Origin of the sequence: Myroides sp. DW712 (assembly GCF_046557355.1) — a bacterium.
Lineage (GTDB): Bacteria > Bacteroidota > Bacteroidia > Flavobacteriales > Flavobacteriaceae > Flavobacterium.
On record NZ_JBKFDO010000001.1, the window covers coordinates 1 to 57,671 of the forward strand.

A 57,671-nucleotide genomic window follows, 5' to 3' on the forward strand; every position below is an offset into this window, starting at 1 on the left:
TGAGTTCCAATAGAACTGGAGGCAATGGAGCCGATGACATCTATCTATTTGTGGAGAAAACCTGCTATCAGATTATGGATGGAGTGGTTTCCGATATAGATTCTAAAGGAGGCGTTGTAGGTGTAGAGTTGCTGTTTTTCGATGGACAAAACAAAGTTGTTGATAAGATTTATACCGATGAACAAGGGTACTATAGTGCGGAGAAGTTGTTGTGTGGAAATCAATACAATGTACAAGTAAATAAGGAAGGGTATTTTACCAAAGAATTTGTGGTGGATATCAATCGCGATATTCAGCAACGGGTGAATATAGAAATTGAGTTGATTAATAAAGGTGATGATTTATTCAAGAAATTGAAATTAGCACCGATCCACTTTGATTTTGATTCAGCGACAATTCGTCCAGATGCTCAAATAGAATTACAGAAAGTAGTGGATGTATTGCTCAAACACCCAACGATTCAGTTGGATGTACGCTCCCATACGGATAGTCGTGGAAACGATGCGTATAACCTAAAATTGTCTGAACGTCGTGCTCAAGCCACCATCCAATGGATGATTGGACAAGGAATAGAAGCGAGTCGTTTAACAGGAAGAGGCTATGGTGAAACTCAGTTGGTGAATAGCTGTAGTAATGGAGTGGACTGTAGTGAAGAACAACACCAAGAAAACCGAAGAAGTGAATTTATTGTTATGGATATGTAGTTCGTTTATACCTAAGAATAATGTATTTTTTTCAATGAAAGAGGATTAGCTGCATGGCTAATCCTTTTTTTGTTGGTTAGTTTTTGTTGTTTGGCTCTTTGGTTTTCGTGTAAATTATCATGTATTGAGATTTTTTGGTACGATACTTGCTTTGTTTTTAGGTAAGGAAAATAGAAGAAAATAAAACTATTTCATAAAGTAAAGCGCAAAATTATTTATGTGTTTCCTCAAAACATAAGGATGTCATAATTTTTTTTTATTGTTCTGACTACTTGTATTCAAGTAGTGTATAAAAAAAAGGAGTAGTTCAGTTGAAATACTCCTTTTTTGTATATCAGAATTTTAGGATTTTCTAGCGTTGTTCTATTGCTTCTAAAATAATCAGACGGTCGGTTATTTTTTCTAGCTGGAATTGATAATGTGTTGCAATATAGTCAAAGGTTTGAGCGGTGTAAATAAAAACATGGGTTTCATCTTTGCGATAATACCATGATTCAAAGGGCACTTGATTTGCATAGAGATGCGTCATAATAAGCAAGCGTCCTTTTGGCTTTAAAAGACTTTTTAAGTGTATGATTTCTTGATGAGGATGATGAAAGTGCTCAAAAACTTCGCAACTGAAAATATAATCATATTGATGGTTCACATAAGAGGAATCAGGGTGGAAATAAGGGTCATACAAATTGATGGTATACCCACGATCTACCAATTGCTTGGTAATAACAGGGCCTTTACCGCAACCAAAATCTAAACCTAATGTATCGGGACCATAGTAGGCTAAAATTTCATTGGTAATTGGAGAGGTGAATTTCTGATACCCTAAATCATGAACATCATTGTTGTGAAATTCATAATGTCTTTTTTCTTGTTCAGCTGAAAAATAATGGTAGATATCTTTGACGTAAGCAAAACAAGTGCTACAATGATAATAAAAGGAGTCTATTTTATGGGATAACGGACGTTGACATAAGGGGCATTCCATGGAACATTTTTTTGAGAAAGGATAATTAATGATACGAAGGTACAGCATTACAAAATAACAAAAAAGCTACTTAAACCAACACCAAGACATACAAATTTAAAAGTTCATCCTTTGGGTGTATCGTTTTAATAAAAGTAAAACCCAAACGCATCAACAATTTAATGGAGCTTTTATTTTCAGGTAGGGTAGTGGCGTATAGTTTTTGGTGCGATGCTGTACGTTTGAATTCCGCAATAATTTTAGTAGTAGCCTCTTTAGCATAGCCCTTATTCATATGATTCGGGAGAAAGGCAAATCCTATATCATGAGCATCCAGATAGTCTCGTTTGATGCAAGAAACAAGGCCAAGAGGAGTTTGATTTGTCTTTAGGCGAACCACCCAAAAGGTGAATTGAGTGTCGTCTAGAATATTTTGAATATAGTGTTGCGCATCTAATGCGCTATAAATATTGCGATTGCCTATGAATTTTAACCAACCTGGGGTATTGACAATTTCGATGATAAACGCATGATCATGATGATGGAGTTCCGTAAGAGATAAGCGTTCTGTTTCCATAACAGGCTGTTTTTTAAGAGAATGATTTTACTGTTCCACACCTGTGCTTTTCTCTTTTGTGTAAAAAGAAGACTCGTAATAGAACTTATTAAATGTACTCTTTTTACTGTGAAAATAATCGAGGCTAGTGTTTTTTCTAAAGAAGAAAGAAAAATAAGTATAAAATGAAAAAAAGGAAATCTTCTTTTTTGAATCGAAATTTAAGACATAAGAAATGATTTGATGCGGCTAGAGTCTAAAATATGTTGTAATTTGCGAGAAGCAAAACAACGAAAAACAATGAGAAAGAAAATTAATGGACTAGTCGCTTTATTTTGCCTTGTTTCCTTTCATTTAAAAGCACAAACGTTAGAAATTTATAGCAACAATAAAGCACAAGAATATTTAGGATGTTTAAATTGTCCGTCGGAGAATAAAAACTCTGTGTGGAATTCGAGCGGTATCTACGGCAATGAATACAATAAAAAATCAATTTGGAATAAATATGGAATTTATGGCGATGATAAAAGTAACTTCTCTCCTTGGAATGCACATGCAGAGAAACCACCGTTGATAAAAAAAGAAGGGGTGTTTTATGGCTACTTTACGTTGAATGAAGTCATAGGACAACGCGTAGAGGTGAAACTCACTCGTATGTTGTACGATTACTATCTCGATATCAAAGAGGATCCATCCAAATGGACTGAAATAGAAGAAAAATTGAAAAAATAAAAAATAATTGAAAGTGATTAAACGCAATGTTAATCACTTTTTTTATTTTTAGATTACATTGAAACTTTTGCAATAGATTGAATTGATTCGTGAAAAAACAGAGGAAATTTCATCGGTTGTTCCCGTAGTTTTATTTGTTTGTATTGAAAAAGTAGAAATAAAAAAATAGAAAGATTCTGTTTTTGAATACAAAACAAGTTCAAATGTGGGTAAATGTGGTGCTATTTCGAATTATGTGCATAAAAAGAAGTAAATTGCAGGTAAATTAAAACAGCTACTATTATGTCAGGAAAAATAACTTCAGAACAAGCGATTGCTTTAGAAAATCAATACGGAGCACACAACTATCATCCACTACCTGTGGTATTAACCAAAGGAGAAGGGGTATACGTTTGGGATGTTGAAGGTAAAAAATACTACGACTTTTTATCTGCTTATTCAGCAGTAAATCAGGGACATTGCCATCCGAAAATTGTTGAGGCAATGACAAAACAAGCCAATACGTTGATGTTGACTTCTCGTGCTTTTTACAACGATCAATTAGGAGTATACGAAAAGAAAATCACGGAATTAATGGGGTACCAAAAAGTATTGCCTATGAATTCTGGGGCAGAGGCCGTAGAAACAGCGCTAAAAGTATGTCGTAAATGGGCGTATGAGAAAAAGGGAATCGCAGAGAATCAAGCGAAAATAATTGTTTGTGAAAATAACTTCCACGGAAGAACAACAACGATTATTTCATTTTCTAATGACGAGGATGCTAGAAAAAATTATGGTCCTTATACGGATGGGTTTGTCCGTGTAGCTTATGATAATATTGATGCTTTACGCGCAGCTTTAGAAAAAGATAGTGCTACAATTGCTGGTTTTTTAGTAGAACCTATTCAAGGAGAAGCTGGTGTTTATGTGCCTCAAACAGGATATTTAGCAGAAGCGAAAGCACTGTGTGAACAACATAATGTATTGTTTATTGCTGATGAAGTGCAAACGGGAATTGCAAGAACAGGAAAGATGTTAGCAATTCAACACGAAAATGTAAAGGCAGATATCTTAGTTTTAGGAAAAGCATTATCAGGAGGGGCGTATCCTATTTCAGCAATTTTAGCTGATGATGAGATCATGAATGTAATTAAACCAGGGCAACACGGTTCAACTTTTGGAGGAAATCCAATGGCTGCTGCTATTGCAATTGCGGCATTAGATGTGGTCTTAGATGAGAAATTAGCTGACAATGCGGAGCGTTTAGGGCAATTATTCAGAAGTGAATTGACAAAATACATTGAAACAAGTACTATTTGTACGTTAGTGCGAGGAAAAGGATTGTTGAATGCTATTTTGATTAATGATACAGAAGATAGTGATACAGCTTGGAATATCTGTTTAAAATTGAGAGATAATGGTTTATTAGCTAAACCAACGCATGGAAATATTATTCGCTTTGCACCACCTTTGGTTATGAACGAAGAACAATTGTTAGATTGTGTTTCTATTATCGTAAAAACATTAAAAGAATTTGAGAGATAGAAGAAAATAGTTTATTTTTCGTTTCTTTTTTTGTTATAATTTAAAATAAAAGTAGTAACTTATGAGAGCTTTGGTGGTGGTTGATTTGCAAATGGATTTCTTGCCTAATGGTGCCTTAGCAGTACAGGAAGGAGATTTAATTATTCCTTCTATTAATGCGATCCAAGATCATTTTGATTTGGTAGTGGCTACACAAGATTGGCATCCTGTTGATCATCAGAGTTTTGCCTCTCAGCACGAAAACCAAGGCGTATATGATGTGATTGAGTTGGAAGGAATTCCTCAGGTTTTATGGCCTGATCACTGTATACAGGGAACAGCTGGAGCAGCCTTTAGTGAGGCTTGGGATAGTAATCCCGTTGCAGCTGTATTTCGAAAAGGAATGAATAAGCACATCGACTCCTATAGCGGTTTTTACGATAACAATAAAAGAGAGGCAACAGGCCTACTCGGGTTTTTGAAGGAGAAAAACGTTACTGAAGTCTATGTATGTGGATTAGCCGCTGAGTATTGTGTGTTTTATACAGCAATGGATGCTAGAAATACGGGATTTGATACGTATTTCTTAGCCTTTGCTACCAAACCGATTTCGGCAGAAGGTCTGGAACAAGCTAAAGTAAAATTGAAGGCAAATGGAGTCGTTATTGTAAATGAAAGTGAAGAAGTAAAGCGATAAATGAAGACATACAACGCAACGAATTTTTTTAAACATACGTATTGTGAATGGACCGAAGTCCCATTAGAAGAAATAAAAGATAAAAAGCTCAATTTTAAAAGTGAAAAAGGCAGCTGTTATTTTTTCGATACAGCAGGTGTTTTTAGATATGCAAACCATTGGGGCAGAGTTGCTAACTGTAGATGGAAGTTAAATTCCGACAAGAATAAAAACCAAGGATATGTCGTAGCCTATGCGCCTTGGTCTGGTTTTTATCCCAATGATGAAAAAGAAAAGAACTATGTTATAAGTGTTAATTTTTTGCAAAAAGAAGTGACGTTTAAACATTATGCGAGTCTTAACGGTGGTGATGCGCTTCGAAGAAATGCCAAAGACACAGCGAAACGAATCAGCGAAATTAAGAAAGTACTTCTTTCAGAGGAGTGGGCGAAATACATCACACATCCCAATAAAGAAGAACTGAGACAATATTTAATTACAGGTTTAGTTGATACGAATAAGAGTTTGTTAGAATTAAAACGAAATTTCTTATCTCAATTTTGATTAAACGAGTAAGGAAAATAGGTATAATTAAAAAAGCAAAAAAGATGAAAAAGAGTACATTGATTGCAGCAGTATTGTTAGGTAGTATGACAATGGCACATGCACAAAAAGGAAAAGTAGTAGAAACACCAAAATTATCAGAGAAGGTTGGAACTACACCAATCAAAAAAGGAAACTGGATTGTTGGAGGAGCTATTGGATCAACAGGATATAGCTTTGAAGAAGAAAGTTTCAATATTAATGTAACACCTAGAGCGGGTTATTTTATTTCTGATGGAATTGCAGTTGGTCTTGAGATTGGAACAGGGTTTCAAACAGTAAAAGACGGTGATAACATTTGGAGTTATAAAGTAATGCCATATGCTAGATACTATTTCCCAGAAGGAGCTAGTGAAACAGGGCGTTTCTTTGGGCAAGGTGCTGTTGGTATTTCAGGTGCAGAAATTGCAGGAGAGAGCGATACGTCTTTTGCATTTAATATTAATGCAGGATACTCGCACTTCGTCTCTCGTAATGTTGCTTTAGAAGCAATTGTCGGATACAACTACAGTAAATCAAATCAATCAAGTGCCTCAGCACATAATGGATTAGGATTAACGTTAGGTTTCCAAATTTTCTTAGGAAAATAAGAAGAGATTACAAAATTAAGTATAAAAAAAGGGTATTCTTTTGAGAATGCCCTTTTTTAGTTGTTCTATTTTTTCTTGTTTAAGGGAGACGAAAATTAATCCACGCATTCCATCAATAGTAAATCACCAGTTTCATACGTAATGCTTACTAAGCCATCTTCCGCTACACTATTGCTCGATCCTGTTCGAATTCCCAATTCCAAATCTTCTTGATGGAGGGGGTAGTTCAGGTTATCTGTAGTGATGTTTCCTGCTTTTCCAACGGGAATCAACGAGAGGATAGTATCTTTAGTGTACCATTTTTTATACGTATGAGGGAGTCTGAAAATTTTAGAATAATCATCAAGAATGACTATTTTCATGCTATCTCGATACTTTACTACGGTGGTAATATTTGTAAACGTATGATCCGCTCTTTTACCCGTTGCCCAAATAACATTCGCTGCTGTTATTCCTTTGGTGCGTAAGAAATTGAGTGCTTTTTCTAAATCCGTCGTTTCTTGATCTGGGCTGTGGATAATTTCTAAGGGATACTGTTTAGCTAAATACACCGTAGGGTCAAAATCCCGATCAAAGTCTCCAATTACTACATCTACTTTGATATTCAATGCGATAACGCGTTCAATGGCCTGGTCTAATACGACAATATAAGGAGACCATTCTAGCAATTGATCTAATAAATCTTGACTACAGGCTGCTCCATTGGCAATGATTAACGCAGGTTCTTGATCATCTCGAACGATGTGATGTGATGACATAATTACTTCTTGTATTTAAGCAAACAAAGTAAAACAATAAATCGTTCTAAAAGTCTTTTTTTAGCAGGAAATACTAGATAAAATATAAAATAACTTTATCTTTGAAGCTATTATAACAAGTAATCAGAAATGGATTTAACACAAGAACTTTGGTGGGAACAATATCAAAAGGATAGCAATGCTGTTATTTTGGATGTTCGCACAGATGAAGAGGTAGAAGAAAAAGCGATTCCCAATGCGATGCACATTGATATTTATAGAGGACAAGGTTTCTTAGATGAAATAGAGCAATTGGATAAAACGAAGAACTACTATGTATATTGCAAAGCAGGAGGAAGAAGTAACCAAGCGTGTATGCTAATGAATCAATTGGGATTTGAACATACGTTTAATTTACTTGGCGGAATTACAGAATGGGAAGGGCCAACCGTATAGGAAGTCAACGTATGTTGACTTTTTTGTTGCCATAAAATAATAAACAAATACAAAACGGTATTTGTTTCAATCCTTTATTTTCGTTGTATGATTCATATTCATTTTATCGTTAATCCTATTTCGGGAAAAGGCAAACACAATATTACTGAAGAACACATTCGAACGTTTTTTTCCAGTGAAAAATATCAGGTTGTGGTGCATTTAACTGAACGTAAAAAACACGCCATTGAATTAACCCAATTAGCTTTAACACAGGGAGCAACGATTGTTGTAGCCTGTGGAGGGGATGGTACCATTCACGAAGTAGCGACAGAGTTAGTACACAAAGAAGTGCTTTTTGGCATTGTGCCGGTGGGATCAGGAAATGGGTTAGCTTCTAATTTATCAATACCCAAAGACATTGATAAAGCGTTAGAATTAATTCGAAAACAAACGGTGGTCGCGATGGATGTTGGAATGTTAAACGGAGCCTATTTCTTTAGTAATATGGGATTTGGTATTGATGCAACGATAATTGAACAGTACGAAAAATCAGGGAAACGAAAATTAGGTTCCTATATTCGCGCTGCTTTAAATTCGGCCCAACAATATAAAGCCAAGCAAATGCGCGTAACTTATAACGGAACAACAAAAGAAGTTAATCCGTTGTTGTTGTTTATTTCCAATTCCAATGAAATGGGATATAATATGAGTTTAACGCCACAGGCGAGTCTGACAGATGGATTATTAGACTATCTCATGGTACCCAAAATTAGCTTCCTTAAACAATTGACCTTTGGGTTATATGTTTTATTGAAGAAAACAGAAAGATTTAGACGAACCGATTATGTGCAAACCAATAAAATAGTGGTTGAAATGATGAACAGCCCGAAGAATGGAGCACAAATTGATGGAGAGTATTATGAATTTGATACCAACCATTTCGTAATCGAAGTCGCACAAAAGAGTTTAAAAGTTATTTGTTAGTATAAAAACGTTTTTTCGTAATAAAAACAACACTTGAAGGTGTAAAGAGTTAGTTTGGAAAAGCGTACCTTTGTACTTCGTATATAAACATCAAAAAGTTAAAAAAAATATGAATTCATTTGACGTAGTTGTAATTGGTTCAGGGCCTGGGGGATATGTTGCTGCAATCCGTTGTGCCCAATTAGGTTTTAAAACTGCTATTGTAGAAAAATATGCAACCTTAGGGGGAACTTGTTTAAACGTAGGTTGTATTCCTTCAAAAGCATTGTTAGCTTCTTCTCACATGGTAGAAGAAATGAAACACTTTGCAGAACACGGTATCGAAATTACTGGTGATGTGAAAGTTGATGTAACTAAAATGATTGAGCGCAAACAAGCAGTTGTGGATCAAACCTGTTCAGGGGTGAAGTTTTTAATGGATAAAAACAACATTACTGTATTCGAAGGAGTTGGATCATTTGAAAATGCAACTACAATTAAGGTGACAAAAAATGATGGTTCTGTGGAGCAAATCGAAGCAAAAAACACGATTATTGCCACAGGTTCTAAACCGTCTACGTTGCCTTTTATTCAATTAGATAAAGAGCGTATTATCACGTCTACAGAAGCCTTAAAACTTCCTGAAGTACCGAAACACTTAATTATCATTGGTGGGGGAGTAATCGGATTAGAATTAGGTCAAGTGTATCTAAGATTAGGGGCTCAAGTATCTGTGGTAGAGTTCGCTGATCGTATCCTTCCTACAATGGATGGTGCTGTGTCTAAAGAATTGACAAAAGTATTAAAGAAACAAGGAATGAAATTCTATACGTCACACAAAGTACAAGGTGTGGTACGTGAAGGAGATGTAGTAAAAGTTTCTGCTGAAGATAAAAAAGGTCAAATCATTACCTTAGAAGGTGATTATACGTTAGTGGCAGTAGGTCGTCGTCCGTATACAGACGGGTTGAATGCAGAGAAAGCTGGCGTAAAAGTAACTGACAGAGGACAAATTGAAGTAAATGACCACTTACAGACAACTACTTCTAACATTTATGCAATTGGTGACGTAGTTCGTGGAGCGATGTTAGCGCATAAAGCGGAAGAAGAAGGCGTACTGGTAGCAGAGTACTTAGCAGGACAAAGACCGCATATCGATTACAACTTAATTCCGGGAGTAGTATACACTTGGCCTGAAGTTGCTGCTGTTGGTAAGACAGAGGAGCAATTAAAAGCAGAAGGTGTTGCATATAAAGTAGGTAGTTTCCCTTTCAGAGCCTTAGGACGTTCTCGTGCGAGTGGAGATTTGGATGGATTAGTGAAAATTCTTGCGGATCAAAATACAGATGAAGTATTAGGGATTCACATGGTAGGAGCTCGTGCTGCAGATTTGATTGCAGAAGCGGTAACTGCTATGGAATTCAGAGCTTCAGCAGAAGATATCTCAAGAATGTCGCATGCTCACCCTACGTTTGCAGAGGCTATCAAAGAAGCAGCGTTAGCTGCTACTGAAAATCGTGCTTTACACGTATAGTTAAGAAAAAAATATGTTAAAAAAAGAGTCTAAATAGCTATTTAGACTCTTTTTTAATTATTATCATTCAAAAAAGAATATATTTGTTTTCATAATTAATAAAACCAAAGCGAAATGAAAAAGGTAATAGCTATTTTATTGGGCAGTATTGCTTTAGCTTCTTGTTCAAGTGATGATAATAAATCTTCTTCTGATGATCCTGTTTTTTCTCAACCTTATACTGAATTGACTAGTTTGGATGAATTGCAAACAGGTAAATATCAATATGTAGGGAATAAAATTGGAGATCGAAAAGTTGGGTTAGTACCGGAATCGCATCCGTGTAAATATAAAGATTATTTGTTTGTACATAGAGCCGGAGTCGCTTTAGATTCTATTACGTATGACAACTATCGTATCGATATTATTAACGATAAAAAAGATTGTTCTACTATTTTTGAGTTTCCACGTTTGATGCAAAAAAACAATTTAGTACGACCAGGGTATATGAAAACATCTATAGATGATGGTTATATTCAAAAAGTAGAGGTTATTGAAAAAGGGGAAGATGGAGAAGTAGATAAAATTGTTATCAAGGAAGAATATAGACGTAAAAATCATTATAGCGGTGAAGTGGAAATAGGATTTCAAGCAGGATATCTTCGAATTGAAGATCGTTTATCTGACTATAATCGTTTGAATAAGGACGAAAAAGTTTATTTATATTTTAAGAAGAACTAAAAAAACACAAAGCTTCTATTATTTGATAGAAGCTTTTTTATTGCCTCTTATTTTCCAGATTGTTTTTATAACTTTGTCTTTTAATTAAGAGAAAAGATTATGGATATAAAGACATTGATTCATCATAACTTAGATGAGTTATTGTATTTAGCGGATAAAAAAGGAGTCTTAAATACAGATTTGGTAGTAAAAATAGGAGCTTTTGTTGGTGCAGCCGTACTACGAGGGCGATATGCCGATAAAAAAGAAGTAACAGAAGCCGAAATTAATGGTGTTTTTGGCATTGTAGGCGATTTCTGTAAGATGAGTTTTGGTCGTAGTTATACCAAAGTACACTTTAAAAAGATGACCACTTTAGCGTTAGAACTTATTCAAGAACCAACATTTGATACTGATGTGCAAGTTTTTATACAAGAGTTACAAGCATAAATGCTAAAAAAATAGCTAGATGTGAAGGATACCTGCATACAGGTATCCTTTTTTTATGGCTAAAGCTTGAAAATCATTGGGAAATAGACTCGGTACTAAAGTTAAATTCTTACAAATTGCATAATCTCAGTTTGTATAGGATGAAGTGAGGTGTTAATACATTTGTTCGATACATCCTAATGCAATATCTTGTACCATTCGTTACACGACATAAATCAATATTTTACACCTATACAATGATTCAAATGCATAGATTATCCACTCTAGGGTTTGGTTTGCTACTTTTAACAACCACTTTAGGGTATGGACAAAAAAAACCGCTCGATCACTCGGTATACGATGGCTGGGAAACAATCGCCAACAAACAATTTACCAATGATGGAAAAGCAATTGCTTACCAAATTGCTCCTCAAGAAGGAGATAAAACCGTAGTGGTACATTTTTTACAGCAACAAAAAGAACAAGCTTTCCCGCGTGGAGAACAAGCAACTTTTACTGCGGATTCAAAATACGCTATTTTTGCGATTAGACCTTTTTATGCGGATTTAAAGGCTGTCAAAAATAAGAAGAAAAAAGAAGACGAAATTGCCAAAGATTCGTTGGGAATTTACGATTTAACACAACAAACAATAGTTAAAATTCCGCAGGTCAAGTCTTTTAAAATTCCTGAAAAAGGAGGAAGTATTTTAGCCTATTTATTAGAGAAAGAGCAAGATACCACAGGAGGTAAAAAGAAAAAAGCCAGTAAAAAAGCGGAGAAGAATGAGCCCTTGACGCTCGTTGTTCGCCACCTGGAAACAGGAAGTGAGGAACGCCTAGACAACGTAGTGTCCTACCACTTTGATGAAAAGGGAAATTACTTAGTTTATGTAACGGCTAATCCAGAATTAAAGAAAAAAGAAGAGGAAAGCAAGGAGACAGATGAAGAAGAAAATAAAGAAGGGGTAGAGCAAGAAAAAGCAATTTCAGCGGTTACTCCAGTTTATGGGGCATATGCTTTGCATTTAAAAACAGGAAAAAAATCAGCTTTATTACTAGGCGAGGGAAAATTCACCCAGTTTAGTATGGATAAGGAGGGAAAACAAGTGGTATTTACTTATACCCAAGATGAAGAGAAGGCTTTGGTAAAGAATTATGTGATTTATCACGCCTCCTTGCCTAAACAAGCAACGGCATTATTGACGAATACAGTTCAAGGAATGCCAGAAAATTGGGTGATATCTGAAAATTACACCCCTCAATTTAGTAAGAATGGCAAGCGCTTGTACTTTGGCATTGCACCTCAACCCATTCCAAAGGATACAACCTTAATTGCAGATGATCATGCTATTGTGGATATTTGGCATTATAAAGAAGATTATTTACAACCTCAACAGTTGGTTAATTTAGAGAAGGAGTTAAAGAAATCCTATTTAGCTACGATAGATTTACTTCAAGCAAAAAATATAGTAGCCTTAGCAGATGAAACAACCAATTATACGTCATTAGTAGACGAAGGAGATGCTACCTTTGTCTTTCAGGCTTCGGATTATGGCAGACGCGTGGAAAGACAATGGGATATCGCTGGTGTAATGTCTTACTATAGTGTAGATGTTCGCACAGGAGTGAAGAAAGAAATAATCAAAGATTTACCAGGAAGAGCTTCGGTATCTCCTAAAGGAACGGCTGTGGTATACTATAATAGTCAAGAGGCAAATTGGTATAGTTATGACATAAAAACAGGGAATACCAAACAGTTGAACAAAGGAGTATCTGTGTCTTTTGCTGAAGAGGAATTTGATATGCCCGATCTTCCTTCCGCTTATGGGATTAAAGGATGGATGGATAATGACGAATCGGTATTAATTGGCGATCGCTACGATATTTGGGCGTTTGATTTAAAAGGAAACAAAGCTCCTCGTATGGTGACCAATGGCTATGGACGTCAACATAATTTAACCTTTGATTTACTACAACTAGATGAGGAAAAAAAATCCTTTACTAAAAATGAGAAAACAATAGCTACAGTATTCGATAATCAAACCAAAGCGGCTGGTTATTTTTATGTGAATTTGAAAAAAGCAGCAAATCCAATAAAAATTAGTATGGAAGACTACAGTGGTTTTGCTTCTTTGAGTAAGGCAAAAAATGCGGAGGTATATGCAGTTACGAAAGGAAATTTTATTCATTCGAATGATTTGTATGTTGGAAAACAAGTAAATCAAATGAACCCAATCAGTAAGCTGAATCCCCAACAAGAGGAATACAATTGGGGAACGAATGAATTAGTGCATTGGACGACTCCAAATGGATATGAAGCAACGGGAGTGCTCTTTAAACCTGAAGATTTCGATGCCACTAAAAAATATCCGATGATTGTGTACTTCTATGAAAAATTATCCGATAATTTGAATCGCTATGAAGCACCAGCTCCGACGCCTTCTCGCTTGAATATTCCGTACTTTGTGAGTAATGGTTATTTGGTGTTTACTCCCGATATTAGCTATACGGATGGATTTCCAGGGAAAGCAGCGGAAGAATACATCAATTCTGGGGTAGATTATTTAAAAGCGAATCCTTGGGTAGATGGAACTAAAATTGGAATTCAAGGACAGAGCTGGGGGGGCTATCAAGTGACCCATTTGGTTACCGTTACCGATCGATATGCTGCTGCTTGGGCAGGTGCTCCAGTGGCTAATATGACTTCTGCCTATGGGGGAATTCGCTGGGGAACAGGAATGAGTCGTCAATTTCAGTATGAAAAAACACAGAGTCGAATTGGTAAAACACTATGGGAGGGCTATGATTTATACATCGAAAATTCACCGTTGTTCAAAGTGCCAGCTATTACTACGCCTTTGGTTATTATGCACAACGACAATGATGGAGCTGTGCCTTGGTATCAGGGAATTGAAATGTTTATGGCGATGAGACGACTAGAAAAACCCGTATGGATGTTGAACTACAACGGAGATGAACACAATTTGATGAAGCGCCAAAACAGAAAAGATATTCAAATTCGTCAGCAGCAATTCTTTGATTATTATCTTAAAGGAGCACAAGCACCCGTATGGATGGTGAAAGGAGTTCCTGCTGTGCTGAAAGGAAAAGATTGGGGATTTGACTTGACAGCTGAAAAAGTCAACTAACTAACGTAATATAAAGCAAACAAAAGGTCTAAGAAGAATATCTCTTTTTAGGCCTTTTGATGTATAAAAAAGAGTGGTTGTGCTCAAATTTAGTGTCGAATATAGAGCAGTATCTACATTCTTATCTGTACATTTGTTCAAGGAAGTTGTCCTTTTTTGCTGAGGTAAATGCTTCTTATAGGCTATGAAAAAATTTTTGTTTGGAATCCTACTATTGCTAGGAATTTCCTGTATGGATACGACTTCTAAAGATAATCCTCAACTTTCCTTTTACTATTGGAAAACTACATTTGCATTGGATCAAGTAGAGCGTGAAACCTTAAAAAATCTGGAGGTTCGGAAGTTGTATATTCGCTATTTTGATGTCGGATTAAAAAATGGAGCTGCCGTTCCAATTACACCTATTGTATTTAAGGATGCTGTGCCTTTATTAGAGGTGGTCCCAGTTATTTATATCAAGAATGACGTCGTGCTCAGTGGACAATTAGATGTGAAAAAATTCGCCCATCAACTCGTAGATTTTGTGCAGCAAATTAATGATCGAAATAATATTGACAGCCAGGAAATACAACTTGATTGTGATTGGACTTTGACAAGTAAAGAGCGTTTTTTTGCCCTAATAGAGCAGTTGCGCAAAGAAACAGATATGAAAATATCTGTAACTATTCGGTTGCATCAGGTAAAATTTGCTTCAAAAACAGGAGTCCCAAACGTTGATCGAGGCGTGTTGATGTATTACAATATGGGGCGCATTGCTTCCGATTCCTTAAATTCAATTTACGATCGTCAAATCGCCCAAAAATATACTAGTGGATTAAAAGACTATCCCTTGCCTTTAGATTATGCCTTGCCCATTTATTCTTGGGTAGTGCACAGCCGAAAGGATCAAGTAGTGCGTTTAATTAGTCGATTGCGTGTAGCGGATTTAACGCAACAAGCTTATATACGTCAGTCGGGGGAAAATCAATTTACTGTAGAAAAAGAAATAGAGGCTTTTGGTTTTGTCTTTCAAGCGGGAGATATACTCAAAGTAGAAAGTATTGCACCAGCTCAACTCAAAGAAATGACTACTGATTTGTATCAAGCGAGTGGTAAAACACCCAAAGAAATTATATTATACGACTTAAATTCAAAAAATATTACTACCTATGATCAAGAAATCTTTAAAGAAATGGTACGTCGTAAGTAGCCTTGTAACCCTCTTGGGTACGGGTATTTACACCTATGGTTGTGCCGATGGCTGGTGGAGCTATTCTAGTATTTCCAACTTCACGCCCGAAGCCTTTGCAGATGATTCCTATAAACCTTTATTCTTCGCTCCTTATGATCGTTTTTATAACGGTGGATATATGGATAATGCCTCCCTGTTTAATGAGGATATTGTAGTAGAATGGACTACGTATTTAAAGGGAAGATTAGAAGAGAGTGAGGTGAAAAAATTCCTGTTATCGAGTCAAGAAAATGAAGAAGAAATCAATCAATTGTATGCCAATTTAAAAGGAAAGAACAAAACAACTTGGAATTTAAAGGATGAACGTGTTCAGAATTTCGTCACTTTTTTATACCAGGCCAAAGCCATTGAAAATTATTCGAACGACAGCTATAGCTATTGGGATTATGAATCTTATACCGCTTCAGCTATGGAAGAAAATCAAGCGGATAAAGTAGAAAAAGTATATAAAGGACTTAGAAGTAACGATGCGTTTTATACAAATAGAATGTGGTTTCAAGTTATGAAAGCCAAGTTTTATTCCACCAATCGAGCTAGTGTGATTACTTTTTTTGAGGAAAGTGCAGCTAAACAACCCAAAAACACCTTGTATTATAGAGGGTTAAGCTATGTTGCTGGGGCTTACTACCAAGCTGGAGATTTTAATCACTCCAATGCATTATATGCGGAAGTATTTAACGGGAACGCTATGTTGCGTCAGACAGCGTTGTATAATTATAGACCAATGGATACTGCCAATACCAAAGAAGTAGCGAAAACCATTCCCTCAAAAGAAGTACAAGCTGCACTTTGGGCAATGCAAGGATACTATACTAATTCCCTTGATGCTTTAAAAGAAATGATGGACGTGGACAAGAAGAGTCCACATGCCAATTTTTTATTGACCCGTTGGGTAAATCAACAAGAAGCAGCTGTATTAAAATTTAGAGAAGCTTCATTTAAAAGCAGCAAAGAATACTTTGCGAGTCTAAATAAAGCGATTGATCAACCGGGATTGGATTGGATTAAGAGTATAGCGAAACAACCCGAGCAAGTGGATAATCCCGCGTTGTGGTTGTTGGCAAGCGGTTATTTAGCGATATTTCAAGGAGAATACCAAGAAGCAGATCAGGCGCTAGCCCAAGCAAAGAAAGAAGCCAAGGGGAATACTTTGGTTGACAATCAAATTCGCTTGTTTAACTTAATTAACCGCGTGTCTCAAATCAAAAAGATGGATGCAAGAGCAGAAGAAATCATTCTCTTAGATATGGAGTGGATTTACAACGAAATCATGCCCAAATCTAATTGGGAAGACCCGTTTCGTTATGATTATGCGTTGCACTGGGTACGTCAATATTTAGCTGCTATTTACGCTGAACAAGGGAATAGTGTAATGAGCGAAATTATGTATTCTAATCTTGATTTTTATGGTAATGTGGACAATACTGTAAAAATGGAGAAATTTTTACTTGCTGCTAAGAAAACCAAGTTTGAACAGCTGATGGTTAATCAATATGCTTATAATTTAAGTGATATTTACGAGCGAAGAGCCATTAATTTGTTCTATCAAGATAAAATTGAACAAGCGATTGTAGAAATGAAAAAGGCAGAACCTATCAAAGCGGAATACGCTTATAGTGGTGAATCCTATGTTAAACCCTACAAAAATACGGAGTTATTAGGAAATCCGTTTAATGGAAAAATTCAAGATTGTAACGATTGCGATCATCAGGCTAAACAAAGTGTAAAGTACACAAAATTAAGCTTCTTAGAGAAAATCCAAGAAATGCAAGATAAAGTGGCAAAAGGAGAAGATGTGTTCAATAATGCGTTACTAGTAGGAAATGCCTTTTACAATGGAACCTATTATGGAAATGCACGCGTGTTTTATTACAATGCATTAGTGAATGAATATGGAAATTTCATTTCCCCTTCGGAGCGAAAGTATTTACTCCATATGGGACAAGCAAAAAAGTATTACAGTGTAGCAAAAAAAGCAGCGACAACAAACGAACAAAAAGCAAAAATCGCTTATTTAGAAGCGAAAGTAGAACGCAATGAGTTTTATGCCGAGCAATACCAAAATAAAGATTACTACTGGGGAGCAGGATGGGACGATCCGATGTTCAAAAAGTGGAAGGGATTCCAAGAACTAGCGACCTTGTATAAAGATACGAAGTACTACCAAGAAGTAATCAATGAATGTGGGTATTTTAGAACGTATTTAGAGAAAAACCACCAATAAAAACAAAAAAATCCAGAACACAGGTTCTGGATTTTTTATTTGTACATTTTACTTAAAACCTGTTTTAATCGATTAATTGCAAACAATATTCATCGATGTAAGGCTAAAATTTCTTAGAAATGCTTCGGGTGCATGTTCTAATTTTTCTAATTGATGCTTGGATAAAATAAAATTAGTAATAACCCAATTCTTTGTATCATACAGCATGATTAGAAGCTCCTCTTGTAATTGTTGAGAAGAAAGTTGAGCCATGTGTTGTTGTTTCTGCTCAATTCCTTGTTGATTGAAAAATAATTTTTTCATTTTTGGCTACTTTTTAAGAACGACAATCAAATTTTGTAAGGGGCTTTGATCGAATTAAATTATAAGTGTTGTTTTGTGCTTGTAAAATTACTAAAAATAAATTTATTTTTAACTTAAAATCGTTAAAAAGTTCGATTTGTTTCTTTTTATTTAAAATAGAATCCAACTTTTTTAAAAAAAAGTATCATTTAATCCTTGATGCTTATTGAGTTTTTTAGCGGTTTTACTTCTAAAAAAGGAAGCTGTTTTTTTTTCTTTTTTCTGTATTTTATATTTTTATTTCTCTATTGTCCTTCTTTTTTAAGCGGGAAAAAAGAGTGAAAAAATAGAGAAATGGAATTACTTATTTTTAAAAATAAGAAAGGACTACTTATACGTTAAAAAAAGAAATTAATCTGTCGAATTACAGGTTTGAACAAAAATATATTTTATTTTTTTCGCTTTGATACGTTTTAAAAACGATTGTTATTTGTGAAATATTAGTTATTTGTTTCCTTAAATGCAGTATGTTTTTGCTATTTTTGAGTAAAAATATCAGGCTTTGAAGAAACTACTTGTTAAAATAGGTAAAATAGTGGGTTGGATTGTGTTTTCAATCTTCATTTTATTGCTACTTTTAATTGTATTGGTACAAATACCGGCTATTCAAAACACAATAAAGGATAAAGCAATATCCTTTGTTGAAAATAAAATTGGAACACCTGTTCAATTGGATCGCATTGCCATTTCTTTTCCCAAAAAAATAGTAGTCAAAGGGTTGTACCTTGAATCACAAGAAAGAGATACTTTACTGTATGTCAATCACCTCGGGGTGGATATTGGTCTTTTTGGCTTATTGAAAAATCAGGTTACTATCAATGCTATTGATTTGGATGGGCTACGCGCTAATGTCCAACGCGATACACTACAGCGTTTTAATTTTGACTATATTATGGATGCCTTCGCTTCGGAAGAGGAGAAAGAAGAAAAGCCTTCATCCATGACAATCTCCGTCGGGCAAATTAACCTTAGCTCTATTGCTTTAACTTTTGATGATTATTATGACGGACACCACGCAGAGGTGAAGCTCAACCAATTTGTTACTCGTTTTAGGGATTTTGATTTAGAACAAATGCGTTTTGCCTTGCCTGTGATTTCTTCCAATGGATTAAACGTTGTGTATCATAAAGAAAAACACCATGGCGAACGGGAAGAAGTACAGCAAGAAGAAATGCTAGAACAAGAACCAACGAAGCCCATCGACCTCAATATAGGAGTAGTTGAATTAACGCAAACAATACTAGATTACCAAAGTGCGGAAGACTATATCCAAGCTTTCTTGGCTATGGACGCTTTTAAATTGTCATTGAATAAGTTAAACCTAGAAAAACAACAAATTGATGTTGAAGATTTTCTATTGGATAAAACAGTAGCGAATATTCGATTTTTACCCCGTAAATTAACGCCAGAGATTCCAGTAACAGTAGAGGAAAAAGATAGTTTGACTCAACCTGAACAAGAAAAGATGGGGTGGAATCTTGCTATTCGAAATTTGGATATTAACGATTTTAATGCCAAATATGATGATGATAATCACAAGCGTACGCCTGAAGGACTTGATACGAATCACATCGGAATAGAAGAGTTAAATTTTAGTTTAAAAGATTTCCAATATACAGATGCAGGTTTAAATGGAAATTTACAGCAATTTGCATTTAAAGAACAAAGTGGTTTTACTTTAAACAAAGTAAAAGCCTATTTTCAATATGGACAACAAGCTTCATTTGTGAAAAATTTACACATCGAAACGCCAAATACGCTGTTTAATGCTACAACTGTTTTCAATTATAATAGCTTAGATCAATTGAAAGATCAATTGGGACAACTATCAACCGATGTGGCTATTTCAAATTCGCATCTAGGCTTGAAAGATGCCTATCTCTTGATTCCTCATGTTTTTAAAGAAAACGGTTGGACGAAACTCAGCCAGGAGAAAATAAATGTAGAATTAATCGCTAAAGGACTAGTCAGTGATTTGACGATAGAAAAATTATATGTCAGTATGTTGGGCTCAACATTTTTGAATGCAGAAGGAAAAGTTAGAAATCTACCCGATGTAGCAAAAGCCTATATTGATTTAACGGTCAAAGATTTTCAAACTACAGCGAAAGATATTCATTTAGCAGCGCCACCACAGGTTTTGCCTACGACTATTGAAATTCCTGCTTTGGTTCGCTTTACTGGAAAAGCCAAGGGAACCCAACAGGATATAGTAAGTACGTTTAAATTAAAAACAAGTTTAGGTTCCATTGATTTTGATGGAGCTTTTGATCAACGCAGGAAAAACAAAGAGAAGTATCGTGCCAATTTGCATATTGATAATTTAAATATCGGACGATTGATCAAAAACGATTCGATGGGAACTTTAAGTATGCAAGCCAAAATAGATGGAGTTAGTTTTGAGCCATCAAAAGCACAAGCGAATGCGGCGATTAAACTGGAAAAAGCGGAGTATAATGGTTATACCTATAAAGATATTCAGTTAAATGGACAACTAGCGAATGGACAATATGAGATAAGTACACAGAATACAGATCCTAATTTAGCTTTTGATTTAGACGCTTCGGGAACTTGGACGGATCGTGCGTTGAGTTTGCAATTGCTTGCTGATTTAAAGCAAATCGATTTATATCAATTGCATTTGAATGAGGAACCCTCAATCATCTCAGGGCAAATTCAAGTAGGGATGCCTAATATTTTACCTGATAGCTTGGTGGGAACGGCAACAATTAGTGACTTGCGATTTACTGCCGCTAGCCGCTCTTTTAAATTGGACCCCATTACATTTACTGCTCAAGCTGAAACCAATTACCGCAAGATGAAGTTAACTTCTCAAGTGTTAGATTTCGAAATGGATGGTGATTATGCGTTGACAAAATTAGGGGAGGCATTAACAAAAACCATCAGAACGTATTACGATGTAAGTGTAGGAAAAGCAGAAGATAAAAAGATAGCGAAAGAAAAAGTAGAAGAACAAATGCGTAAAAAGCAACAGTTTACCTATCAGTTACGCGTTAAAAATGACCCTATTTTTCAAAAAATACTTCCAGATTTAAAAGAAATACAACCCATTGTGTTTGAAGGAGCCTATCGAGAACAAGACCATTATCTATCGCTCAAAGGTGAAATTCCTGCTTTGGAATACGGAGATCTTCATATCAATTCCATTACACTAGACGTTGCACCTAAAGATACTACCGCTCTAGGATATCAATTGGGGATTAAAAGTATTTCAACAGCTGCTTTTGGTATTAAACGCTTGATGTTTGATGGTTTTGCGAAGGACAACCAGCTTGATTTTAATTTCAAATTGCTCGATAGTCAAGAAAAAATATGCTATTTGATTGGAGGAGAAGTCTTAGCGGCGAATAAAGAGCATGAACTACGTCTGAAAGAAAATGGCTTTATCCTAGATTATGCCTCTTGGAAGGTCAATCAAGATAATCGCATTGTCTTTGGAGAAAAAGGATTCTATGCCAAGGATTTTGAATTAAGTCATCAAAATAGTTTGATTCGCCTCGCTTCAGAAGAGGAGAAAATGAATAGCCCACTATCGGTGGATTTTAAAAATTTCAGTATCGAGACGATAACTAAAATGGTGAAGAAAGACAAGCTATTAGCCAGTGGTATGATTACTGGAAATCTGCATCTGAAGGATTTAACTACAGATTTTAGATTTGTTTCTGATATCGATATAGCTGATTTAGCGGTGTATGAAATTGGATTAGGCAATTTACATATTGGCGTTGAAAATCAATCGCTAAGCCAGTATAAAGCAAATGTTATTTTAGAGGGAAAAGAGAATAAAATTCGCTTGTATGGAACCACTGATGTAGAGGAGAAAACCATGGCGCTAAAATTGCTTGTGGATAAATTTCAGCTCGCTGCTGTAGAACACTTCAGTATGGGAAATTTAAGCCAAGCGCAAGGGTATCTTTCCGGAGGACTAACGGTAGAAGGAAAGTACGATAAACCAGCGATTCGGGGAGTTTTAGACTTTAATCAGATTGGTTTTCACGTGAATCCCATTAACGCTGACTTCAAAGATATTAACGAAAAAATATCTTTTACTGATAAGGGAATTGAATTAGATCGATTCAGTGTGACGGATGCAGATGGTAATTTATTGGTTATCAACGGACAAATATTAACCCAAACCTATACGGATTTCAACTTTAATTTAGATATAAAGGCTGTCGATTTTAAGGCAGTTAGTTCAACAGTCAAAGACAATGATATGTATTATGGAACGTTGATTTTTGATTCTAATATCAAAATTCGAGGTGATTTAAATACGCCAAAAGTTTCAGGCCAATTGAGTATTGGTAAGAATACAGATTTTACCATGGTGATGCCACAAGAAGACCCTTCTATTGCAGATCGTGAAGGAATTGTCGAGTTTATTGATGAACAAAGTTTACAACAAGCGGAGTTGCAGAAATACCAAAATGACTTCAATCAATCTGCTTTAAAAGGCATGGATGTTTCAGTATCCATTGTGGTTGATAAAGAAGCCACGTTTTCGATGATTATGGATAAGAGTAGTGGAGATAAAATTGTGCTTAAAGGAGAAGGAGATATCGTGGGAGGAATTGACCCTTCCGGAAAGGTAACACTAACGGGAAGATATGAATTCTCCGAAGGTTCTTACGATTTATCTTTTAATTTCTTAAAGCGAAAATTCATTGTAGAAAAAGGCAGTTCCATCACCTTTGCGGGTGATCCAACAGATGCAATTTTAAATCTAACGGCTATTTATGAAACCAAAACTGCCCCAATTGACTTGCTTCAGAATCAATTAGCTTCCTTATCGCCTACACAACAAAATATGTATAAACAACAATTGCCATTTCAGGCGTTGTTAATGATGAAAGGAGAATTGTTAAAGCCAGAAATTTCCTTTGATATTCGATTGAAAGATGGGGTGACTAGTGCTTCGGGAGATGTAATTTCAAATACGAAAACAAAGTTAGAACAAATTCGAGCCAATGAATCTGAACTTAATAAACAAGTATTTGCTTTGTTGTTATTGAATCACTTTATTGGCGATAATCCTTTTGAAAGCATGGGTGGATTAAGTGCGGGTACAATGGCTCGTCAAAGTGTAAATCGATTGTTGTCTGATCAGCTGAACAACTTAGCGAGTAACTTGATTCAAGGGGTAGAACTAAATTTCAATCTAGAGTCCAGCGAAGATTTTTCTTCTGGTGCAAGAGAAAATCGTACAGATTTGAATGTAGCAGTTTCTAAACGCCTGTTTTCCGATCGATTAAAAGTAACTGTAGGAAGTAGTTTTGAAGTAGAAGGAAACCAACGACAAAATGAGCAAGCAACTAATATTGCAGGTGATATTGAATTGGAATATGCCCTGTCTAAAGATGGGCGATATTTATTGCGGGTGTACCGCAAAAACCAATATGAAGTGGCGCTACAAGGGCAAGTCATAGAAACGGGAGTCGGGTTTATAATAACAATGAGCTATGAGCGTTTTAAAGAATTATTTGAGCGCTCAAAAGATAAAAGACAATTGAAAAAACAAGTGAGAAATGAAGCTAAAAGAGAAAAGGAATAAGGTTCTATTACTTACCCTAACAGGAATTGCTGGATTCTTTGTAAGCTCATGTAGTTCCACGAAATACTTGAAGGAAGACGAAGCGCTCTATACCAAAGGGGTGATAAAAGTAGAAAGCGACGAGATGAGTAAATCGAAGCGAAAAGAAATTGCGGAATCTTTAGAAGGCCAGCTGCGTCCCCTCCCTAATTCAAGCTTTTTGGGGTTACATCCTAAATTGTTTTTTTATAATTTGGGTGGAAATCCAGCAAAAACTAATAAAATAAGACGCTGGTTGCGCAATTCATTGGGAGAACCGCCTGTTCTTTTTAACCAAGTGGATATGCAACATAACCAAGCTATTCTGGTAAATAGAATGGAGAATGACGGCTATTTTGATGTACAAGTGGCCTATGATACTATTAAAGTAAGTGAGAAGAAAAAAGGAGCTTTATACACAATTCAACCTGGTATACAGTACAAAATTAACGAAGTAACGTTCCTAAATGACTCAACACCGCTGCAACAAACAATTTATGATGCTGGGACGAGGTGGACCCGTTTAAAAAAGGACCGCCCGTACAGCTTAGATCAGATTAAAGAGGAACGCGTGCGTTTTGATAATTACGTGAAAAATAAAGGCTATTTTTATTTTAGTCCTAATAATCTGCTCGTTCAAGTGGATAGTACGGTAGGGAATCACCAAGTGAATCTGTTTGTTAAAGTGAAAGAAGATACGCCTGTTTTAGCAACAAAAGCCTATACAATCGGAAATGTATATATTTTTTCTGACTATTCCTTAGCCAATACTCATGTAAAAGAAGATTTGGAAGCAGCAAAAACATATAAAGATTTCCAGATTATTGACCCTCAATCCAAATTTAAACCGCGAATATACGACCATACTATTTACTTCGAAAAAGGGGAGTTATACAATCGCAATGATCATAATTTATCCCTTAATCGGCTAGTAAATTTAGGTGTGTTTAAATATGTGAAAAATCAATTTGGATTGTCCGATTCCATCAACAATACCTTAGATGTGTATTATTTCTTAACACCAGATAATCCCAAATCGATTCGCTTGGAACTTTTAGGGAAAACCAATTCCGCAAGCTATAATGGGGCAGAATTAAACTTGAATTGGAGTCATAAGAACTTTTTCAAAGGAGCAGAGCTATTTTCTGCTTCCCTTTATGGCGGAGCTGATTTTCAAATGTCTTCGAAAAATAAGGGATTTAATGTGTATAAGATAGGATTAGAGACGAGTTTAACTTGGCCACGCTTAATTGCTCCTGGAAATTTTCATTCTTCTAGTGGCTACGTACCCCGTACAAAAGCAACGTTAGGAGGAGAGTACTTAGAGCGTAGTCAATTGTATTCCTTAACTTCCTTTAAAGGATCTTGGGGCTATTTGTGGAAAGAAAATGTACGCAAAGAGCACCAGTTTAATGTCTTAGAAGTAAACTATGTAACGCCTCAAAATGTTACAGATCTCTACAAAGAGACGGCTGATGGAAATCCTTCTTTAGAACGTGTGTTGGATAAACAATTGATTTTTGGTCCTACCTATACCTATACGTATACCAATACCATGAATCAATATAAAAAGAGTACAATATACTATCGCGGAGGATTAGATTTCTCTGGAAATATTACTGGATTACTCATGGGCGCAGATGTGGATAAGGATAAAGAAAAAGCAATTTTAGGTGTTCCCTTTAGCCAATATATTAAAACAGAGCATGATTTTAGACATTATTTAAAATTGAGCAAGACCTCTCAATTGGTGAGTCGCGTACATGCAGGCGTGGGATATGCCTATGGGAATTCAAAAAATTTGCCTTATACCAAACAGTTTTATGTGGGAGGATCCAATAGTATTCGAGCATTTAGAGCGCGAACTTTAGGACCAGGAAGTTTCGATCCAGGTTCTTTTGATGCTAAATTTATTCCAGATCAATCGGGGGATATGTTGTTGGAATTTAATCTTGAATACCGCAAGAAGTTAGTGAGTATCATGCATGGTGCCCTCTTTATTGATGGAGGAAATATTTGGAATTTAAATGAAATATCCGATCGACCAGGTGGAAAGATATCAGGTGATTTTTATAAAGAAATTGCTTTAGGAGCAGGAGCAGGGCTTCGATTTGATATCACCTTCTTGGTGGTTCGCTTTGATTTTGCTTTTCCACTTCGCGTGCCTTATAATGAACCAGGAGAGCGTTGGGTGGTAAAAGATATTAACTTTGGAAGCGGTAAATGGAGAAAAGAAAACTTGATGTTTAACCTCGCAATTGGGTATCCATTCTAGTATTTGGGGAATATCTACCCAATTTGTGTTGGGTAATAGAACAAGATGGCTAGTAAATGAAAAAAAGAAGAGGCCTTAAGTGGTTGATAAATAATAAATTATTTAATTTGCAGGCAGTTTCGTTTTTTTGGCACGCTTTTTTCTATATACTATAGCGTAAGGTGTTATACAAAAAACAAATAAGTTGAGGAATCAACTTTAATTGCTAGAAAAAGAAAATTAAGTGTTTGTTTTAAAGAAATTTTATTACCTACCAAGGTAATAGGTTAGATCGTTAGTAAGGTGAAGAAGAGAAATCTTCAGGTAAATAGGGGGCTCAGGCTCCCTTTTACTGTTTTATTAGGAAAAAGAAAAGATTTTATCTACTGTCCATCGTAAGCTGTAAGCCGTAAACTAACTATCGATATTGGTTAAAGTTTTACTACTTGTTAGTTTCTACAAAATAATTATATTAAATTTGTCTTTAGCCCTAAATAAAGACGGATAAAATATGAGTCATAAAGTTCTTGTTATAGACGATGATGTACCATTTTGCGAAATGTTGAAAACCTTTTTAACTAAAAAAGGTTTTGTTGTTACAAACGCCTTTAATTCCTTAGATGCCAAGAAAGCAATTGATGATACGTGTTATGATATTGTTTTAACGGATGTGAGACTCCCTGATAGTGATGGAATTGAATTATTGAAATACATTAAAGAAAAATGTATCACTTCTCAAGTGATTCTAATGACGGGCTATACCGAAATCAAAACAGCAGTAAATGCTATGAAATTAGGTGCCTTTGATTATGTAGCTAAACCCATTAACCCCGATGAAATTGTCTTAACCATCAAACAGGCTTTAGATAAGAAAAATAAGGGAGAAGAGAAGGGGAAACATGAAACGCAAGCATCGACATCTACGTCGTCAAGCATGGACGAAATTGCTCTCGAAGAATATGTAACAGGAGATAGTAAAGTATCGTTACAGTTGCAAGAATATATCGAATTGGTTGCTCCAACCAATATGTCTGTCTTAATTATTGGGGATAGTGGTACTGGAAAAGAAAATATAGCCCATTCCATTCACTTGTTAAGCAAGCGAAGCAAAAAGCCATATATCGCTGTAGATTGTGGGGCTATTCCCAAAGATCTAGCATCAAGTGAATTTTTCGGCCACATCAAGGGATCTTTTACTGGAGCTGTTACAGATAAAATTGGGCATTTTGAAGCGGCAAATGGAGGAACTATATTTTTAGATGAGGTAGGAAACTTATCCTATGAGGTACAAATTCAGCTGTTACGCGCTTTACAAGAACGAAAAGTAAAACCCGTTGGAAGTAGTAACGAAATTGATGTGGATATTCGCGTAATCGCTGCCACCAATGAAGATTTGCCTAAAGCCGTTCGCGAAGGAGAGTTTAGAGAAGACTTATACCACCGTTTGAACGAATTTGGTATCGTTGCTCCTCGATTGACCGATAGAGGAAGTGATGTACTATCCTTTGCGAAACACTTTTTAAAACACTCAAACCAAGAGCTAGAAAAAGAAGTTAAAGGATTTTCAAGTGAAGTAGAACGCATTTTTTTAACCTATGACTGGCCTGGAAATTTGCGCGAAATGAAAAATATCATCAAACGCTCGGTTCTATTAACCAAAGAAGACTACATCGAAAAAGAAGTGTTGCCCGATGAAATATTTGCTCCTAAACCAATCGTTTCTGATGCACCACAGGAAGAAGAAAGAGATTTAAAACTGTTTTCTTCTCGCAATGAAGAACAAGCGATACGAACCGCCTTAGAAAAAGTAAAATTCAATAAGACGAAAGCGGCTCAATTGTTGGGTATTGATAGAAAAACGCTATACAATAAAATGAAATTGTACAATATTGAGTTATAATTCAATTAAAAAGGTATCTACTTAACTAGATGCCTTTTTTTGTGCAAATATTTATTTAATCAAGTAAAATAATTTAATGTTATCGGGTTACCTCTTCGATCAAATAAAAAATCGATTTGAAGCTACAATGGCTATTGGCAGTTAAACCTATTTCACAGGTGCGACTCGTAGAGAATCCATCGGAGCAAGTAACAGGTAATTGTTTTTCGATGTCTTTCGTTCCATGTTGATTTAATTCGGGAAAAGTAAATCCACGGTCTCCTGCAAAACCACAGCAGTTGCTATCAATATAGTTTACTTTTTTAGCGCATTGCTTAGCAATACGGATGAGTTTTTCTTCTAAGCCTAGTTTTTTAACGGAACAAACAGGGAAAATTGTTACCTCCTCTCGGGGGTGCTTAATAGATAACTCCGGAAGCACTACGTCGAGTATAAATTCAATTGGATCATAAAACGAAAAATTACTTTTCGCATGCTGGTCGTGAAAGGTGTAATAACACGGACTCATATCGAATAGGATGGGGTATTTCCCTTGTACCGAGGCGGTTTCTAAGGCTGTTTCTAAGGTCGTTGATTTTTGTAGTCCTTCTTCTTGATAACCTTTACTGCTAAAGGGCATGCCACAACAAAGATTTTCTATGTTCTCAGGAATGATAACCTCATAACCCGCACGATGTAAGAGCAAGACGGTTAAGTCCTTTACATCTAAATCACTGGAGTTGTAATCTTTGGATGTCCCCATAGTCCGATTGATGCAAGACGGGAAATACACTACTTTTCGCGGAGATAATGTATTTGAAATCACAGGGTGTACACGTGTTTTCGTTCCTGTTGGCATCGCGTGATTCCATTGGGGAATTCGATCCTTACTCCAGGTTCTCATTTGGGTAGCTAGACGCAACATGGTACGATTACCCAACGTATTTTGAAAAAAGCGAACGAATTTTAAGCTATAGCGCCCCAGTTGGGTAACGCGATCTAAATGTTCCACGAAATAAAGTGCATCCTGATGATTTTTAGCCGTGAGGTGGTCGGAACGCCAACTTTTGACATATTTCCCTGTGTCAATTTTAACAGGGCAAGCAATAGCACATAGACCATCAGTGGCACAGGTATCATCGAGGTAGTATTGTGCTTTTTGGCGAAGTTGTTGGAGTAAAAGTGGGTTTTCATGGGTTTGCTCTAAACGCGCAATTTCTCTACCTACGACAATGCGTTGACGAGGAGATAAAGTTAGTCCCTCCGATACACAGTGTGATTCGCAAAAACCACATTCAATACATTTATCTACAATTGGATGCGTAGCAGGTGTCGCTTTTAAATTTTCTAGGTGAATATGCGGATTGGTATTAATCATCACGCCAGGATTAATGACTTGATGGGGGTCGAAGACTTGTTTAATTCGAAGCATTAAGGCGTAAGCCTGTGCTCCCCATTCTTTTTCAACAAAGGGAGCCATATTCCGACCTGTTCCATGTTCGGCTTTTAATGATCCGTCAAATTGATGTACGACCAAATGAACGAGCTCATCCATAAGGTCAGCATACCGCTGTACCGAAGCAGGCGTGCTAAAGTCTTGAGAAAATACCAGGTGTAAATTGCCTTCTAAAGCATGGCCAAATAAAACGGCATCATTATACTGATAACGGGTAAATAGTTGCTGTAAAGCTATACTTGCGGTTGCTAATTGATCGAGAGGAAAAGCCACATCCTCAATAATGCAAGTGGTTCCTGTTGCTCGCAGGGCTCCTGTAGTAGGTAATAAACCATTGCGTGCTTTCCAATTGAAGGCGTATTCTTTCGGATCCGAGGTGAAGACAAATGGCGCTAATGTCGAAAAGGAGGCTAAGGCTTGTTGTACTTCCTCTTGTTTACGTGCTATTTCTTCTTGACTATTCGCTTGTACTTCGACCAGCAAGAGGCAAGCGGATGCGGGAAGTGTTTTAAAATAAGCGGGTGCCTGAGGTTCATTTTCAATTGAGCGAATGCTGTTTCGATCCAATAGTTCCACTGCAGCTACGGGGCTTTTCTTTAAAAAAGGAACCGCCTGACAAGCCGTTGCAATGGAGTCGAAAACCAGTAAGGTACACGCTTTTTTTTGATAATTGATGACGGTGTTATACGTGATGGTGGAAATAAATGCAAGTGTTCCTTCCGATCCAATTATGAGGTGCTTGAGGATGTCAAACGGATCCTGATAATCGATAAACGCATTTAAGCTATAGCCTGTGGTATTCTTAATTTTATACTTGCGCTGGATTCGTTCGTATAGTGTGGAATCTTGTTGTATTTCGTTGTGAATGGCTTGTAATTCTGCCAGAATTTCTGGATGTTTGATTTCGAATTGTTGTTTGCTTTTTGAATCTGCGGTATCGAGTATCGTTCCATCGTAAAATACAAGGCGAATATCCGCTATTGTATTATAGGAATTTTGAGCGGTTCCACAACACATGCCACTAGCATTATTGGCTGCAATTCCACCAATCATTGCCGCGTGAATAGAACCAGGATCAGGACCTATCTTACGGCCATAAGGAGCGAGTAAAATATTGGCTCTTCCACCAATAATACCCGGTTGAAAAGTAGCGCGTAATCCATCCTCCTCAATGCTATAGTTCTTCCAGTGATGAGTCGCCACCAATAAAATGGAATCCGTTATTGCTTGTCCAGATAAACTTGTTCCACCTGCACGATAGGTAATCGGCAACTGCATATGGTAGGCCAACGCAATGGCAGATACTGCTTCTGCTTCGTTTTTAACTTCTACAACCACTTGAGGAACCAAGCGATAAAAACTCGCATCTGTGCCATAGGCAAGGGTTTGAATGGGATGGGTCATGATTTGTTGGGCGGGAATCGTGTTTTCCAATTCGCGAACAAAAGCAGCATAGTTTTCCGATAACATAACAACGATTTTTTTGGATAGTAGAAAGTTACGATAAAAATGGCGATTAGGGAGTGGTGGATAGTGAGTGTGTGAAATTTGTATATATACTATGTAGGGGCGGATGGCAATCCGCCTTTGGTGAGGATTTGTAGGATAATTATTTCATGTACACGACTTAATCAAAAGCCAAACAACAAAGAACAAAAAAACAGCTCCCTTTATCCAATTCTTCCTATTTAGGGAAGAAATACCCTAAAATACGGTTATTTTCCTTCCTAGTAAAAGAGTTAAATTATATCAGATAGTTACAAATACTCTGTTTTAGCTTTGTTTTGTATTTGTTCGGTAATTGTTCGGTAATTGTTCAATAAAACAGCGGTTTTACTAAGCTCAAAGCCACTTTTACCGAACAAAACTACCAGGAAACCTAAACAAAACCCCCACCTAATCTCACCCAACTCTCACCCAATCCTCATCATTCCCTAATAATCAAACTCTAAATCCACCTTTATTTTCTTGGCAATGCGTTCAGCTTGTAGCGCGCGCAGTTCTACGCGTTTTATTTTTCCGCTGATTGTCTTTGGCAATTCTGTAACAAATTCAATTTTACGTGGCATCTTATAAGGAGCGAGATGCTGGCGTGAGAATTGAAACAATTCAGTGGCTAGAGCAGCATTGGCTTGTTTGATATCTTTAATGATGATAAAAGCTTTGACTTCAAATCCTTTAACCTCATGAGGGCTTCCAACAACGGCAGATTCAATTACTAGCGGGTGTTCTAGTAACACACTTTCTACTTCAAAAGGGCCGATACGGTAATCAGATGCTTTAATTACATCGTCATCGCGTCCGATAAACCAGATGTAGCCATCTTCGTCTTTATAGGCTTTATCTCCAGTAAAATAAACGCCATTCTTAAAAACCTGTTTTTGTCGCTCTTTGTCGTACATATATTCCTTGAAAATACCATTCACTTTACCCGTATTGGTTTTGACACAGATATTACCTTCTTCGTTGAGTGGAACTTCGTTTCCTTCGTCGTCAGTGATGATAATATCATATAAAAAGGTAGGTTTCCCCATGGATCCATATTTCAAGCGGGCGTTGGGATAATTGGCAACCATACAGGTACTTTCGGTTTGCCCGAATCCATCGCGAATATACAAACCAGTTGCTTCATACCATTCTTCAATAATTTCAGGGTTTAAGGGCTCTCCTGCTGCTACACATTGTCGTAAGCTAAAGCGGTAAGAGGCTAGGTTTTCCTGAATAAAAAATCGCAGTACTGTAGGAGGAGCGCAGAGTGTTGTGATTTTGTGTTTTTCGATTAAGGAGAGCGTTTTTGAAGCATTAAAGCGTTCTTTGGTATGAAAAGCAAAAATTGTAGCTCCCACATTCCAGGGAGCAAATAAACTACTCCAAGCAAATTTAGCCCAGCCTGGTTGAGAAATATTGTAGTGAATATCGTCTTTTTTGAGCCCAATCCACGAAGTTGTTGTCAGATTGCCAATAGGATAACTCAGTTGCGTATGACAAACAATTTTGGGCATTCCTGTTGTTCCCGAAGTAAAGAACAAGAAGAGATTGTCATCTGGTTTGGTTTGAGCTGCTTCGGCTTCTGTCTCCTGTTCATCTAAAACCGATAAAGGATACCAACCCTCGCGATGGCCATCAAGGATAATCTTAATCGGAATGTTGAGTTTAGCTGCTTGTTCCGCTGCGTCAATCTTTTCCACATTATCGCTATCGGCTATGATTACTTTGGGGTTTATTTTTTCAAAACGGTATTTTAAGTCCTGTACTCCCAAAATACTAGCTGCTGGAGATAAGCGATAGCCGCCTTTAATTGCCGCAAGATGCGTGACCCAATTGATGCGTTGTAACATCAGTTGCGTTAGTATAACATCCTGTTGTTGTATTCCCTTTTTACGCAGAAAGTTCAACAGTTGATTATATCGATGATACAGGGTTTTGAACGTATAATGTTCGGTTGTTGTACCATCCGTCCAAAGAAGTGCTGTCTTGTCGGGAGTATCTGTCACGTGAATTCCTTCGAATATCTCCGTAACCCAATTAAAAAAGGCTGGTTTCTCAACGTGTAGATCATGTAAAGCATTAAAATTCTCTTCGGCAATGTAATTTCCAATGCGTGTAAATAAATTTTTCATGTTTTGTGGTTTTTTGTGGTAGGATAAGATACACAAAAGGTTTGAAATTGAAGACGAAGGAGCGAAATTTCTTTCTTTTTTAAGCAGATAAGAACAGAAAAAGGGCGTATACGAGAAATAGTATGAAAAAATAATCGAATTGTGAGATTTAGAAAAATATCATGAAATACAAATGACTAAATCAGATAGTATGTTAAAAAAGAATATATGTCATTTTAAATTTAAGTAAAATGAAGGAATTGTAATGTTAATTCAATTCTGGTTTATGTTCATTTTTCAATTAAAAAACAGTATAAGTTTATTATTTTGAAACAAATCAATTATTTACTGCAATATAATTAATGAATTTTCGTTTTCTTTGGTACAAATCAAGAAACTACATACAATATGAAGACGTACTCCTTAAATGAAATAAATGATGTGTTAAATGGAAGCATCATAGGAACAACAGTAAAGAAAATTCACGCAGCAGAACAATTGGAAAAAGCACAAGATGGTCAAATTTCTTTTATTGGAAATAAAAAATACGAACGTTTGTGGGCGAATTCTAAGGCGAGTATTGCTATTGTTAATCACGATATTTCTATTGTTCCAGGAGAAGATCGTGCGTTTATTAAGGTAGATAATGTCGATATTGCCTTGTCTCAATTACTTGCTTTTTTTGCCCCTAAATTGCCACAAGTGAAAGAGGGAATTCATCCCCAAGCGACAATAGATGCAACGGCTCAGATAGGAGAAGGCGCACAAATTGGAGCAGGATGCTATATAGGAGAACATGTAGTAATTGGAAAAAATGTGGTTGTTTATCCGAATGTAACTATTTTAGATCATTCAGTGATTGGTGATCATTCGGTTTTATGGTCTGGAGTCGTTGTTCGCGAGCGCACCCGACTAGGACATAATTGTATTATTCATCCCAATGCGGTTTTAGGTGCTGATGGGTTTGGTTTTTGTCCTTCTGCAACGGGCTTGGTTAAAATCCCGCAAATCGGTTACGTGGAAATTGGGAATTACGTTGAAATCGGAGCTAACTCTTGTGTTGATCGCGGAAAGTTTAGCGCAACAATTATTGGTGATGGTTGTAAAATAGATAATTTAGTCCAGATTGGGCATAATTCCGTACTAGGAAAATGTTGTATCATGGCTGGAAATAGTGGTTTAGCAGGATCTGTAACCTTGGGAAATTTTGTAGTAATTGGCGGAAGTGCTTCAATTAAAGATCACGTTACCTTGGGCGATGGTGTAGTAGTTGGCGCGGGATCAGGCGTTACAGGCGATGTAGAAGCGGGTAAAACCGTATTGGGATATCCAGCCTTAGAAGCAAAAACGACGCTAAAACAATGGGCTTTCTTAAAGCAATTGGTTAAGAATTACAATAGTAAAGGATCATAATAGCATGCGATGAAAGTTTTTTTGCTTTTTTTGTTTTTTTGCTTTTTGTAAGAGGACAAAAAACAGCGTACAAAAAAGCAAAAAAACTTTATTTTAGATACTCTATCCAACAAAAAAGCACTCTATAAATCTTCTCCTGCTTTTTGTTTATTCTCCTGAATCATTCTCAAATCTTCTGATTCGATTTTGTTTCCTTCTAAATCGTATTTTGTGTCTTTCTCCGGAATGGTGAAAGCCTTTTTATTGGATTTATAAAGAGGAATAAAGTAGCTCACCGTATAATTAAAACCGACACCAATACCTCCACTGTATTTTCGGTTAAAGCCGGGAATGTATAAGTTTTCAAAGTCGTCTGGTTGCTTTTGGGTAAGTAATCCAGTTAAACGAAGGCTAAATCCCATAAACACATTGTTGAATACTCTCGTTTTTACGCCTGCAACGAATTCTACCCAATGGGCAGATAAACCACTGTATTTCTTGTTAATAGGAATAGCAGGATTCTCAAAATACGGGTTGGTTGTATAGGGTTTATACCAATCTAGGTTTTGAGAGAATGTTGAAAAGCCATACCGGCCACCTACATAGATTTGATCTTCTCGATCTAGCCAGTTTTCATGTAAGTTGTAGTCTACCCCAATGCGCAGATAGCTCCCATTTGTTGTGTATCCATAGGTGCTTTCTGTTTTTTTGAGCTTATCGTGTCCCAATTCAGCAACAGCATATAGTTTTTTTGTTAGACGGTAATCTCCCACTACTTCAAATCCATTGTAGGTATTATCATACAGGGAGCGCGTAATACGAAACAAATCTGCTCCTACGCGTAAACCATATCGCTGTGGATATTTAGGGGGTACTTGAGCAACCATATGGGCTGTTTCTGTACTTTGTTCTGTCTTTTGGTTTTCTTCTTGTGCAACGGTAACAACAGAAAAAAACAACATTAAACTGCTAGTAAAATATTTTAAAATGAGCTTGAATTTCATCTTCGTTGTTATTTTCTAAATTGTTATCTATTTCGTTTGTTTCTGTTCGGTATAATTTAATCCAATTGCCTTTTGTTGTATTGGGTTTTCCATTCAAAAGAGGAGAACTTCCATCTTGGAGCAAAGAAAAAGTAGAAACATAACCACAAGCTTTATTCAAGTAATGGGTATTTATTCTGTACTTTAAGGACAGTGTATCGCGATGAATTATTGTTTCTTTTCCCTTAGTTTCTTTGATTTGCAATACCCAATCTGTCTGTTGTTGATCTAAGCGAAGCGGAAGTAAAAGGGTGTTTCCTGTACTGCGAATCGTGTCTGATATACCTATTGAAAAAGCTTCAACCAAACCGTTTTTTGCAATTTCTTGATCTTCGTAATTGAAGAATTGGATTTTGTAGTTTGGAGTTGTTGGTTCTTCTTTACCACATATATCATCTTTCTCACAAGCTACAAAGGCAAATGTAGCGAAGCCTAAAAAAGAAGCGATAACCATTATTTTTTTCATAGCGGAATAAGTCTAACTAATCGTATAAGCACCAAAAATACTAAAAACAAACCAAACGATTTATATTCTTAGGATTGGTTTTAGAAATTAAGTAGGAATAAAAATTATACAGCTAAAAAAGACGGAAGAGTACTTCCGCCTTTTTATATGAAATAAGCGGCAAAAACGCCGCATAATATCGCTATTAATTTATTGATATTGAATTTGTGATCTTCGTTACTTTCAAAAATAATGGTGGACGAAATATGAAATAAAATCCCGACAACTACAGCTGATATTTCAGCGTAATATGTACTTAAGAAAGGAATACTGCTAGAAATTAAGGTACCTAACGGCGTCATAATAGAAAAGAGCATCATAAAGACAAATACCCATTTTTTATTCATTTGAGCATTGATAAAAAAGGCTGTAAGAATAATAGCAATAGGCAAATGATGAATTCCGATTCCAATGGCTAACTCATTGTGTTGACTAATGGGCATCCCTTCAAATAAAGCGTGGATACACAAGCTGATAAACAACAGCCAAGGAATGCGCTCTATCTTTTCATGTCCATGCACATGTCCATGCTCTGCGCCTTTCGAAAAATATTCCAGGATGATTTGAAAGACAATACCCGCCATGATGAAAAAGCCAATTCTCGCTGCGCCTCCGTGATCGTGATGGTGTGTGTGATCATGTAAATGCTCACCTCCCATAACTAGTCCATCCGTTGCTGCGTGATATACATCAGGAAGTAAATGAGTTACGGTTATGGTTAATAAAAAAGAACCACTAAACGCCATCAACAATTTGATGTGTTTCTTGTTTTTTGGTTGAAGCAGTAGTGCAATTAAATATCCTATAATTACAGCTAGTAGAGGTACAATATACGCCATCGGCTTATTTAAAGATCATGATTAATCGATCAGATTCGTTCGGATAAAATTTCCTTAATTTGTAATCACCAAAAACATCGAGTAAGTAAATTTCGTTTTCACTCATCATCGTTTCAAAGTCAGCCAAGGTAAATGCTTTTACGCGTTCTGAATAGGCGTGATCTTCTCCATCTGCATGGAAGCGAATATCTTTGATGATAAAACCATCCACTACTTTGCGTTCAATGTGAAATTCAATGCCCTCTACGGTTTTAATTTCGGAAGGAACCAAATTAGCAATCACTTTGTTTACATTCATAAAGTCAATTACCGCTAATCCGTAGTCAGATAAGCTGTTGTGCATGGCTTTTAATGCTTTGATGTTATCTTCGGGATTACTAAAATAACCAAAACTCGTGAATAAGTTAAAAATAGCATCGTATTTTTTTTCTAGGGGTTCACGCATATCGTGTACCTCAAAGTGTAACGTTTCATTTGCTGCAGCTTGAGCGGCTTCAATACTGTTAGCAGACAAATCTGCACCTACCACATCATAGCCTAAACTGTTGAGGTAAATGGCATGACGCCCTTTACCACAAGCTAAATCTAAAATTTTAGAATCTTCCGCTAAGTTTAAGTAGTGGGTTAAATTATCGATAAAAAGTTGTGCTTCATCATAATCTCTATCCTTATATAAAATGTGATAGTAAGGGGTATCAAACCACGATGCATACCAAGCTTTCTTCTGTTCAGACATAGTTTTAATTTAAATCTTTTATTAGCTTGCAAATTTACTTTATTTTTGCACATTTGGACAACGAATATAATTATTCCTTATAGCGATATAAAAAATGGAAAATTTTAAAATGGTAGCTAAGACTCTTTTCGGGTTAGAAGAGGTTTTAGCTAAAGAATTACAGCTTTTAGGAGCAACAAAAGTGAAGGAAGGAACTCGTATGGTGAGTTTTGAAGGAGATAAAGGATTTTTATATAAAGCCAATTTAGCGCTGCGTACAGCCTTGAAAATCTTAGTTCCAATTAAACAATTTGCAGTTTACAACGAAGGCAATCTTTATAAGGGAATACAAAGTATTGATTGGAGCAAATATTTAGGAGTTCATCAGTCATTTGCGATTGACTCTACTGTATTTTCTGATCAGTTCAACAACAGTTTATTCGTATCGTTAAAAGCAAAAGACGCGATTGTCGATCAGTTCAGAGCTAAATTTGATAAGCGTCCAAATGTGGATAAAGACTTTCCAGATTTGCGTATTAACGTACATATTCAACGTGACTTATGTACGGTTTCACTAGATTCTTCTGGAGCTTCTTTGCATCAAAGAGGGTATAAAACTGCAACGAATATTGCGCCAATTAACGAAGTGTTAGCGGCAGGGATGTTGTTGTTGTCTGGATGGGATGGACGTACCCATTTTATGGATCCCATGTGTGGTTCAGGAACTTTGTTGATTGAAGCTGCAATGATTGCGTGTAATATCCCAGCAAATATCAACCGAAAAGAATTTGCTTTTGAGCGTTGGAACGATTGGGACGCCGATTTATTCGAAGTAATCCAAAGTTCGCTGCTTAAACGCATCCGTGAATTTCACTATACGATTCAAGGGTATGACAAAGCTCCTTCAGCGGTTATGAAGGCCAAAGATAATGTGCGCAATGCTAATTTAGAAGAGTATATCAAAGTGGAGAACCTAAACTTTTTTGATACTGCTAAAGAAGTGGAAGGACCGTTGCATATGGTATTTAACCCGCCATATGGGGAGCGTTTGGATATTGATTTAGAGCGTTTTTATCGTGAAATAGGAGATACACTGAAGCAAGGATATCCAGGAACAGATGCTTGGTTTATTACCGCTAATATTGAAGCTTTAAAATATGTAGGCTTACGTCCTTCTAGAAAAATTAAACTATTTAATGGTAAATTAGAAGCGCGCTTGGCTAAATACGAGCTTTATGAAGGAAGTAAGAAAGGAAAATATATGAATCAAAAGTAAAAATGATGAGTGCAGGAACGAAAACAATACTGTTTCAATTTGTGAGTTTTGCCGTGCTGTTTCTTTTAGCGCGAGTAGGTTTGGCGTATTTTACTGATTTATCAGGAATATGGTTGCCTCTTGTTAGTGCTATTGTAGCAACTGTTTTGGCTCCACAATTTAAAGTTTTTAAAACGGATGAAGGAGATAAAATCTGTGTGAAATGGATTTTTCTGAAAGGCGTAAAAGTCTTAAACTAATATAAAAAAAGGAAGCTTTAAAGCTTCCTTTTTTTATATTAGTTGACTAAATTCAATGAGAGAAGCGTGAATTTGCGCCATACCTACTGAAGCTTTTTCGGGTATCACTTCAATTTTTCGATTAAAGTGTTGGGTAGAGGCGGGGTGTAGATCAATGTAGTAGACAAGTGCATCAGGTTGGGCAAAATCAAGTAAAGAGGCTGCAGGATACACTTGTAATGAAGTTCCGATAATTAAAATAACATCAGCTGCTTCTACATAAGGAATGGCACGTTCTAGTTCGGGAACCATCTCACCAAACCACACAATATGTGGACGCAATCCATGACCATGTTCATTGTGGTCTAAGGCAGTTAAATCTGTTGTCCATGGGTAGATGAGTTGTTCGTTGACCTCACTGCGTACTTTGAGCAATTCTCCGTGTAAATGAATAACATCCATACTTCCAGCTCGTTCATGTAAATCATCGACATTTTGGGTGATTACTGTGGTTTTGTAGTGTTGTTGTAGTTCGGCAATGGCGCGATGAGCCGCATTGGGTTCGCAGGTCAACAACTGTCGACGGCGATCGTTGTAAAATTGTAAAACCACAGCCTTGTTTTTGGCCCAACCAAGAGGGGAAGCAACTTCCATAATGTCATGACCTTCCCAAAGCCCATCCGCGTCGCGAAAGGTTTTGATGCCACTTTCTGCACTCATTCCCGCTCCTGAAAGTACCACTAAACGTTTTTCCATAATATTCTTACCTTTGCTTTTTTGAATAAAACTAAAGATATAATGAATATTTCAAACAAGCTATTTCAAGACAAGGAATACTTAGCTTATTTAGAAACTTTTTTGACGGAAAATCGAGTAGAGCGATTCAAAGAAGTTCTAGCGAACCGAACCAACCACATTACAGTGGTGGCAGAAGATGTGTATCAATTGCATAATACGAGTGCAGTTATGCGTAGTTGTGAGGTTTTTGGGGTACAGGGGCTTCATGTGATTGAACAGAAATTTGGCAAGCGAATTGATAAGCAAATTGCCCTTGGCGCAGAAAAATGGGTGGATATTCACCGTTATAATTCGGTACAAGGCAGTATTGATGCTATCAAAGCTAAAGGATATAAAATTGTAGCAACAACGCCTCACGGTACAGCACAAAGCTTAGATAAATTTGACTTGTCAGAGCCGGTAGCTATCTTTTTTGGTACAGAAAAATCGGGCTTATCTCCTGAAATTATAGAACAAGCGGATGATTATATTACTATTCCGATGGTCGGTTTTACCGAAAGTTTGAATATCTCTGTTTCTGCCGCAATTATCATTCAAAGCTTAAGTACGCGATTGAGAGAATCTGCCATTCAATGGCAATTATCGGAAGAAGAATTGTTAGCTAAACGCATCGACTGGGCAAGAAAGTCTATTAAAGACATTGATTTCGTTACGGAACGCTATTTTGGTTAACGGTTTACAGTTGGTGAGCTACACGAATTACAAACTGAGCAGAGAGCAAACCGCGCGAAGAGCAAATGAGAGAAGGGAGAAGAGTAAAAATACAGTATAAAAAAAGGTTCGATCGTTTAGATTGAACCTTTTTTTATTTGATATATGCACCGTAAACGGTCAACTGTTCACCGTAAATGGTTTTCTCTATTTCTTCTTCCGAATACGCATATTGATAAACTCAACTACTAAAGAAAAGGCAATAGCAAAATACAAGTACCCTTTAGGTACAGCACCAATATCTTGTCCAGCTAATTTTGCATCAGATAAGTGCATACTTTCTGTTGTAAGCATAAAGCCAATCAAAATTAAGAAAGATAGAGCCAAGATTTGAATGGAAGGGTTGTTGTTGACAAAGGTGCCTACTGGAACAGCAAATACCATCATAACCGCTACAGACACAATCACAGCTGCAATCATAATGTATAATGCACCCGCAATACCATTGGTCATCCCTACAGCTGTAAGAATACTATCTATAGAGAAAATCAAATCGATTACTAAAATCTGAACGATGATATTGCCAAAGGATTTGGTGGCAATTTGTTTGGCATTCGGTGGAGTACTGATGTCTTCAGCCACTTGAACATGGGCTACTTTTTCGTGTATTTCCTTGGTGGATTTGTAAATCAAAAAGATTCCTCCTGCCAATAAAATAAGTGCTTGTCCATTAAAATGAGCGCTAAACCACCTCCAGTCAATACTAAAGAGAGTTGTTTTCATTTTGATTAGCCACGTAATAGCAAATAGTAAGCCTATTCGCATAAACATCGCTAGAAATAAACCAATTTGAGTCGCCTTTTTTCTTTTTTCTTCAGGAAGTTTACCTGTGACTATGGAAATAAAAATGACGTTGTCAATTCCCAAGACAATTTCTAAGAAGGTTAGTGTAATAAACGCTACAATAGCGTCAGCAGTTAAAAAAATCTCCATATAGCGATTGGATTAGAGTTCGCCAATTTTCTTGAGGTTACCACGTTCTTTTCGCGCATCACCTACTAAACCGTATTCAAAAACGCAACTATCTCCATCGGTTGTAATGATTTTGATACTTACTGCTTTTTTCTCTGCCATGTTTTTAGGATTTTTCTTTTGTAAAATAAATTCACAATCGTTAATCCATCTGATGCTTGAAGTGTCCACTTTTCCTTCAAATTCTTCGATTTCATACTCCCCTGTACGAACGAAAGTAGATCGTTTTTCAACACCGTCAATTTCGGTTACAAATTCAAATTTTCCTGTTCGGAAGTTCGCACAATTGCGTTCCTGTTGGTAACATGAAACAAATAAAGCAAAGCAGGGTAAAAGATAGCATAGTTTAGTTTTCATAACATAATTATTTTCCAAATAATGATTTCATAATTGTGTTAATACCTTTAAAAAGTAAAAACATAGAGGATAAACAAATGATACATCCTAATCCAAAAACTGGAATAAAAAACGGGTTTCCTTGGTTTTTCAACGAGCTGTGAATTACGATGGGGCCAAGAAACAATAAAGGCAGTGTAATAGCAAGGTATTTAACTCCTTTTTGTAATACTTTTCGATTTGTACCTTGAGGTTCCATAGTGTTTATAATTTATAGTGATTCAGTGCTTCACGCACACTTTGATACTGGTCTAAGAGTTGAGAAGCTTCTTCTTTACTCACCTTTAATTCGGCTTGTAACATGGCGATGCCGCGTTGAATTAATTTGGCATTGGTCATCTTCATATCTACCATGCGGTTGCCTTTTACACGACCCAATTGAATCATCGTTGTCGTTGAAATCATATTAAGTACGAGTTTCTGTGCCGTTCCTGCTTTCATGCGAGAACTAGCTGTTACAAATTCTGGACCTACGATAACTTCAATAGGAAATAGGGCAACTTGACTGAGCGGACTATGGGGATTACAGGTTATACAAGCCGTTGGGATACTATGGACTTGACAGCTTTCTAGAGCCTTAATAACATAAGGAGTAGTGCCAGAAGCAGCAATTCCTATCACAAAATCGTTGGCGTTGATTTGGTAGGCTTCTAAATCGAGCCAACCTTGGTTGGGATCATCTTCTGCATTTTCTACAGCATGGCGGATGGCATGATCCCCACCAGCAATTAATCCAATTACTAAATCAGGTGAAACTCCATAGGTAGGTGGACATTCAGAGGCATCTAAAATACCCAGTCGTCCTGATGTTCCTGCCCCAATATAAAACAAACGTCCTCCTTTATTGAGTTGCTCCACAATAGTAGCCACAGCAGCTTCAATTTGAGGAATTGCCTGCTTAACAGCTAAAGGAACAGCTTGATCCTCGGTGTTGATATTCACTAAGACTTCTTCAATAGACATTGTTTCTAAATGATCATACCTCGATGGTTGCTCTGTAATTTTGATAAAATCCACAAGACTCGCTTTTTTGAATTGATACAAAAATACTCAAAATAGTTTAGATTCAATGGGGGTGAAAGGGATTAACTTATTCCATATACTACAGTAATTTCTTGTTGATCAAGCAAAAAAACGCCAGTAAAAAGTATGGGATTTTACTGGCGTTTGACATAATTAATAAAATTAAAGACAAATAATTTTAAAAAATCAATTGAATACAATAATAGTAGCATGAAGTACTTGGAGTACGGTATGCTACATCGAATTCAGAATTTATTTTTCGCGAACTAACGATTGGTAAGTCGAGAAATTTTGTAAGGGCTCTACTTCTACAACAGAAGAAAATTGCCCATTAACAATTGAGAATGCTCCGATGAGAACATATTGACTTGGGGTGTTTCTACTTCCGTAATAATCATCAGCAAAGGTGCCTATCATTTGATTAGAAAGATTTAAACGTACCCCGTTGTGTAAAACATTTACCGCATATTTACTACCCGTTGAATTGGTACATTTTAGGTACAAATCCACGTAAATTCGATACGTTCCATCTTTTAAATTTTTATAATAGATGTTTTCGTTTTTGGTTCCATCAATGTTACAGTTTGGATTAGAATCAATATCTAATTCTCCTATTGTCTCACCTGTCTCCAAATTTTGTACTAGTTTATTAGCGTAATAGATGTGATTGTTGTCCGCATCAAATAGGTGTAAATCGACATCGTCTTCTTTGTCCCAAGATAGAGAAACTTGTAGTTCCCCAATTCCTGCAGCAACAAGTTGAAACGCTTTAAAATATACTTCTGTTCGTTTGCCATCGGTGATGATACCAACAAATTTAAGTTCAAATTCTTCTAGATTTAGTACTTGAGAGAAATCAATGATAATCTCGTAATAGTATTCCCCTGATCGCGCTTGAACTTCGTTTACTGTGGCTACCTCATAATAACCTTCCTGTTCTTTTAAACCAATTAGAACAGCGGATAATGGCGTGTTACTAGTAACAGTAGCAATTGTTTTCCCTCCGTTGATGACGAATTTGTTTACACTGATATCCAGGATTGATTTTTCTTCTCCTGAAGGTATTTCGCCCTCTTTGAATATACCGCCTTCAATATCAAAGTAATCGTCCTTTAATGTGTTGGGAATTTCTTTTTCAGGTACCTTCTCGTTGTCTACTTCAGTTAGATATTTGTTGTCATCACTACTACATGAAGCAATACTGAATAACATACATCCCGCTAGAGCACCTAGTAAAATTTTCTTTTTCATAGCTTATTTTTATTTGTTATTAAATGGATATTTCTTTTTTCTTCTCATTTGCAGTACAAACATAAATAGAATTTTATATAAAAAATAAAATAAATTATTACTTTTTAGTATAAGATGTTTATGTATGTTGTTTTTTTGTTGATAAAAATATAATTTAAAACAAAAATAATGATAAAGGTGTAAAGGGGAAAAGAGGTTTTTATAACAAATTCTTTTAGAAAAAGTTAAAAAGGGAATATTATTTGATATGATTTGCGTAGGGGCGCATGGCAATGCGCCCTTTAAAAAAGGAAAATCATGGATGATAGGATATTGCATATGCCTTTTGAAAGAGGATTATCGATTATAAGGGGCACATTGCCATGTGCCGTACAGTAGGGGTGCATGGCAATGCGCCCTTTAAAAAGTAAAATTAGGGATAATAGGATATTGCAATGCGCCCTTTAAAAAAGGAAAATCATGGATGATAGGATATTGCATATGCCTTTTGAAAGAGGATTATCGATTATAAGGGGCACATTGCCATGTGCCCGTACAGTGGGGGCGCATGGCAATGCGCCCTTTAAAAAGTAAAATTAGGGATGATAGGATATTGCATATGCCTTTTGAAAGAGGATTATCGATTATAAGGGGCACATTGCCATGTGCCCGTACAGTAGGGGCGCATGGCAATGTGCCCTTTAAAAAGTAAATTAGGGATAATAGGATATTGCAATGCGCCCTTTAAAAAAGGAAAATTATGGATGATAGGATATTGCATATGCCTTTTGAAAGAGGATTATCGATTATAAGGGGCACATTGCCATGTGCCCGTACAGTGGGGGCGCATGGCAATGTGCCCTTTAAAAAGTAAAATTAGGGATGATAGATATTGCAATGCGCCCTTTAAAAAAGGAAAATTATGGGATTATTGAATTCAGGAAAAAATAGAAAATCCATTCGTTTAAAAAAATATGATTATAGTCGGAATGGATTGTATTTTGTAACCATCTGTTGTTTGAAGAATACGTCTTTTTTTGGCGAAATAATAGAAGGAGAGATGCTATTAAATACTATTGGGAAAATTGCGCATACAGAATGGTTACGGACGAGTGAAATACGCGATTATGTCATTTTACATGAATTTGTTGTTATGCCCAATCATATCCATATGATTATAGAGCTCGATGATATAAAGTTGAAGCAAGAAGCTTCAGTTTTATTTCAATCATCTTCTCGGACAATTGGATCTATTGTTAGAGGGTATAAAGTAGCGGTAATAAAGCAGATAAAACAAGAAGTTAAGCAGTACATCAAGCAAAAGATACAGGGAGAACATAGAGAAGATACCATTCCTTTACTTCTTTTAGAAAAATGTATGTTTAAGATATGGCATAGAAATTACTATGAATGTATTATTCGCGATGAAAGAGCCTATGAAAATATAAAAAGATATATACAAAATAATCCTAAAAAATGGCTATAAGTGATGTACAATAAGATGTCATTTTAAAAAAAAATGCCAAAAGCGTACGGCATACACTCTTGGCTTTATTATAAAAATTTCTTAGACCTGATAGACAAAGGCATTAATATTCATCCCAGCTCCAACTGAAGCAAATAGTAAATAATCTCCTGGTTCAAAACTGTGATTATCCAGCTGTTTATTGACAATCATATCATATAAGGTAGGAAGAGTTGCTACACTGCTATTGCCTAATTTTTGGATATTCATTGGCATGATGTAATCAGGCATGGGGCGGTCATATAGTTCATAAAAGCGCTTAACGATAGCTTCATCCATTTTTTCATTGGCTTGGTGAATAATGATTTTTTTAATTTGATCTATTTGCACCCCACTGTCGTCCAAGCAGGCTTTCATGGCTTTGGGTACTTCTGTCAAAGCAAATTCATAGATTTTACGTCCTAACATTTTGATGTATCGCGTATCTTGTTGAGATTCTTTTTTGTACGATTCCCCAAAGTGAATATAATACGCTTCATCTGCGGTGAAACTACAGCTTTTGGTTGCAATGATTCCACCAGCTTTCTCTGTTACTTCTAGTACCGTAGCGCCAGCACCATCGGCGTAAATCATCGAGTCTCGATCGTGCAAATCGATGACACGAGACAGGGTTTCTGCTCCAATAACTAAACAGTAGTTGGCGATGCCTAAAGACATAAATGCATAGGCTTGAATAACGCCTTGTAACCAACCTGGACATCCAAATAAGACATCATAAGCCACACAATTGGGATTCTGAATTTTTAGGTTGTGTTTCACACGGGCAGCTAGGCTCGGTACAATATCGGATTGATCTGTGCCGTATTTCATATCCCCAAAATTGTGAGCAAAAATGATGTAGTCTAGTTTTTCGGGGTCGATTTGTGCATTTTCGATGGCGCGTTCCGCTGCAAGTGTGCCGATAGCAGCTGTTGTTAAGTCGGAAGTAATATAGCGTCTTTCTTGGATACCTGTAATTTGTTCCAGTTTTTTTGCTACTCTTTCGTTAGAATCTTTTAAAGGTTGCCCATTTTCATCGCGAAAGTCAAACTGATGAAAATCGTTGTTTGTTATCACTTGTGTGGGAATATAACTTCCGGAACCTTTTATTTTAACAGCCATAGTGTAATTTTTTTGAAGTAAATACGAATAGAAATGTAATTATTTTGAGGTTAATTGAATAATTAGTATACGTTACTTCTACTAAGATACAGAAATTACAGGGTTGAACTACTTAAAAAAAAGTGAAATTATAGGTAATATAGCTTAAAGTTAATGAAGTAAAGAAAAAAAATGCATGTAAATATTTGATTTATAGTAAATCAAGCTGATAGTTCTTTGATATATTAATCTACAATACGTGGTGAAATGTTTTTTATTCCTTAATTTAGTGAAAATTAAAAGTTAAAACCAAATATGACAATAAAACAAGCACAAGTAGTTTATATTACAGGCGGTACAAAAGGAATCGGAAAGGGAATTGCACAGGCTTTGCTAACAGCTGGTTATCGCGTGGCTATTTCAGGTCGTTCGTTAGCAGCGGTAGAACAAGTAGCGCGTGAATTAGGTTCTGAAGATCAGGTTTTAGCCCTAGCTTCAAATGTAACGCGTTATGAAGATGAAGTAGAAGCTGTGGCACAGATTGTCAAGCAATTTGGTCGCTTGGATGTAGTCATTGCCAATGCAGGTGTCGGTATTTTTGCTTCTATTGAAGAGTTGTCCATTGAAGATTGGAATACGATGATTGACACCAATCTAACTGGTGTTTTCCATACCTTAAAAGCAAGTGTAGCACAGTTAAAACAAAATAAAGGATACTATATTAGTGTAGCGAGTTTAGCGGGAATTAATTTCTTCGCAACAGGGAGCGGATACAATGCCAGTAAGTTTGGTGTTGTAGGGTTTACCCAAGCGGCTATGTTGGATTTACGTGCCCATGATGTAAAAGTAACCACCATTTTACCTGGCTCCGTAACGAGTCATTTTAATAACCACGAACCCAATGAAAAAGATACCTGGAAAATCCAACCAGAAGATATTGGTGAATTAGTGGTTGATTTATTAAAAATGAACCCACGTGCTTTGCCAAGTAAAATTGAGATTCGCCCCTTAAAAACAAGTTAACCCTTAGAAAAAAATATATGCAAGATTTAGGAAAGTTTATTTTACGATTAGGTGTAGGTGGATTGATGATTTTTCACGGTGTTCACAAAATTATCCACGGACATGATATGATTATTGAGCAATTGGGTGCCAAAGGTTTTCCTACGTGGATGTGGATTGGTGTTCCCGTTGGAGAGATTATTGCTCCTATTTTATTGATTGTTGGGGCGTTTACGCGTCTATCTAGTGTATTGATTGCCTTTACGATGGTGATGTCTATGGTACTCGTTAAAGGGGGAGGGTCCTTTGCTTTAAGCCCTGCAACTGGAGGGTTAGGAGCGGAATTGAATTTACTTTATTTAGTCGGTGCATTGGCTATCGCTATGATTGGTCCTGGTTCTTACCGCTTGTACAAAGGAAGAAAAGGCTGGTTTGTTTAATGGTTAATGGTTAACGGTTGACAGTTAACGGTTGACGGTTTACAGTTTACAGTTTACAGTTTACAGTTTACAGTTTACAGTTGACGCATTACGGATTACGCATTACGCATCACGGTTTTACGCATCATGAAAAAACAAATAAGTGGCAAAATAGTAATTCGTTTTTTGTATGTTTAGCAAACAATCAAAAGACGAATTATAGCATTATGTTTATTTTTAAGACTAAGCTTTGCACAGCCATTGCTTTTTGTGGGCTGACCTGGGCTTCACGGTCGCAAGAAACACATCCAAATTACAATTTTGAAACCTTTGAAGGGGGACAACAAATGTTGATTGACGGATGGGTAAAGTGTGAGATTATAGGTAGATAGTAAAGGGATTGTAAAGGGGAAGATTGGTAAAAAGGCCTAAAACCCTTGTTGGTATTAACTAACCCCTTACAAACCCTTTACATGCTCTCTATTGTTGTTTTTTAAAAAGCTTAAATTCAGGGTTTTATGATTTTACAATTCGGAAAAGAAAGAAAAAGAAGGCTTTTTTTATCCCATAAGTGGAAGAGAGCGGAAGGGGGGTATTGTCCTTGTTTCGTTGCTTTTGTAGTTTTGTATCGAGAACCATAGTAAAGCTAGCTACTAGGTGCGACTCCAATAGCGTCCTAAATAAATTTCGGGCATAAAATATCCTCCCACTTCAGTAGGATACAAGATATAGTTCCGTAAAAACTAAAATAGAACCCCTTGTTGGAGTTTTGGTGGTGGTTTTGCCTGGAGGGTTAGGAACCGTTATCTCAGGACTAGGGGTGTATTATCCTGATGGGAAGGAAACACAACGTATAGGTATTGTGCCGGATATCGAAGTAAAAAGAACAATTCAAGGGGTGCGTGAACAACGCGATGAACTGTTGGAAAAAGCAATTGAATTAATTAAAAGGTGACGGATTGGTGAGGATTAGGTGAGGTCTGTTTAATTTATCAATTTAAATTAATTTTCTTCTAGTATAAGAAAAATCACTCTTTATAAAAGATAATCGCATCAAAAGCCAAACGCCAAAGAACAAAAAAATGAAACCAGCATTAAATTATATAGAAATCAATCGAAATTCGTGGAATAATCGTACGGAGACGCACATAAAGTCGGATTTTTACGATGTAGAAGGATTTATTCAGGGTAAGAGTTCATTAAATGAAATTGAACTCAATTTACTGGGGGATATCAAGGGAAAGAAAATCTTGCATTTACAATGTCATTTTGGACAAGATACCCTCTCATTGAGTAGGCTAGGTGCTGAGGTAACGGGAATTGATCTGTCAGATGAGGCGATTAAAAATGCGAGAGCCTTGGCGGAACAAATCCAATCTTCTGCTCAATTTGTCTGCTGCGATATCTATGATTTACCCCATCATTTGAAGGAGCGATTTGACATCGTCTATACCAGTTATGGGGTGATTGGCTGGTTGCCCGATATGGATAAATGGGCCCAGGTGATTCGAACGTTTTTAAAACCCGGAGGTAAATTTATCTTTGTTGAATTTCACCCTGTGGTTTGGATGTTTGACGATGATTTCCAGAAGATTGGATACCATTATTTTAACCGAGAAGCTATTGTCGAAACAGAAAGTGGAACCTATGCGGATAAAGCGGCGGACATTACGCAGTCTTACGTCTGTTGGAACCACAGCATGAGTGAGGTGGTAACTAGTTTGCTTAAAATGGGATTGTCTATCAACCAGTTTGAAGAGTTTGACTATTCGCCTTATGCGTGTTTTTCGCATACGGTTGAATTCGAACCGAATAAGTACAGAATTAAACATTTGGAAGATAAAATTCCAATGGTTTATGCGCTTGTTGCCACGGCTCCTTTGTAGGGGAAGTAAAGGAAAAGAACAAACCATTAAAAACAAGAATCGATGAATCAACAAGAAATAAAAGAACAACTCGAACTGAAATACCAGAGCTTTGTTCGACATGTGGAACAAATGACAGAAGAAGAATATCAATATCATCCAGTAGGTAAATGGAATGCGGCTCAACATCTTCATCACTTGGTATTATGTGTACAGCCTTTGGTATATGTGTATATGCAACCGATAAAAACAGTTGAAGAAAGGTTTGGTCGAGTGGAACGTCTCAATAAAACCTATGAGGAGCTAACGGAAATCTATCTGGGTAAATTAGCTGCAGGAGGAAAAGCTCCAGAACAGTTTGTACCCCCAGCAGATGATAGTTCATCTAAAGAGGTGTTAACACAACAATTATTGGCATTGATAGGTAAGCTAAATGAAGCGATTGTACAAATGGAAGTTAACGATTTTGAAAGCGTGCAAATTCCACACCCCTTATTGGGATTGATTACATTAAAAGAAATGGCATATAATGCAATATATCACGTGGAACACCATCAAAAGGCTTTGATTAAGGGTTAAGGGTTAAGGGTTAACTGTTAACTAAAAAAGGAAGCCATGGCTTCCTTTTTTTATGCTCTATAAATTTTTTCGTATAGATCTTTGTAAATCTCTAAAATAACTCTTCGTTTTAATTTTAGGGTAGGGGTGAGTTGACCACTGTCAATACTCCAAACATCGGGAGTTAGTTCGAATTTCTTCACTTGTTCCCATTTACCAAATTTGCGGTTCACGTATTCAACTTCTTTTTCGACACGTTTTCGAACTAATTCATTTTGAATAAGTTCCTCATTAGTGGTGCCTAAATTGATATTTTTGCGTTGTGCCCATGCTCGCACAAATTCAAAATTGGGTTGAATAAACGCTGCTGGCATTTTTTCACCTTCTCCAATTACCATCACTTGTTCAATAAAACGCGATTGTTTTAGTGTGTTTTCAATGATTTGAGGGGCTACATATTTTCCTCCTGAAGTTTTAAACATTTCTTTCTTGCGATCTGTAATCTTCAAAAACCCTTCTTCATCAATCGTTCCAATATCACCAGTATGGAAATAGCCATCTTTTAGCTCTTCTTTGGTGCGTTCCTCATCTTTGTAATAGCCGAGCATAACGTTGGGACCTTTACACAAAATTTCGCCATCTTCTGCAATTTTAACCACTACATTACTCAATGGTTTTCCTACGGTACCAATCTTCATGGATTTATTTCGCTCGTCATTTACTGCAATAACGGGAGAGGTTTCAGTTAAACCATAGCCTTCCATTACGGGAATACCGGCAGCATTAAATACACGAGATAAACGCGGTTGTAAAGCAGCACTTCCCGAAACGATGATTTTCATTTCTCCACCTAAAGCTTCTTGCCATTTTTTGAAGACTAATTTACGGGCAATTCCCAATTGTAAATTGTAAAAGAACCCTCTATTGTATGGTTGATAGTTGAATCCAAGTTCTAAAGCCCAGAAGAAAATTCGTTTTTTGATTCCTGTTAAGGCAGAACCTGTGGCAAAAATCTTGTCGTATACTTTTTCTAAAAGACGCGGTACTACGGTCATCACATTGGGTTGTACCTCTTTCATATTTTCTCCCATTTTATCTATGGACTCCGCATAGTAAATTCGCGCTCCACTGTATTGGTAGAGATAAATCAACATACGCTCAAAGACGTGGCATAAAGGTAAGAAGCTTAATGCTTTGAACTGTTGTTCTCTGGTAAAAGGTACACGTTCAGTACTACCCAATACATTCGATAAGATGTTGTTGTGTGACAGCATAACCCCTTTAGGTTTTCCTGTTGTTCCAGAAGTATAGATTAACGTTGCCAAGTCATCAGGTGTTACTGCAGCTTTGCGTTGTTCTACCTGTTCTTGGTTCGATTCATCTGCTCCTAGTTCAAACAGTTCGTCTAGATTTTTACATCCAGAAATCGTGTCAAAAGAATAGACGCCTTTAATCAAAGGCAATTGATCGATAACAGACATCAGTTTATCGTAGATTTCCTGATCAGATACTACACAATAGGTCGCTTCAGAATGACTTAAAATAAATTGATAATCTTCTGGAGCAATGGTAGGATAAATGGGAATATTTTGTGCGCCAATCTGTAGAATACCAATATCCAGTATATTCCATTTGGATTGATTATTACTAGAGATAACGGCAATTTTATCATTGGGTTGAACCCCTAATCGCAAAAGCGCTCGGGATAAAGCATTTGCTTTTTTAAGATACATGGCAGATGACGTCTTTTCCCAAACACCGTTAACTTTGGTTACCAGCGCATCTTCCAAAGGAAAATGTTCGTGTTGGAAATAAGGAATATCAAAAAGTCTAGTTGGATTCATCATCATCGAAATTAATTAGTTATCGCAAAATACGAAAAAAAAAAGAAAATCGAGACTATATAAGGGAAAGTTGTTAACTTTTAAAAAAATAGAAGTACATCTGCTACTAGATAAAAGATTTATGCTGAATATTCGCAACGAAAAGCAGTGTTTTTTGTCTTTACAATTGATTTGAAGAACAAAAAACATCGCTTTTTACATTCTTAGTAAAAAAGAAAACTCAGCTTTTTTTAAATAATAATGTAGGATTTAAAACGAGTTTTTTCTGCTGCTGCATTTCCTCTCGTTTATCTCGAATTACCTTACTTATTTTTAATATTTTTTCAGACAAATGAGCCAACCACGTCAGCTGTTGAATAACCATAGCTGATTCCTCCATTAAGCTTTTTATTTGCGCATCATCTGTATAGGATTTTTTTAACTCGTATTCTCTGACATTCTGTAGATAACCTATGCTCACGCGATAGCTTTCTTGGTCTTCCGCTGTAATTAAATCCTCTTCAGAAGGGGTACTGTTGAGTAAATTACTTGTTAGCTGTAAGTTTTTGTCAATGTAATCCATTACCATATTAAATGCTTCAGAAGCTTTGGTAGTATGACGCGATTGCACATAGACCCCTATGGAAGCTGCCGTCGATAAAAAGGTGTGATTTAACACGGCTAATTCGTAAATTTCAGAGCGCAAGCGCTGTTTGGATTTGGGTTCCTGAATCATGCGTTGAAAGGAAGCCATTAAGTTTCCGATTTCAATAAAAGCATATTTACGCGCTAGTTTATAGGCTAGGGTAGGTTCGCTTTTTTGATTGTAAATTTCCTTAATTTCCTTCACATAGGTTTGATTGGCCTGGATGGATTTTGATAAATGTACATTGACATTCAAGAATTCCCACGAAGGCCATAGGATGTAGTTTGCTCCTAAAGCTAAGAGAGCTCCAATCAAGGTATCAATGACGCGATAGATCAATAGATCCATGAAATTAGGCGTTAAAATGGCGTAAATCAATACAACGTACATCGTAATGAAGGTTACTCCTACTTTGTAATCCGTATGGGAAAACCAATAGCCCAAAATCATGGTCAGAATTGTTAAGTATGCAATAAACGTATAGTTGTCTTGTAGGATAAATAGCATTCCGAAGGCAATCATTCCACCTAATACAGTACCAATAACACGTTCAAAGGAACGCTGTTTGGTTAATCCATAACCAGGTCGCATAATCACGACAATGGTCAGTAAAATCCAATACCCATTCAGCGGATTAAAGATATTACTAATGATAAGTCCCGCTAAAATGGTTAACGTTAAACGCGTAGCATGTCTGAAAATCGTAGAGGTAAAGTTTAGGTTGACCACTAAGGTTTCCCAGCGATAATGCACAGGAGTTAAGAATTTTTCCAACTCTTTGAAGCGGTCTTCTACGTTATCACTAAATGTTTTCTCAGTTAAGATGCGCTCTAAGATGTGAATTTTGTCAATCTGACCTTGTGCATAGTGTAAGACATTGGAGAACGAAAGTACAGCTTCCACTTTATTCGGTGATTTACTATGGGCTATAAAGGCTGTCAATTTTTCTTGTAAAGCGGCTAGTTGTCGGTCAAAATCACATTTAGGCTTGTAATTGAGTCCCATATTAAGTGAATCCCCAATATCTTTAATAGTGATAGCGAAATTTTCAGCTAACGCTTGATAATCGGTAATAATAGTAGGATCATCTTGGTCAAGGAGCTGATGGAGCTCTTTGTGATCAAAGGATGTAGACACGGCAATTTCTAAAATTTCCACTAGGGTAGAAAAGGCCACGAGTAAACGTCTGTTATTGGAAGAGTTTCCAGTGTTGGCTTTGTTGAGGACGAGGAACTCACGTAGATTTTCATGAACATCATTGAGTTTAATCTGGATGTTGAGTTGTTCTTCAACAATTTTGTCAGCATTGACTCCAGGGGTCCACAATTGTGCGCGGTATTTGAGGTATTCTGCAGTTAGGTCCATGCATTCAGAGGTTTGTAAAACCCCATAACGACGTGGTCGTATAAAATAAAAAGCGAGAGACACTGCTAAATAGAGTAAACCACCTAAAAGGAGAAGTAATCCGTGAATCCATAAATCTTTCCCAACATAGCTGTGAGCCAATCCCAAACTAGCGGCTAATAATCCACTAAAGGATAGCATATTAGCACGGTGTCCATAGACGGAAATCATTCCTAAGCTGAAGAAAATAAAGACAAAAACGGGATAAAAGTACCAGTTCCCTTGGGTTAAGGATAATAATAACGTTACAAAGGGAACAAGTAAGGCGCCGACTAAGATTCCGTTTATTTTGTCTCTGAGGTTACTGGGAATATCGACGGGGGCAGTTAGTAATGCTCCCACAGCCATCGCAAATGCCCAATCAAATTGTTGACTTGGCATAAAGATTAAAAAGGGAATCACCGCTGAAATGGTGATTTTTAATGAATCTGCTAAATGGGTATTGTCCGTATATTTTCTTGCTTTTTGAAGCATAGTTTCAGTGGCTTAGGTTTCGTTTTTCTTTTTTCTGCAATTGTTGGTTTTATCGGGTATACAAGCTGTAAATACGAGAAGATACAAGTGAATTTAGTGTATAATCGTTTTTACAGAAGTATTATTTCCTATAAAGTTACTCAAAATGCTCGATTCAATAGGGTTTGCTGCTTTGAATTTAATAATAATTTAAACCGAAAGCAAGTTAGGTGAGCCAAGGCATTACAAAAGCTAACAATAATGGAGCTAAGATCGCGGTCAAAATACCATTAAAAATCATGCCAACACTGGCAAACGCTCCATATTTATTGCTAATTTCCATCGCTTTCATCGTTCCCATGGCATGAGAAGAGGTTCCTAAGGCAATTCCTTGTGACATTGGGTTGTTGATGCGTGTGAAATGTAGGATTTGAAAGCCAATCATGCTGCCAAATATCCCCGCAATCATTACAGCTGCAGCAGTAATAGAGGGAATTCCGTGAATCGACTTGGAAATCTCAAGTGCAATAGGAGTACTCACTGATTTAGGAACTAGTGAATAGATAATCTCTTGTTCGGCTCCAGTCCAATGGGCTAAAAGTATGACAGAGACAACGCCTGTGATACAGCCCATGCATTGACTCATGAGAATAGGAAAGAGTTGTTTTTTGATGACGGACCAATTGAGGTATAAGGGAATTGCTAGGGCTACGATAGAAGGTTTGAGAAAAAAATCAATGTACTGTCCCGCTTGGCTGAATTTTTCATAGGGTATGTCAAGTAGAACTAAATAAGCAACGAGTATGGCAGTAGACAGAATAATGGGATTAAAAATAATCCATTTGTATTTTTCAGTGAGCGTTAGTCCTATGGTGTAAAGGGCTACCACTAAAAAGAGTAAGAATGTTGGGTTAGATAAAAAGCTCATTTTTTTCGTTTTCGCAAGAATTGATGGGTTAATCCCGTAATAAAAACAACTAGGATGGTACTGAGTAACGTGGCTACAATAAGGGGAACAAAGGAGGCTTGCAGCAAATCAAAATAGTTGAGCATGGCCACACAAGGCGGAACGAAAAAGATTCCCATATTACGCATGAGAAATCCCGAAATATCCTGAATTTGCTGTACACGCACTGCTTTTGTTTGCAATAAAATCCACAGGGTGATAAGGCCAATAATACTAGAAGGAAGTTTGATGTCTGTGAGGTAAATGATTAATTCACCAAAGGCAAGGCAACCAAAGATGACTGCGACTTGTTTGACTACGTTCATTTTAGATAAAAATTTTACACAAAATTACTAAAAGTGTTTGGGAGCACCTTTGAAAATGAGCTAGAATTTTATTCTGAATCGCGTTAATTTTTAGGAAAGAAAGAATACAAATAGCTAAACTTTTATCTGGTAAAAGAGGAATTATTCTTTTTGTAATTGTCTGTTTTTAGTATAGTTAACTGATTGATAGGTCGTTTTATTTCTTTGTTGTCTTGTTGTTTTATATTTTTTTGATTCTTAATACTTTATTAAAGTAAGTCGTTTGATTCTTGTTTTTGACGTAATACGTTAGCGCGTTGAAAAACAAGATTTGATTCAGCTTAATGCAATAGAATCATCAGATATCAAGTACTATTTTTGAATACTGTATTGCTCCTGTGTGTCAATCTGACTTATGCGCAACAAAAGCGTCAGGTTACAAGGGGAGTGCAAGGCAAAACAGGACTCGGATTTGGTGAGGGTTAGGTGAGGATACTAGGGGTTTTGTTCGGGTTTAGTTTCGTTCGCTAAACATAGCTTAGAACCTTGTAAAACCGCTGTTTTACGAACAACTACCGAACAACTACCGAACAACTACCGAACAACTACCGAACAAAACTAAAACATTTATAGCTGATTGAAAAGGTGTTGTTTATTGTTTTTAGCGATAGGAAAAACAACCGTATTTTGTGTTATTTATACCCTAAATAGGAAGAATTGGGTATGGGGACTTGTTTTTTTAGGTTAGGGGTAACTATTTACCAATCACCAAAAAACGTATCTTTACTATATTAATTCCTGTCTTATGCGTTACCAAGAGATTCTTCCTATACCTGCATTACGTGCTTATATCCGTTATTTTTGGGTATTAGAAAGTGATGAAGAATCAGAAGGTCTCCGACAGTTTAAAATACTGCCTGATGGAATTCCCGCTTTGATTTACCAAGATATACCGAATTTTTTTCGCGATACCCAACAGCAAATGGCTCCTCAACTCTATATTTATGGGCCTTTTACAACCTATACAGACCAATGGGTTGAGGGACCTTTTCGAATTATAGGAGTTTATCTGGAACCCACAGCTTTAAAAGCCTTGTTTAAGTTAGATGCTTCGGATCTAGTAAACCAAACGATCCCTATTGATGATTTGATTGATACGCCTTTATTGGAGCGTTTGCAACAAGCGCAATCCACAGCAGAAAAAGTAGAGCTACTTGCTGCATTTATCCTGCAACAAATTCAAACTGTCGACTATGAAAATAAACAAGCCAAGTTTGCTTCTATCTTATTACAACGTGGACAATCACTAGGCGAAATTCAATCACAAATGAATATTTCTGAACGTACCTTGGAGCGTTTAGTCAAACAGCATATCGGGATGTCTCCCAAAGTATTTTCCCGAATCATGCGTTTTCAAACGAGTTTAGAACGGTTGAAAACAACGAATCTTGATCGATTAACTACCTTGGTTTACGACCAAGATTACTTTGATCAATCTCATTTTATCCGAGAGTTTAAAATCTTTACGGGAAATAATCCAACGCAATTTTTGCGCCATTCAAAAGAGGAATTACCTAATTTTCCAGAATGGAAAAAAGAAAAAGAGTAATTTTTTAGACTTGTCGGTTTTATCCAATTCTAGGGATTAGGGAGGTTGTAGTTTTGTCTTGTAATTAAA

48 protein-coding genes and 1 pseudogene are annotated in these 57,671 nt (G+C 36.6%); 28 read left to right on the plus strand and 21 right to left on the minus strand.

Annotation, left to right across the window (positions count from 1 at the left end):
- The coding region (locus ACLJX0_RS00005) for an OmpA family protein (protein ID WP_410877537.1) at window positions 1–704 on the plus strand (704 nt) is incomplete at its 5' end.
- Window positions 705–1,056: 352 nt separating this feature from the next.
- Here ACLJX0_RS00005 and ACLJX0_RS00010 read toward each other — a convergent pair.
- Complete coding sequence (locus ACLJX0_RS00010; RefSeq protein ID WP_410877538.1) at window positions 1,057–1,686, minus strand: class I SAM-dependent methyltransferase; 630 nt, start codon at window positions 1,684–1,686, stop codon at window positions 1,057–1,059.
- 70 nt (window positions 1,687–1,756) lie between these two features.
- Window positions 1,757–2,242 (minus strand): GNAT family N-acetyltransferase, encoded by a 486-nt coding sequence (locus tag ACLJX0_RS00015; protein ID WP_410877539.1) that lies wholly within the window; start codon window positions 2,240–2,242, stop codon window positions 1,757–1,759.
- Between the two features lie 279 nt (window positions 2,243–2,521).
- Here ACLJX0_RS00015 and ACLJX0_RS00020 point away from each other — a divergent pair, with 279 nt between their 5' ends.
- The 5 genes from ACLJX0_RS00020 (at window position 2,522) to ACLJX0_RS00040 (ending at window position 6,325) form a co-directional block, all read left to right on the plus strand.
- A complete protein-coding gene (locus tag ACLJX0_RS00020; RefSeq protein ID WP_410877540.1) occupies window positions 2,522–2,953 on the plus strand; it encodes a hypothetical protein in 432 nt (143 codons plus the stop codon).
- Between the two features lie 282 nt (window positions 2,954–3,235).
- Window positions 3,236–4,477 carry an ornithine--oxo-acid transaminase gene (gene rocD / locus ACLJX0_RS00025; protein ID WP_410877541.1) on the plus strand — a complete coding sequence of 414 codons (1,242 nt, stop codon included), beginning with the start codon at window positions 3,236–3,238 and terminating at the stop codon, window positions 4,475–4,477.
- Window positions 4,478–4,538: 61 nt separating this feature from the next.
- Window positions 4,539–5,153 (plus strand): bifunctional nicotinamidase/pyrazinamidase, encoded by a 615-nt coding sequence (gene pncA, locus ACLJX0_RS00030; RefSeq protein ID WP_410877542.1) that lies wholly within the window; start codon window positions 4,539–4,541, stop codon window positions 5,151–5,153.
- Window positions 5,154–5,696: a hypothetical protein gene (locus tag ACLJX0_RS00035; RefSeq protein ID WP_410877543.1), complete on the plus strand. Its 543-nt coding sequence runs from the start codon at window positions 5,154–5,156 to the stop codon at window positions 5,694–5,696.
- 44 nt (window positions 5,697–5,740) lie between these two features.
- The gene (locus ACLJX0_RS00040; protein ID WP_410877544.1) at window positions 5,741–6,325 is read left to right on the plus strand and encodes a hypothetical protein; all 585 of its coding nucleotides are present in this window, start codon (window positions 5,741–5,743) and stop codon (window positions 6,323–6,325) included.
- A 95-nt stretch (window positions 6,326–6,420) separates the two neighbouring features.
- Here ACLJX0_RS00040 and ACLJX0_RS00045 read toward each other — a convergent pair whose 3' ends face one another.
- Window positions 6,421–7,083: a thiamine diphosphokinase gene (locus ACLJX0_RS00045; RefSeq protein WP_410877545.1), complete on the minus strand. Its 663-nt coding sequence runs from the start codon at window positions 7,081–7,083 to the stop codon at window positions 6,421–6,423.
- Window positions 7,084–7,212: 129 nt separating this feature from the next.
- On the opposite strand from ACLJX0_RS00045, the gene ACLJX0_RS00050 reads away from it, so the two are divergent.
- The 8 genes from ACLJX0_RS00050 to ACLJX0_RS00085 all read left to right on the plus strand — a co-directional run bounded on the left by ACLJX0_RS00050 (window position 7,213) and on the right by ACLJX0_RS00085 (window position 17,729).
- Complete coding sequence (locus ACLJX0_RS00050; RefSeq protein WP_410877546.1) at window positions 7,213–7,518, plus strand: rhodanese-like domain-containing protein; 306 nt, start codon at window positions 7,213–7,215, stop codon at window positions 7,516–7,518.
- A gap of 87 nt (window positions 7,519–7,605) precedes the next feature.
- Complete coding sequence (locus ACLJX0_RS00055; protein ID WP_410877547.1) at window positions 7,606–8,484, plus strand: diacylglycerol/lipid kinase family protein; 879 nt, start codon at window positions 7,606–7,608, stop codon at window positions 8,482–8,484.
- Window positions 8,485–8,593: 109 nt separating this feature from the next.
- Window positions 8,594–9,997, plus strand: coding sequence for a dihydrolipoyl dehydrogenase (gene lpdA / locus ACLJX0_RS00060; protein WP_410877548.1), 1,404 nt, complete (start codon window positions 8,594–8,596; stop codon window positions 9,995–9,997).
- A gap of 114 nt (window positions 9,998–10,111) precedes the next feature.
- Window positions 10,112–10,717 (plus strand): hypothetical protein, encoded by a 606-nt coding sequence (locus ACLJX0_RS00065; RefSeq protein WP_410877549.1) that lies wholly within the window; start codon window positions 10,112–10,114, stop codon window positions 10,715–10,717.
- Between the two features lie 99 nt (window positions 10,718–10,816).
- Window positions 10,817–11,146, plus strand: coding sequence for a hypothetical protein (locus ACLJX0_RS00070; protein WP_410877550.1), 330 nt, complete (start codon window positions 10,817–10,819; stop codon window positions 11,144–11,146).
- 245 nt (window positions 11,147–11,391) lie between these two features.
- A complete protein-coding gene (locus ACLJX0_RS00075) occupies window positions 11,392–14,274 on the plus strand; it encodes a prolyl oligopeptidase family serine peptidase (protein ID WP_410877551.1) in 2,883 nt (960 codons plus the stop codon).
- A 184-nt stretch (window positions 14,275–14,458) separates the two neighbouring features.
- Window positions 14,459–15,463, plus strand: a complete 1,005-nt coding sequence (locus ACLJX0_RS00080) for a hypothetical protein (RefSeq protein ID WP_410877552.1) — start codon at window positions 14,459–14,461, stop codon at window positions 15,461–15,463.
- A complete protein-coding gene (locus ACLJX0_RS00085) occupies window positions 15,423–17,729 on the plus strand; it encodes a hypothetical protein (protein WP_410877553.1) in 2,307 nt (768 codons plus the stop codon). Before ACLJX0_RS00080 ends, ACLJX0_RS00085 begins: the two co-directional genes overlap by 41 nt.
- Window positions 17,730–17,801: 72 nt before the next feature.
- Here the strand turns inward: ACLJX0_RS00085 and ACLJX0_RS00090 are convergent, their stop codons facing one another.
- A complete protein-coding gene (locus ACLJX0_RS00090) occupies window positions 17,802–18,032 on the minus strand; it encodes a hypothetical protein (RefSeq protein ID WP_410877554.1) in 231 nt (76 codons plus the stop codon).
- A gap of 541 nt (window positions 18,033–18,573) precedes the next feature.
- Between ACLJX0_RS00090 and ACLJX0_RS00095 the strand changes: the two genes are divergently transcribed.
- The 3 genes from ACLJX0_RS00095 to ACLJX0_RS00105 all read left to right on the plus strand — a co-directional run bounded on the left by ACLJX0_RS00095 (window position 18,574) and on the right by ACLJX0_RS00105 (window position 27,815).
- Window positions 18,574–23,643, plus strand: coding sequence for a translocation/assembly module TamB domain-containing protein (locus ACLJX0_RS00095; RefSeq protein ID WP_410877555.1), 5,070 nt, complete (start codon window positions 18,574–18,576; stop codon window positions 23,641–23,643).
- Entirely contained in the window at window positions 23,618–25,936 is a 2,319-nt protein-coding gene (locus ACLJX0_RS00100) for a BamA/TamA family outer membrane protein (protein ID WP_410877556.1), read from the plus strand. The genes ACLJX0_RS00095 and ACLJX0_RS00100 overlap by 26 nt, the downstream gene beginning before the upstream one ends.
- Before the next feature lie 490 nt (window positions 25,937–26,426).
- Window positions 26,427–27,815, plus strand: coding sequence for a sigma-54-dependent transcriptional regulator (locus ACLJX0_RS00105; RefSeq protein ID WP_410877557.1), 1,389 nt, complete (start codon window positions 26,427–26,429; stop codon window positions 27,813–27,815).
- 79 nt (window positions 27,816–27,894) lie between these two features.
- Here ACLJX0_RS00105 and ACLJX0_RS00110 read toward each other — a convergent pair whose 3' ends face one another.
- Complete coding sequence (locus ACLJX0_RS00110; protein WP_410877558.1) at window positions 27,895–30,720, minus strand: FAD-binding and (Fe-S)-binding domain-containing protein; 2,826 nt, start codon at window positions 30,718–30,720, stop codon at window positions 27,895–27,897.
- A gap of 464 nt (window positions 30,721–31,184) precedes the next feature.
- Window positions 31,185–32,870 (minus strand): acyl-CoA synthetase, encoded by a 1,686-nt coding sequence (locus ACLJX0_RS00115; RefSeq protein ID WP_410877559.1) that lies wholly within the window; start codon window positions 32,868–32,870, stop codon window positions 31,185–31,187.
- A gap of 387 nt (window positions 32,871–33,257) precedes the next feature.
- Here ACLJX0_RS00115 and lpxD point away from each other — a divergent pair, with 387 nt between their 5' ends.
- Window positions 33,258–34,262 (plus strand): UDP-3-O-(3-hydroxymyristoyl)glucosamine N-acyltransferase, encoded by a 1,005-nt coding sequence (lpxD, locus tag ACLJX0_RS00120; protein ID WP_410877560.1) that lies wholly within the window; start codon window positions 33,258–33,260, stop codon window positions 34,260–34,262.
- A gap of 122 nt (window positions 34,263–34,384) precedes the next feature.
- Here lpxD and ACLJX0_RS00125 read toward each other — a convergent pair whose 3' ends face one another.
- The 4 genes from ACLJX0_RS00125 to ACLJX0_RS00140 all read right to left on the minus strand — a co-directional run bounded on the left by ACLJX0_RS00125 (window position 34,385) and on the right by ACLJX0_RS00140 (window position 37,364).
- On the minus strand, window positions 34,385–35,245 hold the full coding sequence (locus ACLJX0_RS00125) for a DUF6048 family protein (RefSeq protein ID WP_410877561.1): 861 nt from the start codon (window positions 35,243–35,245) through the stop codon (window positions 34,385–34,387).
- A complete protein-coding gene (locus ACLJX0_RS00130; protein WP_410877562.1) occupies window positions 35,211–35,750 on the minus strand; it encodes a DUF6452 family protein in 540 nt (179 codons plus the stop codon). Before ACLJX0_RS00130 ends, ACLJX0_RS00125 begins: the two co-directional genes overlap by 35 nt.
- A gap of 143 nt (window positions 35,751–35,893) precedes the next feature.
- Entirely contained in the window at window positions 35,894–36,628 is a 735-nt protein-coding gene (locus ACLJX0_RS00135; RefSeq protein ID WP_410877563.1) for a ZIP family metal transporter, read from the minus strand.
- 4 nt (window positions 36,629–36,632) lie between these two features.
- Window positions 36,633–37,364 (minus strand): class I SAM-dependent methyltransferase, encoded by a 732-nt coding sequence (locus ACLJX0_RS00140; RefSeq protein WP_410877564.1) that lies wholly within the window; start codon window positions 37,362–37,364, stop codon window positions 36,633–36,635.
- A gap of 94 nt (window positions 37,365–37,458) precedes the next feature.
- Here ACLJX0_RS00140 and ACLJX0_RS00145 point away from each other — a divergent pair, with 94 nt between their 5' ends.
- Window positions 37,459–38,619 (plus strand): class I SAM-dependent RNA methyltransferase, encoded by a 1,161-nt coding sequence (locus ACLJX0_RS00145; RefSeq protein WP_410877565.1) that lies wholly within the window; start codon window positions 37,459–37,461, stop codon window positions 38,617–38,619.
- A 2-nt stretch (window positions 38,620–38,621) separates the two neighbouring features.
- Window positions 38,622–38,858: a hypothetical protein gene (locus ACLJX0_RS00150; protein WP_410877566.1), complete on the plus strand. Its 237-nt coding sequence runs from the start codon at window positions 38,622–38,624 to the stop codon at window positions 38,856–38,858.
- A gap of 33 nt (window positions 38,859–38,891) precedes the next feature.
- Here ACLJX0_RS00150 and ACLJX0_RS00155 read toward each other — a convergent pair whose 3' ends face one another.
- Entirely contained in the window at window positions 38,892–39,593 is a 702-nt protein-coding gene (locus ACLJX0_RS00155; RefSeq protein ID WP_410877567.1) for an SIR2 family NAD-dependent protein deacylase, read from the minus strand.
- Window positions 39,594–39,635: 42 nt separating this feature from the next.
- On the opposite strand from ACLJX0_RS00155, the gene ACLJX0_RS00160 reads away from it, so the two are divergent.
- Window positions 39,636–40,307, plus strand: a complete 672-nt coding sequence (locus ACLJX0_RS00160) for a TrmH family RNA methyltransferase (protein WP_410877568.1) — start codon at window positions 39,636–39,638, stop codon at window positions 40,305–40,307.
- A gap of 186 nt (window positions 40,308–40,493) precedes the next feature.
- On the opposite strand, the gene ACLJX0_RS00165 is transcribed toward ACLJX0_RS00160, so the two are convergent.
- From ACLJX0_RS00165 to ACLJX0_RS00185, 5 genes are all read right to left on the minus strand, one after another.
- Window positions 40,494–41,279 (minus strand): TerC family protein, encoded by a 786-nt coding sequence (locus ACLJX0_RS00165; protein ID WP_410877569.1) that lies wholly within the window; start codon window positions 41,277–41,279, stop codon window positions 40,494–40,496.
- Window positions 41,280–41,291: 12 nt separating this feature from the next.
- Window positions 41,292–41,675, minus strand: a complete 384-nt coding sequence (locus tag ACLJX0_RS00170; RefSeq protein WP_410877570.1) for a DNA topoisomerase IV — start codon at window positions 41,673–41,675, stop codon at window positions 41,292–41,294.
- Between the two features lie 7 nt (window positions 41,676–41,682).
- Window positions 41,683–41,913 (minus strand): DUF6095 family protein, encoded by a 231-nt coding sequence (locus ACLJX0_RS00175; RefSeq protein WP_286441966.1) that lies wholly within the window; start codon window positions 41,911–41,913, stop codon window positions 41,683–41,685.
- 5 nt (window positions 41,914–41,918) lie between these two features.
- The gene (gene murQ / locus ACLJX0_RS00180; RefSeq protein WP_410877571.1) at window positions 41,919–42,731 is read right to left on the minus strand and encodes an N-acetylmuramic acid 6-phosphate etherase; all 813 of its coding nucleotides are present in this window, start codon (window positions 42,729–42,731) and stop codon (window positions 41,919–41,921) included.
- Between the two features lie 258 nt (window positions 42,732–42,989).
- A complete protein-coding gene (locus ACLJX0_RS00185) occupies window positions 42,990–43,988 on the minus strand; it encodes a hypothetical protein (protein WP_410877572.1) in 999 nt (332 codons plus the stop codon).
- 901 nt (window positions 43,989–44,889) lie between these two features.
- Between ACLJX0_RS00185 and ACLJX0_RS00190 the strand changes: the two genes are divergently transcribed.
- Complete coding sequence (locus ACLJX0_RS00190; RefSeq protein ID WP_410877573.1) at window positions 44,890–45,453, plus strand: transposase; 564 nt, start codon at window positions 44,890–44,892, stop codon at window positions 45,451–45,453.
- An 81-nt stretch (window positions 45,454–45,534) separates the two neighbouring features.
- Here the strand turns inward: ACLJX0_RS00190 and ACLJX0_RS00195 are convergent, their stop codons facing one another.
- On the minus strand, window positions 45,535–46,593 hold the full coding sequence (locus tag ACLJX0_RS00195) for a 3-oxoacyl-ACP synthase III family protein (protein ID WP_410877574.1): 1,059 nt from the start codon (window positions 46,591–46,593) through the stop codon (window positions 45,535–45,537).
- Between the two features lie 294 nt (window positions 46,594–46,887).
- Between ACLJX0_RS00195 and ACLJX0_RS00200 the strand changes: the two genes are divergently transcribed.
- From ACLJX0_RS00200 to ACLJX0_RS00220, 5 genes and pseudogenes are all read left to right on the plus strand, one after another.
- Window positions 46,888–47,595, plus strand: coding sequence for an SDR family oxidoreductase (locus ACLJX0_RS00200; protein WP_410877575.1), 708 nt, complete (start codon window positions 46,888–46,890; stop codon window positions 47,593–47,595).
- 17 nt (window positions 47,596–47,612) lie between these two features.
- A complete protein-coding gene (locus ACLJX0_RS00205; RefSeq protein ID WP_410877576.1) occupies window positions 47,613–48,014 on the plus strand; it encodes a DoxX family protein in 402 nt (133 codons plus the stop codon).
- A gap of 754 nt (window positions 48,015–48,768) precedes the next feature.
- Window positions 48,769–48,948: pseudogene (locus ACLJX0_RS00210) on the plus strand (hypothetical protein); the annotation flags it as partial.
- Window positions 48,949–49,075: 127 nt separating this feature from the next.
- Window positions 49,076–49,879, plus strand: a complete 804-nt coding sequence (locus ACLJX0_RS00215; RefSeq protein ID WP_410877577.1) for a class I SAM-dependent methyltransferase — start codon at window positions 49,076–49,078, stop codon at window positions 49,877–49,879.
- Between the two features lie 42 nt (window positions 49,880–49,921).
- On the plus strand, window positions 49,922–50,437 hold the full coding sequence (locus ACLJX0_RS00220; RefSeq protein ID WP_410877578.1) for a DinB family protein: 516 nt from the start codon (window positions 49,922–49,924) through the stop codon (window positions 50,435–50,437).
- A gap of 50 nt (window positions 50,438–50,487) precedes the next feature.
- Here ACLJX0_RS00220 and ACLJX0_RS00225 read toward each other — a convergent pair whose 3' ends face one another.
- The 4 genes from ACLJX0_RS00225 to ACLJX0_RS00240 form a co-directional block, all read right to left on the minus strand.
- Window positions 50,488–52,263: an AMP-dependent synthetase/ligase gene (locus ACLJX0_RS00225; protein ID WP_410877900.1), complete on the minus strand. Its 1,776-nt coding sequence runs from the start codon at window positions 52,261–52,263 to the stop codon at window positions 50,488–50,490.
- Between the two features lie 217 nt (window positions 52,264–52,480).
- A complete protein-coding gene (locus ACLJX0_RS00230; RefSeq protein ID WP_410877579.1) occupies window positions 52,481–54,763 on the minus strand; it encodes an FUSC family membrane protein in 2,283 nt (760 codons plus the stop codon).
- Between the two features lie 205 nt (window positions 54,764–54,968).
- Window positions 54,969–55,670: an LrgB family protein gene (locus tag ACLJX0_RS00235; protein WP_410877580.1), complete on the minus strand. Its 702-nt coding sequence runs from the start codon at window positions 55,668–55,670 to the stop codon at window positions 54,969–54,971.
- Window positions 55,667–56,014, minus strand: coding sequence for a CidA/LrgA family protein (locus ACLJX0_RS00240; RefSeq protein WP_410877581.1), 348 nt, complete (start codon window positions 56,012–56,014; stop codon window positions 55,667–55,669). The genes ACLJX0_RS00235 and ACLJX0_RS00240 overlap by 4 nt, the downstream gene beginning before the upstream one ends.
- Window positions 56,015–56,798: 784 nt before the next feature.
- On the opposite strand from ACLJX0_RS00240, the gene ACLJX0_RS00245 reads away from it, so the two are divergent.
- Window positions 56,799–57,602, plus strand: coding sequence for a DUF6597 domain-containing transcriptional factor (locus ACLJX0_RS00245; protein WP_410877582.1), 804 nt, complete (start codon window positions 56,799–56,801; stop codon window positions 57,600–57,602).
- The last annotated feature ends 69 nt before the right edge of the window (window positions 57,603–57,671 follow it).

Excerpts from the sequence above, each read along its gene's own strand:
- ACLJX0_RS00020 (WP_410877540.1), top strand. The coding sequence starts at position 2,522 with ATGAGAAAGAAAATTAATGGACTAGTCGCTTTATTTTGCCTTGTTTCC.
- ACLJX0_RS00150 (WP_410877566.1), top strand. The coding sequence starts at position 38,622 with ATGATGAGTGCAGGAACGAAAACAATACTGTTTCAATTTGTGAGTTTT.
- ACLJX0_RS00115 (WP_410877559.1), bottom strand. The coding sequence starts at position 32,870 with ATGAAAAATTTATTTACACGCATTGGAAATTACATTGCCGAAGAGAAT.
- ACLJX0_RS00105 (WP_410877557.1), top strand. The coding sequence starts at position 26,427 with ATGAGTCATAAAGTTCTTGTTATAGACGATGATGTACCATTTTGCGAA.
- ACLJX0_RS00215 (WP_410877577.1), top strand. The coding sequence starts at position 49,076 with ATGAAACCAGCATTAAATTATATAGAAATCAATCGAAATTCGTGGAAT.
- ACLJX0_RS00055 (WP_410877547.1), top strand. The coding sequence starts at position 7,606 with ATGATTCATATTCATTTTATCGTTAATCCTATTTCGGGAAAAGGCAAA.
- ACLJX0_RS00045 (WP_410877545.1), bottom strand. The coding sequence starts at position 7,083 with ATGTCATCACATCACATCGTTCGAGATGATCAAGAACCTGCGTTAATC.
- ACLJX0_RS00075 (WP_410877551.1), top strand. The coding sequence starts at position 11,392 with ATGCATAGATTATCCACTCTAGGGTTTGGTTTGCTACTTTTAACAACC.
- ACLJX0_RS00135 (WP_410877563.1), bottom strand. The coding sequence starts at position 36,628 with ATGGCGTATATTGTACCTCTACTAGCTGTAATTATAGGATATTTAATT.
- ACLJX0_RS00240 (WP_410877581.1), bottom strand. The coding sequence starts at position 56,014 with ATGAACGTAGTCAAACAAGTCGCAGTCATCTTTGGTTGCCTTGCCTTT.
- ACLJX0_RS00100 (WP_410877556.1), top strand. The coding sequence starts at position 23,618 with ATGAAGCTAAAAGAGAAAAGGAATAAGGTTCTATTACTTACCCTAACA.
- lpdA (WP_410877548.1), top strand. The coding sequence starts at position 8,594 with ATGAATTCATTTGACGTAGTTGTAATTGGTTCAGGGCCTGGGGGATAT.
- ACLJX0_RS00225 (WP_410877900.1), bottom strand. The coding sequence starts at position 52,263 with ATGATGAATCCAACTAGACTTTTTGATATTCCTTATTTCCAACACGAA.
- ACLJX0_RS00070 (WP_410877550.1), top strand. The coding sequence starts at position 10,817 with ATGGATATAAAGACATTGATTCATCATAACTTAGATGAGTTATTGTAT.
- ACLJX0_RS00065 (WP_410877549.1), top strand. The coding sequence starts at position 10,112 with ATGAAAAAGGTAATAGCTATTTTATTGGGCAGTATTGCTTTAGCTTCT.
- ACLJX0_RS00125 (WP_410877561.1), bottom strand. The coding sequence starts at position 35,245 with ATGAAATTCAAGCTCATTTTAAAATATTTTACTAGCAGTTTAATGTTG.
- ACLJX0_RS00155 (WP_410877567.1), bottom strand. The coding sequence starts at position 39,593 with ATGGAAAAACGTTTAGTGGTACTTTCAGGAGCGGGAATGAGTGCAGAA.
- ACLJX0_RS00165 (WP_410877569.1), bottom strand. The coding sequence starts at position 41,279 with ATGGAGATTTTTTTAACTGCTGACGCTATTGTAGCGTTTATTACACTA.
- ACLJX0_RS00110 (WP_410877558.1), bottom strand. The coding sequence starts at position 30,720 with ATGTTATCGGAAAACTATGCTGCTTTTGTTCGCGAATTGGAAAACACG.
- ACLJX0_RS00040 (WP_410877544.1), top strand. The coding sequence starts at position 5,741 with ATGAAAAAGAGTACATTGATTGCAGCAGTATTGTTAGGTAGTATGACA.
- ACLJX0_RS00200 (WP_410877575.1), top strand. The coding sequence starts at position 46,888 with ATGACAATAAAACAAGCACAAGTAGTTTATATTACAGGCGGTACAAAA.
- ACLJX0_RS00035 (WP_410877543.1), top strand. The coding sequence starts at position 5,154 with ATGAAGACATACAACGCAACGAATTTTTTTAAACATACGTATTGTGAA.
- ACLJX0_RS00010 (WP_410877538.1), bottom strand. The coding sequence starts at position 1,686 with ATGGAATGCCCCTTATGTCAACGTCCGTTATCCCATAAAATAGACTCC.
- ACLJX0_RS00145 (WP_410877565.1), top strand. The coding sequence starts at position 37,459 with ATGGAAAATTTTAAAATGGTAGCTAAGACTCTTTTCGGGTTAGAAGAG.
- ACLJX0_RS00220 (WP_410877578.1), top strand. The coding sequence starts at position 49,922 with ATGAATCAACAAGAAATAAAAGAACAACTCGAACTGAAATACCAGAGC.
- pncA (WP_410877542.1), top strand. The coding sequence starts at position 4,539 with ATGAGAGCTTTGGTGGTGGTTGATTTGCAAATGGATTTCTTGCCTAAT.
- ACLJX0_RS00205 (WP_410877576.1), top strand. The coding sequence starts at position 47,613 with ATGCAAGATTTAGGAAAGTTTATTTTACGATTAGGTGTAGGTGGATTG.
- ACLJX0_RS00245 (WP_410877582.1), top strand. The coding sequence starts at position 56,799 with ATGCGTTACCAAGAGATTCTTCCTATACCTGCATTACGTGCTTATATC.
- ACLJX0_RS00085 (WP_410877553.1), top strand. The coding sequence starts at position 15,423 with ATGATCAAGAAATCTTTAAAGAAATGGTACGTCGTAAGTAGCCTTGTA.
- ACLJX0_RS00015 (WP_410877539.1), bottom strand. The coding sequence starts at position 2,242 with ATGGAAACAGAACGCTTATCTCTTACGGAACTCCATCATCATGATCAT.
- ACLJX0_RS00050 (WP_410877546.1), top strand. The coding sequence starts at position 7,213 with ATGGATTTAACACAAGAACTTTGGTGGGAACAATATCAAAAGGATAGC.
- lpxD (WP_410877560.1), top strand. The coding sequence starts at position 33,258 with ATGAAGACGTACTCCTTAAATGAAATAAATGATGTGTTAAATGGAAGC.
- ACLJX0_RS00175 (WP_286441966.1), bottom strand. The coding sequence starts at position 41,913 with ATGGAACCTCAAGGTACAAATCGAAAAGTATTACAAAAAGGAGTTAAA.
- ACLJX0_RS00235 (WP_410877580.1), bottom strand. The coding sequence starts at position 55,670 with ATGAGCTTTTTATCTAACCCAACATTCTTACTCTTTTTAGTGGTAGCC.
- ACLJX0_RS00160 (WP_410877568.1), top strand. The coding sequence starts at position 39,636 with ATGAATATTTCAAACAAGCTATTTCAAGACAAGGAATACTTAGCTTAT.
- ACLJX0_RS00195 (WP_410877574.1), bottom strand. The coding sequence starts at position 46,593 with ATGGCTGTTAAAATAAAAGGTTCCGGAAGTTATATTCCCACACAAGTG.
- ACLJX0_RS00190 (WP_410877573.1), top strand. The coding sequence starts at position 44,890 with ATGGGATTATTGAATTCAGGAAAAAATAGAAAATCCATTCGTTTAAAA.
- ACLJX0_RS00170 (WP_410877570.1), bottom strand. The coding sequence starts at position 41,675 with ATGAAAACTAAACTATGCTATCTTTTACCCTGCTTTGCTTTATTTGTT.
- ACLJX0_RS00130 (WP_410877562.1), bottom strand. The coding sequence starts at position 35,750 with ATGAAAAAAATAATGGTTATCGCTTCTTTTTTAGGCTTCGCTACATTT.
- ACLJX0_RS00185 (WP_410877572.1), bottom strand. The coding sequence starts at position 43,988 with ATGAAAAAGAAAATTTTACTAGGTGCTCTAGCGGGATGTATGTTATTC.
- ACLJX0_RS00090 (WP_410877554.1), bottom strand. The coding sequence starts at position 18,032 with ATGAAAAAATTATTTTTCAATCAACAAGGAATTGAGCAGAAACAACAA.
- rocD (WP_410877541.1), top strand. The coding sequence starts at position 3,236 with ATGTCAGGAAAAATAACTTCAGAACAAGCGATTGCTTTAGAAAATCAA.
- ACLJX0_RS00140 (WP_410877564.1), bottom strand. The coding sequence starts at position 37,364 with ATGTCTGAACAGAAGAAAGCTTGGTATGCATCGTGGTTTGATACCCCT.
- ACLJX0_RS00080 (WP_410877552.1), top strand. The coding sequence starts at position 14,459 with ATGAAAAAATTTTTGTTTGGAATCCTACTATTGCTAGGAATTTCCTGT.
- ACLJX0_RS00230 (WP_410877579.1), bottom strand. The coding sequence starts at position 54,763 with ATGCTTCAAAAAGCAAGAAAATATACGGACAATACCCATTTAGCAGAT.